The organism is Litoreibacter halocynthiae (assembly GCF_004365635.1).
Lineage (GTDB): Bacteria > Pseudomonadota > Alphaproteobacteria > Rhodobacterales > Rhodobacteraceae > Litoreibacter > Litoreibacter halocynthiae.
On record NZ_SOBH01000002.1, the window covers coordinates 785,231 to 841,947 of the forward strand.

58 protein-coding genes (1 of these 58 cut by a window edge) are annotated in these 56,717 nt (G+C 54.7%); 24 read left to right on the forward strand and 34 right to left on the reverse strand.

Going from position 1 to position 56,717, the window contains the following annotated elements:
- The first annotated feature begins 140 nt into the window (after positions 1-140).
- Positions 141-1,214, forward strand: coding sequence for a ribosome small subunit-dependent GTPase A (gene rsgA, locus BDE40_RS11245; protein WP_134014616.1), 1,074 nt, complete (start codon positions 141-143; stop codon positions 1,212-1,214).
- Positions 1,215-1,375: 161 nt separating this feature from the next.
- Here rsgA and ccoP read toward each other — a convergent pair whose 3' ends face one another.
- From ccoP to fnrL, 5 genes are all read right to left on the reverse strand, one after another.
- Positions 1,376-2,239 carry a cytochrome-c oxidase, cbb3-type subunit III gene (gene ccoP, locus BDE40_RS11250; protein ID WP_134014617.1) on the reverse strand — a complete coding sequence of 288 codons (864 nt, stop codon included), beginning with the start codon at positions 2,237-2,239 and terminating at the stop codon, positions 1,376-1,378.
- Complete coding sequence (locus BDE40_RS11255) at positions 2,232-2,444, reverse strand: cbb3-type cytochrome c oxidase subunit 3 (protein ID WP_425462396.1); 213 nt, start codon at positions 2,442-2,444, stop codon at positions 2,232-2,234. The genes ccoP and BDE40_RS11255 overlap by 8 nt, the downstream gene beginning before the upstream one ends.
- A 9-nt stretch (positions 2,445-2,453) precedes the next feature.
- Entirely contained in the window at positions 2,454-3,212 is a 759-nt protein-coding gene (gene ccoO, locus BDE40_RS11260) for a cytochrome-c oxidase, cbb3-type subunit II (protein WP_134014618.1), read from the reverse strand.
- A gap of 11 nt (positions 3,213-3,223) precedes the next feature.
- Positions 3,224-4,828 (reverse strand): cytochrome-c oxidase, cbb3-type subunit I, encoded by a 1,605-nt coding sequence (ccoN, locus tag BDE40_RS11265; protein ID WP_134014619.1) that lies wholly within the window; start codon positions 4,826-4,828, stop codon positions 3,224-3,226.
- Positions 4,829-5,038: 210 nt separating this feature from the next.
- Complete coding sequence (gene fnrL, locus BDE40_RS11270; protein ID WP_134014620.1) at positions 5,039-5,767, reverse strand: transcriptional regulator FnrL; 729 nt, start codon at positions 5,765-5,767, stop codon at positions 5,039-5,041.
- Positions 5,768-5,838: 71 nt separating this feature from the next.
- Here fnrL and hemN point away from each other — a divergent pair, with 71 nt between their 5' ends.
- On the forward strand, positions 5,839-7,188 hold the full coding sequence (hemN, locus tag BDE40_RS11275; protein WP_134014621.1) for an oxygen-independent coproporphyrinogen III oxidase: 1,350 nt from the start codon (positions 5,839-5,841) through the stop codon (positions 7,186-7,188).
- Here the strand turns inward: hemN and BDE40_RS11280 are convergent, their stop codons facing one another.
- On the reverse strand, positions 7,189-7,425 hold the full coding sequence (locus BDE40_RS11280) for an Lrp/AsnC ligand binding domain-containing protein (RefSeq protein WP_073141950.1): 237 nt from the start codon (positions 7,423-7,425) through the stop codon (positions 7,189-7,191).
- Positions 7,426-7,759: 334 nt separating this feature from the next.
- Here BDE40_RS11280 and gmd point away from each other — a divergent pair, with 334 nt between their 5' ends.
- From gmd to BDE40_RS11345, 13 genes are all read left to right on the forward strand, one after another.
- Positions 7,760-8,866 carry a GDP-mannose 4,6-dehydratase gene (gene gmd, locus BDE40_RS11285; RefSeq protein WP_134014622.1) on the forward strand — a complete coding sequence of 369 codons (1,107 nt, stop codon included), beginning with the start codon at positions 7,760-7,762 and terminating at the stop codon, positions 8,864-8,866.
- A complete protein-coding gene (locus tag BDE40_RS11290) occupies positions 8,866-9,801 on the forward strand; it encodes a GDP-L-fucose synthase family protein (RefSeq protein ID WP_134014623.1) in 936 nt (311 codons plus the stop codon). The genes gmd and BDE40_RS11290 overlap by 1 nt, the downstream gene beginning before the upstream one ends.
- Positions 9,798-10,970, forward strand: coding sequence for a DegT/DnrJ/EryC1/StrS family aminotransferase (locus tag BDE40_RS11295; RefSeq protein ID WP_134014745.1), 1,173 nt, complete (start codon positions 9,798-9,800; stop codon positions 10,968-10,970). The genes BDE40_RS11290 and BDE40_RS11295 overlap by 4 nt, the downstream gene beginning before the upstream one ends.
- Positions 10,970-12,418, forward strand: a complete 1,449-nt coding sequence (locus BDE40_RS11300; RefSeq protein WP_134014624.1) for a mannose-1-phosphate guanylyltransferase/mannose-6-phosphate isomerase — start codon at positions 10,970-10,972, stop codon at positions 12,416-12,418. The genes BDE40_RS11295 and BDE40_RS11300 overlap by 1 nt, the downstream gene beginning before the upstream one ends.
- Before the next feature lie 31 nt (positions 12,419-12,449).
- Positions 12,450-13,127: a Crp/Fnr family transcriptional regulator gene (locus BDE40_RS11305; protein WP_134014625.1), complete on the forward strand. Its 678-nt coding sequence runs from the start codon at positions 12,450-12,452 to the stop codon at positions 13,125-13,127.
- Positions 13,128-13,212: 85 nt separating this feature from the next.
- Positions 13,213-13,425 (forward strand): YgaP family membrane protein, encoded by a 213-nt coding sequence (locus BDE40_RS11310; protein WP_134014626.1) that lies wholly within the window; start codon positions 13,213-13,215, stop codon positions 13,423-13,425.
- A 2-nt stretch (positions 13,426-13,427) separates the two neighbouring features.
- On the forward strand, positions 13,428-13,859 hold the full coding sequence (locus tag BDE40_RS11315; protein ID WP_134014627.1) for a YeeE/YedE family protein: 432 nt from the start codon (positions 13,428-13,430) through the stop codon (positions 13,857-13,859).
- 3 nt (positions 13,860-13,862) lie between these two features.
- Positions 13,863-14,297 carry a DUF6691 family protein gene (locus BDE40_RS11320; protein ID WP_134014628.1) on the forward strand — a complete coding sequence of 145 codons (435 nt, stop codon included), beginning with the start codon at positions 13,863-13,865 and terminating at the stop codon, positions 14,295-14,297.
- A 23-nt stretch (positions 14,298-14,320) separates the two neighbouring features.
- Positions 14,321-15,202, forward strand: a complete 882-nt coding sequence (locus tag BDE40_RS11325) for an MBL fold metallo-hydrolase (RefSeq protein WP_134014629.1) — start codon at positions 14,321-14,323, stop codon at positions 15,200-15,202.
- A 27-nt stretch (positions 15,203-15,229) separates the two neighbouring features.
- A complete protein-coding gene (locus BDE40_RS11330) occupies positions 15,230-16,903 on the forward strand; it encodes a bifunctional protein tyrosine phosphatase family protein/NAD(P)/FAD-dependent oxidoreductase (protein WP_134014630.1) in 1,674 nt (557 codons plus the stop codon).
- 53 nt (positions 16,904-16,956) lie between these two features.
- Positions 16,957-18,693, forward strand: a complete 1,737-nt coding sequence (locus tag BDE40_RS11335) for a SulP family inorganic anion transporter (RefSeq protein ID WP_134014631.1) — start codon at positions 16,957-16,959, stop codon at positions 18,691-18,693.
- Positions 18,694-18,857: 164 nt separating this feature from the next.
- Positions 18,858-19,673: an MBL fold metallo-hydrolase gene (locus BDE40_RS11340; RefSeq protein WP_342775016.1), complete on the forward strand. Its 816-nt coding sequence runs from the start codon at positions 18,858-18,860 to the stop codon at positions 19,671-19,673.
- Positions 19,673-20,620 carry an MBL fold metallo-hydrolase gene (locus BDE40_RS11345; RefSeq protein ID WP_134014633.1) on the forward strand — a complete coding sequence of 316 codons (948 nt, stop codon included), beginning with the start codon at positions 19,673-19,675 and terminating at the stop codon, positions 20,618-20,620. The genes BDE40_RS11340 and BDE40_RS11345 overlap by 1 nt, the downstream gene beginning before the upstream one ends.
- 6 nt (positions 20,621-20,626) lie before the next feature.
- Here the strand turns inward: BDE40_RS11345 and BDE40_RS11350 are convergent, their stop codons facing one another.
- The 14 genes from BDE40_RS11350 to BDE40_RS11415 all read right to left on the reverse strand — a co-directional run bounded on the left by BDE40_RS11350 (position 20,627) and on the right by BDE40_RS11415 (position 33,214).
- A complete protein-coding gene (locus tag BDE40_RS11350; protein ID WP_134014634.1) occupies positions 20,627-21,694 on the reverse strand; it encodes a YeeE/YedE family protein in 1,068 nt (355 codons plus the stop codon).
- Between the two features lie 51 nt (positions 21,695-21,745).
- Complete coding sequence (gene hemA / locus BDE40_RS11355) at positions 21,746-22,969, reverse strand: 5-aminolevulinate synthase (protein WP_134014635.1); 1,224 nt, start codon at positions 22,967-22,969, stop codon at positions 21,746-21,748.
- A gap of 2 nt (positions 22,970-22,971) precedes the next feature.
- Positions 22,972-23,403: a DUF302 domain-containing protein gene (locus BDE40_RS11360; protein ID WP_134014636.1), complete on the reverse strand. Its 432-nt coding sequence runs from the start codon at positions 23,401-23,403 to the stop codon at positions 22,972-22,974.
- A gap of 82 nt (positions 23,404-23,485) precedes the next feature.
- Entirely contained in the window at positions 23,486-24,754 is a 1,269-nt protein-coding gene (locus BDE40_RS11365) for an NAD(P)/FAD-dependent oxidoreductase (RefSeq protein ID WP_134014637.1), read from the reverse strand.
- Positions 24,755-24,781: 27 nt separating this feature from the next.
- Positions 24,782-25,486 carry a c-type cytochrome gene (locus tag BDE40_RS11370; RefSeq protein WP_134014638.1) on the reverse strand — a complete coding sequence of 235 codons (705 nt, stop codon included), beginning with the start codon at positions 25,484-25,486 and terminating at the stop codon, positions 24,782-24,784.
- Positions 25,487-25,488: 2 nt separating this feature from the next.
- Complete coding sequence (locus tag BDE40_RS11375) at positions 25,489-26,538, reverse strand: c-type cytochrome (protein WP_134014639.1); 1,050 nt, start codon at positions 26,536-26,538, stop codon at positions 25,489-25,491.
- Complete coding sequence (gene soxC / locus BDE40_RS11380) at positions 26,522-27,784, reverse strand: sulfite dehydrogenase (protein ID WP_134014640.1); 1,263 nt, start codon at positions 27,782-27,784, stop codon at positions 26,522-26,524. The genes BDE40_RS11375 and soxC overlap by 17 nt, the downstream gene beginning before the upstream one ends.
- A 25-nt stretch (positions 27,785-27,809) precedes the next feature.
- A complete protein-coding gene (soxB, locus tag BDE40_RS11385) occupies positions 27,810-29,507 on the reverse strand; it encodes a thiosulfohydrolase SoxB (protein ID WP_134014641.1) in 1,698 nt (565 codons plus the stop codon).
- Positions 29,508-29,606: 99 nt separating this feature from the next.
- Positions 29,607-30,461, reverse strand: a complete 855-nt coding sequence (gene soxA / locus BDE40_RS11390) for a sulfur oxidation c-type cytochrome SoxA (protein WP_134014642.1) — start codon at positions 30,459-30,461, stop codon at positions 29,607-29,609.
- 27 nt (positions 30,462-30,488) lie between these two features.
- Positions 30,489-30,818, reverse strand: coding sequence for a thiosulfate oxidation carrier complex protein SoxZ (gene soxZ, locus BDE40_RS11395; RefSeq protein WP_073141900.1), 330 nt, complete (start codon positions 30,816-30,818; stop codon positions 30,489-30,491).
- A gap of 23 nt (positions 30,819-30,841) precedes the next feature.
- The gene (soxY, locus tag BDE40_RS11400) at positions 30,842-31,261 is read right to left on the reverse strand and encodes a thiosulfate oxidation carrier protein SoxY (protein ID WP_134014643.1); all 420 of its coding nucleotides are present in this window, start codon (positions 31,259-31,261) and stop codon (positions 30,842-30,844) included.
- 40 nt (positions 31,262-31,301) lie between these two features.
- Positions 31,302-31,775 (reverse strand): sulfur oxidation c-type cytochrome SoxX, encoded by a 474-nt coding sequence (gene soxX / locus BDE40_RS11405; protein ID WP_134014644.1) that lies wholly within the window; start codon positions 31,773-31,775, stop codon positions 31,302-31,304.
- A gap of 107 nt (positions 31,776-31,882) precedes the next feature.
- Positions 31,883-32,461, reverse strand: a complete 579-nt coding sequence (locus BDE40_RS11410) for a thioredoxin family protein (protein ID WP_134014645.1) — start codon at positions 32,459-32,461, stop codon at positions 31,883-31,885.
- Positions 32,462-32,476: 15 nt separating this feature from the next.
- On the reverse strand, positions 32,477-33,214 hold the full coding sequence (locus tag BDE40_RS11415; protein WP_073141891.1) for a cytochrome c biogenesis CcdA family protein: 738 nt from the start codon (positions 33,212-33,214) through the stop codon (positions 32,477-32,479).
- Between the two features lie 77 nt (positions 33,215-33,291).
- On the opposite strand from BDE40_RS11415, the gene BDE40_RS11420 reads away from it, so the two are divergent.
- The 4 genes from BDE40_RS11420 (at position 33,292) to BDE40_RS11435 (ending at position 36,552) form a co-directional block, all read left to right on the forward strand.
- Entirely contained in the window at positions 33,292-33,663 is a 372-nt protein-coding gene (locus BDE40_RS11420; protein WP_162848076.1) for a hypothetical protein, read from the forward strand.
- A gap of 139 nt (positions 33,664-33,802) precedes the next feature.
- Positions 33,803-34,111: an ArsR/SmtB family transcription factor gene (locus tag BDE40_RS11425; protein ID WP_134014747.1), complete on the forward strand. Its 309-nt coding sequence runs from the start codon at positions 33,803-33,805 to the stop codon at positions 34,109-34,111.
- A 44-nt stretch (positions 34,112-34,155) separates the two neighbouring features.
- Entirely contained in the window at positions 34,156-35,211 is a 1,056-nt protein-coding gene (locus BDE40_RS11430; RefSeq protein WP_246030425.1) for a YeeE/YedE family protein, read from the forward strand.
- 180 nt (positions 35,212-35,391) lie between these two features.
- The gene (locus tag BDE40_RS11435; protein WP_134014646.1) at positions 35,392-36,552 is read left to right on the forward strand and encodes a WD40/YVTN/BNR-like repeat-containing protein; all 1,161 of its coding nucleotides are present in this window, start codon (positions 35,392-35,394) and stop codon (positions 36,550-36,552) included.
- Between the two features lie 13 nt (positions 36,553-36,565).
- Here BDE40_RS11435 and BDE40_RS11440 read toward each other — a convergent pair whose 3' ends face one another.
- The 3 genes from BDE40_RS11440 to BDE40_RS11450 are packed head-to-tail and all read right to left on the reverse strand — an operon-like array spanning position 36,566 to position 41,890.
- Positions 36,566-39,919 (reverse strand): error-prone DNA polymerase, encoded by a 3,354-nt coding sequence (locus BDE40_RS11440; RefSeq protein WP_246030426.1) that lies wholly within the window; start codon positions 39,917-39,919, stop codon positions 36,566-36,568.
- Complete coding sequence (locus tag BDE40_RS11445) at positions 39,916-41,394, reverse strand: Y-family DNA polymerase (RefSeq protein WP_134014647.1); 1,479 nt, start codon at positions 41,392-41,394, stop codon at positions 39,916-39,918. Before BDE40_RS11445 ends, BDE40_RS11440 begins: the two co-directional genes overlap by 4 nt.
- Positions 41,336-41,890 carry an ImuA family protein gene (locus tag BDE40_RS11450; RefSeq protein WP_134014648.1) on the reverse strand — a complete coding sequence of 185 codons (555 nt, stop codon included), beginning with the start codon at positions 41,888-41,890 and terminating at the stop codon, positions 41,336-41,338. Before BDE40_RS11450 ends, BDE40_RS11445 begins: the two co-directional genes overlap by 59 nt.
- A gap of 444 nt (positions 41,891-42,334) precedes the next feature.
- Between BDE40_RS11450 and BDE40_RS11455 the strand changes: the two genes are divergently transcribed.
- From BDE40_RS11455 to BDE40_RS11470, 4 genes are all read left to right on the forward strand, one after another.
- Positions 42,335-42,523, forward strand: coding sequence for a hypothetical protein (locus tag BDE40_RS11455; protein WP_134014649.1), 189 nt, complete (start codon positions 42,335-42,337; stop codon positions 42,521-42,523).
- Positions 42,524-42,668: 145 nt separating this feature from the next.
- Entirely contained in the window at positions 42,669-43,412 is a 744-nt protein-coding gene (locus BDE40_RS11460) for an SDR family NAD(P)-dependent oxidoreductase (protein WP_134014650.1), read from the forward strand.
- A gap of 135 nt (positions 43,413-43,547) precedes the next feature.
- Complete coding sequence (locus tag BDE40_RS11465; RefSeq protein WP_134014651.1) at positions 43,548-43,859, forward strand: cupin domain-containing protein; 312 nt, start codon at positions 43,548-43,550, stop codon at positions 43,857-43,859.
- Positions 43,860-43,883: 24 nt separating this feature from the next.
- On the forward strand, positions 43,884-44,837 hold the full coding sequence (locus BDE40_RS11470) for a sugar kinase (protein WP_134014652.1): 954 nt from the start codon (positions 43,884-43,886) through the stop codon (positions 44,835-44,837).
- On the opposite strand, the gene BDE40_RS11475 is transcribed toward BDE40_RS11470, so the two are convergent.
- Genes BDE40_RS11475 through BDE40_RS11500 form a run of 6 tightly spaced genes read right to left on the reverse strand, consistent with a single transcriptional unit; the run spans position 44,834 to position 51,131 of the window.
- Positions 44,834-45,574: an ABC transporter ATP-binding protein gene (locus tag BDE40_RS11475; RefSeq protein WP_134014653.1), complete on the reverse strand. Its 741-nt coding sequence runs from the start codon at positions 45,572-45,574 to the stop codon at positions 44,834-44,836. The genes BDE40_RS11470 and BDE40_RS11475 overlap by 4 nt on opposite strands.
- Positions 45,571-46,428, reverse strand: a complete 858-nt coding sequence (locus BDE40_RS11480; RefSeq protein WP_134014750.1) for an ABC transporter ATP-binding protein — start codon at positions 46,426-46,428, stop codon at positions 45,571-45,573. The genes BDE40_RS11475 and BDE40_RS11480 overlap by 4 nt, the downstream gene beginning before the upstream one ends.
- Entirely contained in the window at positions 46,428-47,339 is a 912-nt protein-coding gene (locus BDE40_RS11485) for an ABC transporter permease (RefSeq protein ID WP_073141866.1), read from the reverse strand. Before BDE40_RS11485 ends, BDE40_RS11480 begins: the two co-directional genes overlap by 1 nt.
- A complete protein-coding gene (locus BDE40_RS11490) occupies positions 47,339-48,412 on the reverse strand; it encodes an ABC transporter permease (protein ID WP_121027272.1) in 1,074 nt (357 codons plus the stop codon). Before BDE40_RS11490 ends, BDE40_RS11485 begins: the two co-directional genes overlap by 1 nt.
- Positions 48,413-50,008, reverse strand: a complete 1,596-nt coding sequence (locus tag BDE40_RS11495) for an ABC transporter substrate-binding protein (protein ID WP_134014655.1) — start codon at positions 50,006-50,008, stop codon at positions 48,413-48,415.
- A 52-nt stretch (positions 50,009-50,060) separates the two neighbouring features.
- On the reverse strand, positions 50,061-51,131 hold the full coding sequence (locus BDE40_RS11500) for a dipeptidase (protein ID WP_134014656.1): 1,071 nt from the start codon (positions 51,129-51,131) through the stop codon (positions 50,061-50,063).
- Positions 51,132-51,233: 102 nt separating this feature from the next.
- On the opposite strand from BDE40_RS11500, the gene BDE40_RS11505 reads away from it, so the two are divergent.
- Positions 51,234-52,142 carry a LysR substrate-binding domain-containing protein gene (locus BDE40_RS11505; protein WP_134014657.1) on the forward strand — a complete coding sequence of 303 codons (909 nt, stop codon included), beginning with the start codon at positions 51,234-51,236 and terminating at the stop codon, positions 52,140-52,142.
- Positions 52,143-52,164: 22 nt separating this feature from the next.
- On the opposite strand, the gene BDE40_RS11510 is transcribed toward BDE40_RS11505, so the two are convergent.
- The 5 genes in view from BDE40_RS11510 to BDE40_RS11530 are tightly spaced (each overlapping or abutting the next) and all read right to left on the reverse strand, a layout consistent with a single transcriptional unit that may run on beyond the window.
- Positions 52,165-54,105, reverse strand: coding sequence for a beta-galactosidase (locus tag BDE40_RS11510; protein ID WP_134014658.1), 1,941 nt, complete (start codon positions 54,103-54,105; stop codon positions 52,165-52,167).
- The gene (locus tag BDE40_RS11515; protein ID WP_134014659.1) at positions 54,105-54,707 is read right to left on the reverse strand and encodes a 2-dehydro-3-deoxy-6-phosphogalactonate aldolase; all 603 of its coding nucleotides are present in this window, start codon (positions 54,705-54,707) and stop codon (positions 54,105-54,107) included. The genes BDE40_RS11510 and BDE40_RS11515 overlap by 1 nt, the downstream gene beginning before the upstream one ends.
- The gene (locus BDE40_RS11520; RefSeq protein ID WP_134014660.1) at positions 54,707-55,615 is read right to left on the reverse strand and encodes a 2-dehydro-3-deoxygalactonokinase; all 909 of its coding nucleotides are present in this window, start codon (positions 55,613-55,615) and stop codon (positions 54,707-54,709) included. Before BDE40_RS11520 ends, BDE40_RS11515 begins: the two co-directional genes overlap by 1 nt.
- Positions 55,615-56,385, reverse strand: coding sequence for an SDR family NAD(P)-dependent oxidoreductase (locus BDE40_RS11525; protein ID WP_134014661.1), 771 nt, complete (start codon positions 56,383-56,385; stop codon positions 55,615-55,617). The genes BDE40_RS11520 and BDE40_RS11525 overlap by 1 nt, the downstream gene beginning before the upstream one ends.
- A protein-coding gene (locus BDE40_RS11530; RefSeq protein WP_134014662.1) for an alpha-galactosidase crosses the window boundary here: on the reverse strand, positions 56,382-56,717 show its 3' end. The gene runs 1,749 nt beyond the window's last position; only the last 336 of its 2,085 coding nucleotides appear in the window; its start codon lies beyond the right edge, outside the window; it ends in the stop codon at positions 56,382-56,384. The genes BDE40_RS11525 and BDE40_RS11530 overlap by 4 nt, the downstream gene beginning before the upstream one ends.

Sequence of the window (56,717 nt, forward strand, 5' to 3'; positions counted from 1 at the left end):
ACCAAGTTCCCGATGTAAACCTAAGCCGACCCAGTGGCTTGTTGGAATTTGTCCAGCATCCAAAGGCTATGCGCATCATCCAAAGCACTATAACTCAAGGCTGGGCTTTGCCCGAAGCCGGAACATGAAAGTAGAACTCCATGACTCGGGACTATTCTCAATTTCTTCCCAACAACGACCCGGATCGCCGTGTCACTCGCCTTTCGCCTCTCGCTCAACTCGGATGGCAGCAGTTCTTTGCCCAGCAAATCAGCGTGGAGCAGATTGAGGAGACGCCACCGCTTCGCGTCACAGAGGTTCACCGCAACGGGCTTCAGGCGCGCGGAGACGGCATCGACATGCACATCCCGCATGGGCCCGATGCAACGGTCGGTGACTGGATTCTTCTCAATCGTGAACTGCCATCTGCCAGTGACGTGCTGGACCGAAAGAGCCTGATTAAGCGTAGAGCCCCGGGTAAAACTCTTGGTGTGCAGCTGATTGCTGCCAATCTGGATACCGCCTTCATCGTGTCCTCGTGCAACGACGACTTTAACGTGGCGCGTATTGAGAGGTTTATCGCACTTGCCTTCGAGGCCGACGTCACACCGGTGATCATTCTGACCAAGGTCGACAAATGCGACGCCCCAGAAGCCTATATTGCGCAGGCAGAGGCCATCTCGCCATTAGTGCCCGTCGTGGCTCTCAATGCCAAAAGCGCGGAACCGCAAACGAAACTCGCGGACTGGTGCAAACCTGGGCAGACCGTCGCGTTCCTCGGGTCGTCAGGCGTCGGCAAATCCACCCTTACCAACGCCTTGGCGGGTGACAACACAATCGCGACGCAAGAAGTCCGTGAAGACGACGCCCGTGGCCGCCACACCACGACGCGGCGGCAGTTATACTTTCTCGCCTCCGGCTGCGCCGTTCTGGACACGCCCGGAATGCGGGAGCTGCAACTCACAGACACGGCTTCCGGCTTGGCCGAAATGTTCTCGGATCTGGATGAGCTGGGTGCTCAATGCAAATTCAACGACTGCAAACATACAGTGGAGCCCGGTTGCGCGATACTGGCAGCAGTTGAACGCGGTGACGTTGACGCACCGCGACTGGCCCGATGGCAAAAACTTGTTGCAGAAGATTTGCACAACTCAGCGACGCTGGCTGAACGGCGATCGAAGGACAAGGCTTTTGGCAAGATGGTTCGCAATGCTCAAAAAAAGAAAAAGAACTAGCCCACCATAAAAGAAGACCCGCTAGACAATAGCCTAGCGGGTCTTCTTGTGGATTGCCCCCGCACCCCAAGCCCGATGCGCGAACAGGTGGCTTGAGGGCGGGGATCACATGCTAAGTCCGAGCTCCTCCCGAAGTAGCATATGAGCTTGCTAACAGCGCGTTACTCGCCGCCACCTTTTTGGTGCACGTAAGCCGCCACCGCGTTGACTTGCGCATCAGACAGCCTGGGAGACCAAGGCGGCATAACACCAAAGCGTGAGTTGGCTATGGTCTCCGTCAGAACCTCGTCAGAGCTTCCATAGAGCCACACGGAGTCGGTCAAGTTTGGCGCACCTTGGTCGCGGTCCCCCATCCCCTCGTCACCGTGGCAGGCTGTACAATTGTCTGCAAATAACTCGGCGCCTTGTTCGATCAGAGCAGTATCGTGATCCAGGCCCGACAGCGATTGAACATAAGCAACCAGCGCGGCGATTTCGTCTTTCTCCAGTTGCTCGCCAAAGGCAGGCATTTCGGAATAACGGGCATCCTCGTCTTGCTCGTTACGGATACCGTGACGAACAGTTAAGGCAATCGCTTCGATGTCACCGCCCCATAGCCAGTCATCATCCAACAGATTTGGGTAACCCACCGCCCCTGCGGCACCAGAACCGTGGCACTGCGAACAGTTGTTTGCAAAGACCGACGCACCCGCAGACACCGCGAATTGATGCAGTGTCTCGTTGTCTTTCAACGTAGTTAGTTCGATTGCCGCCAACTGGGTGTTAAGTTCCGAATTGGCCTCTTCTACACGGGCAATTTCTGCCGCCACTTCGGCGCGGGTCGAGTAGCCGAGGAACCCCGCAGTCGCTGTCGACACCAGTGGCCATGCTGGGTATGCGATTGAGTAAATCACCGCCCACACAATCGTCGCGTAAAGCGACCATAACCACCATCTAGGCAGTGGGGTGTTCAGTTCTTCGATACCGTCATAAGAGTGGCCGGTGGTGTAGGTTTTTGTAGCCTCGTCATATCTTGGCTCATCCATTGTCTTGGCCTTTCAGTAGAGCGGCATCCTTGTCGTCCGCTGCGGGACGGTCCTCGTTGCGAAAAGGTGCTTGGCTGATGTCGTCATGGGTCGAGCGTGACCCCGGGCGAAACGCCCAAAGGATCACTCCGAAAAAGAAAGCGAACATGGCAAGCAGCACCCAGCTGTCTGCCAATTGTCGTAGGAAGGAATAGGTATCCATCATTCCCTCCCCTTAACGAGACGCGTCGGGCGTGAAGGTAGAAAAATCTACCAACGTGCCAAGCATTTGCAGGTAGGATACCAAAGCGTCCATTTCAGACACGCCTGACGCGTTATCAAAGTTCCGCGTCTGCGCGCCTGGATAGCGTTCTAACAACCCATCCCAATCCGCATCCGGATCCGCTTGAGCCATGAAGTCCGCTTGTGCCGTTTCGATCATCTCATCCGTGTAAGGCACGCCGACAAAGCGGTGTGTCTTCAAAGTGGCTTGGATATATTTGCCATCGAGCATGACGTCCTTGAGGAACGCATATTTCGGCATAACAGATTCAGGAACTACTGATTGCGGGTCACTCAGGTGGTCCACATGCCATTCGTCTGAATAGCGACCACCGACACGGGCAACGTCAGGCCCGGTACGTTTCGAACCCCATTGGAACGGATGGTCATATTGCGACTCCGCTGCCAATGAATAGTGACCGTAGCGCTCCACTTCGTCTCGCATCGGACGGATCATCTGCGAGTGGCAAACGTAGCAGCCCTCCCGCACATAGATGTCACGTCCTGCAAGCTCCAGTGGGGAGTAAGGGCGCATGCCTTCAACATCCTCAATGGTGTTCTCGAGGTAGAACAAGGGTGCGATTTCAACGATGCCGCCGACACTCACCACAAGCAAGGATGCGACCAGAAGCAAAGTTCCGTTTCTTTCCAGCGCCCCGTGACGATCCAGAAAGGTGCGGCGTTTTTTCGGCTCTGTTTTTTCAGATGTCATTTGTCCGCTCCTTATTCCGCAGCCACGCCTACGGGGGCCTTCACAGAAGCGCCTCCGCGGATGGTCATCCACATGTTCCAAACCATGATCAGCCCGCCAGTGAGATACAAAACCCCACCCAGACCGCGCACAACGTTCATTGGGAATTTCGCTGTAACGGTGTCGGCGAAGCTGTTCACCAAGAAGCCCTGGCTGTCCACTTCACGCCACATCAGGCCTTCCATGATACCGCTGACCCACATCGACGACGCGTAGAGCACGATACCGATTGTTGCCAACCAGAAGTGTGTATTGATGGCCGAGATTGAATACATCTTCTCACGTCCCCAAAGTTTTGGTGTCAGGAAGTAGATCGCTGCAAATGTGATCATACCGTTCCAGCCAAGCGCACCGGAGTGGACGTGACCGATGGTCCAGTCGGTATAGTGCGACAGCGAGTTCACCGCACGGATCGACATCATCGGCCCCTCGAAAGTCGACATGCCGTAGAATGCCAGCGAGGCCACCATCAGACGGATAATCGGGTCCGTGCGAAGTTTGTCCCACGCGCCTTGCAGCGTCATCAGGCCGTTGATCATGCCACCCCAAGACGGCATCCACAGGACGATCGAGAACACCATACCCAACGTCGACGCCCAGTCAGGCAGCGCTGTGTAGTGCAGGTGGTGAGGGCCGGCCCAGATATAAAGGAAGATCAGCGCCCAGAAGTGGATGATCGACAGCTTGTAGGAATAAACCGGACGACCTGCCTGCTTCGGTACGAAGTAGTACATCATGCCGAGGAAGCCCGCAGTCAGGAAGAACCCAACGGCGTTGTGGCCGTACCACCACTGGGTCATCGCATCTTGCACACCCGAGAACACCTGAACCGACTTTGACCCCCAGATGGAAACTGGGATCGACAGGTTGTTGACCAAGTGCAGCATCGCGATTGTCACGATGAAAGACAGGAAGAACCAGTTGGCCACGTAGATGTGACGCTCTTTTCGGGTCAGGATCGTGCCGAGGAACACCGCCAGATAGGCGACCCACACGATGGTAAGCCAGATGTCTACATACCATTCAGGCTCAGCGTATTCTTTCGACTGTGTGGAACCCAGAAGGTAGCCCGTTGCCGCCAGTACAATGAACAGGTTGTAGCCCCAGAAGACGAACCAAGCGAGGTTACCGCCCCAGAGCCGCTGCGCCGACGTGCGCTGCACGATGTAAAACGAGGTCGCAATCAAGCCATTGCCACCAAACGCGAAGATTACCGCTGAGGTGTGCAAGGGACGAAGCCGTCCGAAGTTGGCATATGGCTGGGCCCAGTCAAAGTTCAGAACAGGAAATGCGAGCTGGAAAGCGATGAAAGTACCGACCAAGAACCCCGTAACACCCCAAAAGGCCGTTGCGACGATCCCGTAACGTACCGGGCCATCCATATAGCCCGCTGCCTCTCCGGCCGAGACTGCTACAGGCTCATCTGTATGCCGAAGCACCCAAATAAACATGACGATCCCAACCACAAGAATCAAAAGAGCGTGTACTTGGTAAGCCAAGTCATGCGCCCAGTTTGCTGCAAGAGCGGCAAACAATATGACGCCTCCTAGCAGTATTAGCTTGATATAATTAAGCATTTTTCACCCGTTCCGTTCATTCCTGACCGCTCGCAAAGAGAATCCCCCTACCTCGGCATGGCAGGAAATGCCGAATTATAGGAAGTTGAACCTTGATATATGTCAAAGGCTTCATAATGCGGTCCAACTGCTGCATGTTTATGCCAGCGATGCGGGCCTACGCCACCGCGCATCCGCTATTAAACAAAAATTTACGAAGAAATCCACTGCTCAGGAAAGAGTAGCGCCGTCGCTGTCATCGCCGGCTTCATCAAGCAGGCGGCTAAAGTCAGGAATTGTCACTTTACGCGTGCCCTCTAGGAGCAACACCCCGTCGCGCTTCAGCGCTGCCATTTGACGGCTCACCGTTTCAATAGTCAGACCTAGATAGTCCGACATGGCGTCTCGGGTCAGTGGAAGTTCCAGATGGAGACTCTCGCCCTCTTTACGACCCAGTCTACGCGCACAAATGAGCAAGAAGCTTGCGATCTTCTCGCGCGCGGTTTTGCGCCCAAGAAGCAACATCCATTCACGCGCAGCGTCCAGTTCATCCAACGCAATTTCGACCAGGCGTTCCTGAACATGTGGAGTCGCGTGCGTTACTTTTTCGAACGGTTTCTTATGGAAATGGCAAAGCGTAAGCTCAGACACGGCAGTTACGTCATAAGAAGCCTTGTCGCGGCCCGGGCGACCGATGAAGTCCGACGGGAGCAAAAGCCCTACCATCTGCATCCGCCCGTCAATCATTGAACGCGACAGGGTCGCCACTCCCGACACCACCGACGCAACAAAGGTCATAGGGTCACCCATCAACACAACCGAAGCCCCGGCTGGGTAAGTTTTATAGTATTTGATTTTATCCAGTTCCAGCAGTTCGTCAGCCGTACAACGAGAGCAGATTGCTCTCGGCCGGATAGGACAGTTGGCGCAGGTCTTGGGGCTCAGGTCGATTTGGGTCATGCCGTCTTACATGATTGAGAACTTGATCAGGATCAAGGTTTGCTGACCATTATCAGATCATCTAGGTCAGTATGACACAGCACGAAACTCTTCGCCGCTACGGCTTATTCACATCCCGCGCGCCGCGATATGCCAGTTATCCAACTGCGCAGCATTTCAATACCGATGTCGGTCCCGCCAAGATGGCAAGTTGGCTCGAACAAGTGCCCGATGGCGCAAAAGTCTCGCTATACGTACATATTCCATTCTGCCGCAGTTTGTGCTGGTTCTGCGCCTATCGAACACAAGGCACCAAGACGGATGCTCCTTTGCGTGGCTACTTGGACCTGCTCAAATCCGAACTTGCGATGATTGCCAACAGCCTGCCCGCTGGTGTTCGTTTAAGTAAGATTCATTGGGGTGGTGGAACGCCTACGATCCTACCGGCTGCAATGATTCGTGAGTTGGCAGATGAAATAGACAAATACTTTTCCCTTTCAGATGGCCCAGAATTTTCGGTCGAAGTCGATCCAAACCTGCTCGATGCCGAGAAGATTGCAGCATTAGGCGCGGCTGGCCTGACACGCGCCAGCATGGGAATTCAGGATTTTGATCCGCACGTTCAATCCGCGATTGGCCGCGCTCAGAGCTTTGAGGACACCAAATGGGTGGCCGGGTCGTTGAGAGAGGTCGGAGTGAAGCACCTTGATCTAGACATACTTTATGGGCTGCCATTCCAAACCGCTGACAGCTTGACCGACACGGTTGCCAAGGCGTTGGATTTATCACCGAACAGGCTCGCATTATATGGGTATGCGCATGTGCCTTGGGCCGCGAAACGTCAGGTCCTTATTCCCGAGGATCATTTGCCCGATGGACCAACCCGCTACGCGCTGTTCCACATGGCATCCCAACTCATCGGGGCTGCCGGTTATGACGCTGTAGGAATTGACCATTTTGCCCGCCCCGGTGACGGCCTGCTAAATGCGTCTCTGAATGGAACGCTACGTCGTAACTTTCAAGGATACACCGATGATCAGGCCGAAGTGACCATAGGCATTGGCGCCTCCTCAATCTCGAGTTTTCCTGCTGGCTATACACAAAACGCCTCGGCCACGAGTGACTACGCCACAGCGATAACCTCAGGACGTTTAGCCACCACCAGCGGGCACGTTATGACACCCGATGACAAATTGCGGTCTCAGTTGATCGAAGATCTCATGTGTCGCTTTGCTATCGATTTCTCTTCAGCCTCGCAGCGCGCCGGAGTGAAGCAATCCAAGGTGGAGAGCATGGCTGCAGAGCTGCACAGAAATTATGCAGATGTATGCACACTTAGCCCTGACGCCCTAATTCTGTCAGAACCCGCGCTATCGCGATTGATGGCCAAGGATCTTGATACCTATCAGACTCCGTCTAACAGGCATTCTTTGACGATTTGACTAGAACGCTTTGAAGGTCAATGTGGTCAACGTTCGCTCTATCCCAGCGATACTTAGCAGATTGTCGTTGATGAACTGGCCAACATCATCACCTTCCGGCACGTATATCTTGAGCAACAGGTCAAATGCGCCTGACGTCGAATACAGCTCGGAATGGAACTCCCGAAGAACGATCTCTTCTGCAACTTTATAGCCCTGCCCCGGCTTGCATCTAATCTGGACGAATACGCAATTCATCTTGGTCCCCTTGACTGCATTTGCATCACCCTGCCACGCCCTAGCACCAGAGGAAAGTGTCACAACGATGTGTGGGTACCATTCTCAATTTATCGGCGAAACATGTTGGCCGGGCAGCGCTGCTCGGAGAAATGTCAAACTGCGTGCTTTCGCTCTGCTGTTCGTCACATGAAGATAAACCTTCAATCATGAAGCCGGTTCCTGCGGTTAGCCCTGAATGCTCAACTGAGCCATTCAGGGCCTTTGCATTGCGGCAGAAATGAACCGACATCGCTGGATTTCACCGCGCCACTATGGCAAGACCTAACCTGCAACAGGCATTGGGAATAGCATCGTGAAAAAAGCCCTCATTACCGGCGTCACCGGACAGGACGGATCCTATTTAGCGGAGTTTTTGCTCGAAAAAGGATATGAGGTTCACGGCATCAAGCGACGCGCCTCGTCGTTCAATACTCAACGTGTCGACCACATCTACCAAGACCCGCATATCGATAATGCCAAGTTTATTTTGCACTACGGCGACCTGACAGACAGCTCAAACCTGACACGCATCATATCGGAGGTTAGACCTGACGAGGTGTATAATCTCGGGGCTCAATCCCACGTCGCAGTCAGTTTTGAGGCACCTGAATACACAGCAGATGTGGATGCTATGGGCGCGCTTCGCCTGCTGGAAGCAATTCGGTTTTTAGGCTTGGAAAAGAAGACCAAATTCTATCAAGCGTCGACCTCGGAGCTATACGGGCTGGTCCAGGAAACCCCGCAAACCGAAACGACACCTTTCCATCCTCGCAGCCCTTACGCAGTGGCAAAGATGTATGCGTACTGGATCACGGTGAATTATCGTGAAGCCTACGGAATGTACGCTTGTAACGGCATCTTGTTTAACCACGAAAGCCCGCGACGCGGCGAAACATTCGTGACGCGTAAGATCACCCGCGGATTAGCGAATATCGCCCAAGGATTGGAAGACTGCCTCTACATGGGCAATATCGATGCTTTGCGCGATTGGGGGCACGCGAAAGACTATGTTCGCATGCAATGGATGATGTTGCAGCAGGACAAGCCGGACGACTTTGTAATCGCGACAGGCAAGCAGTACTCGGTTCGCCAATTCATTGTCTGGTCGGCCGAGCATCTGGGACTAACGCTTCGCTTTGAAGGTGAAGGCATTGATGAAACAGCGTCTATTGCCGCAATTCAGGGTAACAACGCGCCGGGCCTCGAGGTGGGGGATGTCGTCCTGCGAATTGATCCGCGTTACTTCCGCCCTGCAGAGGTTGAAACACTTCTTGGTGACCCTGCCAAAGCTAAGCGCGAACTAGGATGGACGCCTGAAATTTCGGCACAAGAAATGTGTGCCGAGATGGTGGAAGAAGATCTAAAAGAAGCACGACGAGCAGTTGTCATAAAGGCCCATGAGGCCGGGCAGAAAGCTTAATGGCTCCTCTCCATGAGAAACGCATCCTGCTTACAGGTGGCGGCGGAATGGTCGGTCGCAACCTGCTCGAAGCAGCGGGTGATTTGCGGATTGATCATCCGACAAGCCAACAACTGGATTTAACTAACGCCGACGTTGTACGAGCCTACATTCGGGACACCAAACCGGATTTGATTATCCACGCGGCAGGCAAGGTCGGGGGCATTCAAGCCAATATGGCCGACCCGGTTGGGTTTCTGGATAAAAACCTCGCCATTGGCCGAAACCTGATCATGGGTGCCTATGAGGCCAATGTTCCCGAGCTATTAAACCTTGCCTCAACCTGCATTTACCCGCGAGCGGCCGAAAATCCACTGCGCGAAGATATGGTGCTAACGGGTGAGTTGGAGCCCACCAACGAGGGCTACGCGATTGCCAAAATTGCTGCACTGCGCCTGTGTGAGTACATTCGCAAGCAAAGGCCCGAGCTCCAGTATAAAACACTGATCCCGTGCAATCTCTACGGGCCTTATGACAACTTCCACCCCGAAAAATCACACCTGCTTCCCGCGATCATTCGTAAAGTGCATGACGCCAAGAAGAGTAGCGCCAATGAGGTGGAAATCTGGGGAGATGGGACCGCGCGGAGAGAGTTCATGTATGCGGGTGATCTTGCTCAAGCCATCCTGAAGGCCTCGGAAGAAATGGAAACGCTCCCGGACTTGATGAATACAGGATTGGGATATGACCACTCAATAAACGAATATTACCAAACAGTCGCAGATGTTCTCGATTGGGGCGGTGCATTTACCCATGATCTGTCCAAACCAGTTGGGATGAAACAAAAACTCTGCTCAACTGAACGTGCTGATAGTTGGGGCTGGCGTGCATCTACATCGCTTGCCGATGGCATTGCCAAAACCTACACCTTTTTCCTGGAGAACCACACCTCATGAGTTTCAAATATCCTTTGGCAACCTCCTCGTGGGATCAAGATGAGCAGGACGCTCTGCAACGTGTCATAGCATCAGACCGCTTTTCGATGGGTGACGAAGTTGCGGCTTTTGAAAAGCAATTTGCAAAGCACTTTGGAGCTGAATACGCGGTAATGGTCAACTCTGGCTCATCGGCAAACCTGCTGATGGTTGCAGCATTATTCTTTAGCCAGAACTCTGAACTGAAGCTTAACGCTGGCGACGAAATAATCGTACCGGCAGTGTCGTGGAGCACCACCTATTTCCCGCTTCAACAATACGGATTGAAACTAAAATTCGTCGATATTGATGCCGAGACCTTAAACTACGACCTTGATGCACTCGCGGATGCCGTCACCGATAGGACCCGCGCCCTTATGGTCGTAAATTTGTTAGGGAACCCCAATGACTTCGATCGCCTTGATGAGATCACCGCTGGGCGTAGTATCTTGATGATCGAGGACAATTGCGAGTCCATGGGGGCGACTCTGGGAGGCAAGCAAGCCGGAACCTTCGGGGTGATGGGCAGCTATTCGTCCTTCTTTTCCCACCATATATCGACCATGGAGGGCGGGTTGGTGGTCACTGACGACGAGGCCTTATATCACATCATGCTGTCCTTGCGCGCCCATGGCTGGACACGCAATCTTCCCAAAGAGAACACCCTAACCGGTACCAAAAGCGATGACCCGTTTGAGGAATCGTTCAAGTTTGTTTTACCGGGTTACAACCTCCGCCCCTTGGAAATGTCTGGGGCCTTGGGGCAAGCCCAGCTTCGGAAGCTTCCTGACCTGATCGCAGGTCGCCGTGACAATGCAGCTCTCTTTCAAGACAAAATGCGCGACCATCCTGTTTTCTCTATCCAAAAAGAAATCGGAGAAAGCAGCTGGTTCGGCTTTAGCTTGATGGTAAGAGAGAGCGCAAATATCACGCGCAAGCAGGCCATTGCTTCCCTCACAAGTGCGGGTTTCGAATGTCGACCAATTGTGACAGGCAATTTTGCCAAGAACGAAGTTCTGAAATACTTTAACTACGAGGTGCATGGCGACTTGAAAAACGCTAATTACCTCGACCAGAACGGGCTGTTTATTGGAAATCACCATTTCCCAATTCGCGACGCAGTCGAAGCCCTTGCAGAGGTGACTATCTAATGGCTCAAGTTGTTCACCCGCTTCTTCTTTGTGGAGGATCTGGCACTCGGCTTTGGCCACTGTCCCGCAAAAGCTATCCCAAACAATTTGCTCAGTTGACCGGGGCACAAAGTCTCTTTCAATCTTCGGCAATACGCTTGGCTGGCGACGCGTTTGCAGCGCCAATGGTTGTGACCGGCACCGATTTCCGATTCATCGTCAAAGAACAGCTTGCAGATGTAGGTCATTCCCCGCAGGCCATTATTATTGAACCGGAGGGGCGAAATACTGCACCTGCGATCCTTGCAGGTGCACTGATGCTGGATGCCATAACACCGGGTGCGCTAATGCTTGTTGCGCCCTCGGATCACGTCATTCCAGATGCCAAGAGATTCAGCGACGTTGTGCAAGCTGCCGTTCCCGCCGCGATTGACGGGCAACTGGTGACGTTTGGAATTCGGCCCGACCGTCCAGAAACCGGGTATGGGTGGTTGGAGTTGACCTCCACACCATCTGGCGACTTTGATCCCATTACTCAGCCACTCAAAGCTTTCGTCGAGAAGCCAGACTTAGCCACGGCGGAAGCGATGTTGCACGACGGTCAGCATCTCTGGAATGCTGGAATTTTCTTGTTTTCAACCACCTCGTTAATTGCGGCCTTCGAAGCATATGCACCGAAAATGCTCGCTGGAGTTCGCTCGGCTGTCTCCAATGCACAAAGTGACATTGGCTTCACTCGGCTTGCTGAGGAGCCTTGGGAAAAACTGGACAACGAATCTATCGACTATGCTGTAATGGAGAAAGCCGACAACCTTAGTGTGATGCCTTATGGTGGCGCCTGGTCTGACCTGGGAGGATGGGACGCCGTTTGGCGCGAAACAGGACCGGATGAGCAAGGTGTTGTTACCAACGGCCCTGCAATTGCGATTGAGTGTCAAAACTCGTTGCTACGCGCAGAGGACAGCAAACAGGTTCTGGTCGGAATTGGACTGGATGATATTATTGCTGTTGCGATGCCGGATGCTGTTCTGATTGCCCACAAAGATCGCGCTCAGGACGTCAAAAATGCTGTCGCAGCGCTTAAAGCGGAAGATGCTCCACAGGCGGAAACCTTACCTCGTGACTACCGTCCATGGGGATGGTTCGAAAGCCTTGGAACTGGCAGTCGTTTTCAAGTTAAACGTATCGTCGTAAAGCCCGGCGCAGTGCTATCCTTACAAAGTCACAAGCACCGCGCTGAGCATTGGATCGTGGTTGAGGGTATTGCCAAAGTGACCATCGACGAACAGGTTCAACTCGTTGAGGAAAACCAATCCGTATACATTCCGCTAGGTGCTATTCATCGGATGGAAAACCCGGGCGACGTACCCATGGTCTTGATCGAAGTTCAAACAGGTAGCTATCTGGGCGAAGATGATATCATCCGCTATGAAGATATATATGCCCGTGGCCAAGGCGCGAAGGGCTGAGTATCACACTGAAAAATAATGAGGAAATGCGATGAACCCGGAGGAGATTGATACTGAATGGGTCGAGCGCTTCCCGGGTCTTTCAAGGCTTGAACCAGCGACCAAGAAGCTGCTTCTGCAACGTAGCACCGTCGTCAGCATGCCTGAATCGACCGTGATTTTCGGCCCCGGGAAATCCCCCGAAAACATGCTATTCTTGCTGAGTGGCACAGTAAGAGTGCAGCAGGTATCCGAGACCGGTCACGAAATCGTCCTTTACCGCATTAATGCAGGTGAAAGCTGCGTTTTAACGACGGCATGTTTGCTCGCATATGACGACTATTCGGCGGAAGGCATCGCGGAGTCTGCGGTCAAGGCAGCCGCTGTTCCGCGTCAGGTTTTTGATGATCTGGTTGCTCAATCACCATCATTTCGCAACTTCGTCTTTGCAGCCTTTTCCAAACGCATAACCGACCTGTTCTTGATGATTGATGAAGTCGCGTTTCAACGCATGGACGTCCGGCTCGCTCACAAACTGATTGAGCTGTCGAAAGGTGGAGATCAAATATCGACAACGCACCAAAAGCTATCGGTTGAACTGGGTACTGCGCGCGAGGTCATCTCGCGACAGTTGCAAGAGTTCCAGCGTCGAGCATGGGTAGAACAATCTCGCGGGACGGTAAGAATTCTGGACCGGGCGCAACTTGAAAAACTTGCAGCAAGAGACTGAACTATTCGCGGCTATGTGACATTGTCACTGTTCGCACGGTCACAAGCCGTTAACACGTTCATAGATAAAAACAGGAGTCTGACCAATGACTACAAATGTTGGCAACATTGATCGCGTGTTTCGCTTCGTTTTGGGCGTTGTGTTACTGGCAGCACCATTCGTCAGCGGCATGGCCCTCTTCAATTCCACAATCGTCACCACCATCGCAGTGATTGCTGGTGTCGTAATGCTAGTCACGTCGTTAGCCCGCACGTGCCCGCTCTATTCGATTTTCGGCATCAAGACCTGCAAGGCCTAACTGTGGATACAGTATTTACCCCTTGGCAATCCCTTGGCGGCGGCATCTTAATTGGTGCCGCTTCCATTTTTCTCATGGCCACTCTCGGCCGCATCATGGGAGCCACTGGAATTCTGGCTGGTTTGCTCTCACCTTCAAGCAGCGCCGACTTCGGTTGGCGGGCCGCGATACTCCTCGGAATGGTTTCCGGACCCGTCGTGGTTATGCTGACATCGGGACAAATGCCGGAGATTCAGGTTCCCGTTTCAACTACCATGTTGGCAATCGGAGGCTTCATCGTCGGCATCGGAGTGACCTTTGGATCCGGATGTACATCCGGCCATGGAGTCTGCGGAATGGCACGACTGTCGCCTCGCTCTATTGCAGCTACCGTCACATTCATGGTGATGACCGGTATCACTGTTTACATTGTACGCCATGTGTTGGGAGCCTGAGAAATGCGCCTGATTGCAAGTTACATCAGCGGTCTGATCTTCGGTATCGGCATCTCGATATCCGGCATGGCAAACCCTGCCAAAGTCCTCAATTTTTTCGACATCGCGGGCACTTGGGACCCTAGCCTGATATTTGTGATGGGTGGAGCGTTGATCGTCACCTTCATCGGATATCGGTTTGTCCTACGCCGTCCGGCTCCGACATTTGAGGCTTCTTTCAAGCTCCCTACAAGAAGTGATCTTGATCTACCGCTAATCGGTGGCTCGGCGCTGTTCGGGATTGGCTGGGGGATCGCTGGTTTCTGCCCGGGCGGCGCGCTGCCTGCACTTGGGACAGGTCGCTCAGAAGTTATCATTTTCACCGTAGCGCTACTCGCTGGCATCTTCGCCGCGAAGGCCTTGCAGCGGCTTTCTGCTTCGCGTGCAAAAGCAGCTTAAGCGCTAAATTAAGGAGATACCTCATGACTTATCCTGTGAATATGAGCGTCACGCCGGTCGTGTCGGCTCATTTCGACGAGGCCACGAACACCATCAGCTATATCGTTCGGGATCCTTCCAGCACACATTGTGCGATTATCGACAGCGTGATGGATATCGACTACGCCGCCGGTCGAATTACATATGACCATGCCGATAAGCTGATTGAAGAAATCACTTCGCAAGGTCTTACCTTGGACTGGATCATCGAGACTCATGTCCATGCAGACCACCTGAGTGCCGCGCCCTACATTCAAAGCAAACTTGGCGGCAAGATTGGTGTCGGCGAAAAGATCATGATTGTACAGGAAACCTTCGGGAAGGTTTTCAACGAAGGCACTGAATTCCAACGCGACGGTTCTCAATTCGATGCGCTGTTCAAAGATGGTGACACCTACATGGTGGGCAACATGCAAGGCTTTGCAATGTTCACCCCCGGCCATACGCCAGCTTGTATGGTGCATGTGATGGGGGATGCTGCTTTCGCAGGTGACACGTTGTTCATGCCTGACGGTGGCTCTGCACGTGCGGATTTCCCCGGCGGTGATGCTGGCGAGCTTTATGACAGCATCCAGAAGGTCCTGTCTTTGCCCGATGAAATGCGCCTGTTCATGTGTCACGACTATGGGCCGAATGGTCGTGCCATCGAATGGGAAACCACGGTGGCTGAGCAAAAAGCCGACAATATCCATGTTGGGGGCGGCAAATCGCGAGAAGAGTTCATCAAGTTCCGTACAGAACGCGATGCGCAGCTCGACATGCCAAAGCTGATAATCCCCTCCCTGCAGGTGAATATGCGCGCCGGTGAAGTGCCAACCGACAAGGACGGCAATCCAATGCTTAAAGTCCCTGTAAACAAGCTTTGAGCAACAACAAATAGAACGGGCTTCCCTATGGATATCAAGGCACTGACGGCAGGCGTATCGGTCAGCCCGCAAATCACACCAGAAGAGATTCAATCGATAAAGGACTACGGGTTCCGCTCGATCATCTGCAATCGTCCCGATGGTGAGGGATCTGACCAACCCTCCTTTGAAGAAGTTTCCGCAGCGGCTGGCAAGTTGGGCTTGGAAGCCCGCTATATCCCAATCATATCCGGCAAAGTCAGCGATGACGATGCGCAGGCATTCGACAAGGCTCTAAGTGAACTGCCCGGACCAACGCTCGCGTATTGCCGCTCCGGTACACGCTCGACCACATTGTGGTCATTGGCCAAAGCGGATGCGCTTAGCGTTGCCGATATTCTGGCGGCAACAAAATCTGCAGGTTACGATATGGGCGGAGTTGTGCGCCGCATCGTCAATGGCGGGAAAACCCCGACTGACCGCGCAGACGCCACCTATGATGTTGTGATCATAGGTGCTGGTGCCGCGGGTATCGCCGCCGCTTCCAGCCTTCGGTCTCGCAAGCCGGACCTGAACATCGCAATCATCGACCCTGCCGACATCCACTATTACCAACCGGGCTGGACTATGGTTGGCGGCGGCATTTTTGATGCGCCGGACACTGCGAAAACAATGGGATCCTTGATCCCACGTGGCGTTCATTGGATCAAAGCCGCCGTGGCCGCGTTTGAGCCGCAAGATAACGCCGTCATTCTAGATGGTTGTCGTGTGGTGAAATACGAACGCCTGATCGTTTGCCCCGGGCTCAAACTTGATTGGAATCGTGTCGAAGGTCTGGTCGAGACTTTGGGGAAAAACGGCGTCACGTCCAACTACCGCTATGACCTCGCCCCTTATACTTGGGAACTTGTTCAGCAAATGAACGAAGGCCGCGCGATCTTTACGCAGCCCCCGATGCCGATCAAATGTGCAGGCGCACCGCAGAAGGCAATGTACCTGTCCGGCGACGCTTGGTTTCGCCGTGGTGTGCTGAAAGACCTCGACATCCAGTTCAACAATGCCGGTGGCGTGCTGTTCGGGGTAAAAGACTATGTTCCGGCGTTGGAAAAATACGTGGAGAAGTACGACGCATCGCTCAACTTCTTCCACAATCTTGTAGCCGTAGATGGCGCGGCAAAAAAAGCGTGGTTCGATGTGTCAAAACCGGACACTCCTGTCGAGCGTATCGAAATGGAATTCGATATGATGCATGTATGCCCGCCTCAAGTTGCTCCTGACTTCATCCGCGTCTCCCCACTTGCTGATGACGCCGGTTGGGTCGACGTGGATCAGGCCACATTACGGCACAAAACATATGACAATGTCTGGTCGCTGGGCGACGTGATGAACGCTCCGAATGCAAAAACCGCCGCTGCAGCGCGCATCCAAGCTCCAATCGTAGCTGAGAACCTTATTGCCGACATCGAAGGGCGAGCACCGGTCGCGCAATACAACGGCTATGGTTCCTGCCCGCTGACTGTGGAGCGCGGCAAGATCGTTCTAGCAGAATTCGGGTATGGCGGCACTATACTACCGAGTTTCCCGAAGGTTTTTATTGATGGCACCAAACCGTCGCGAGCTGCATGGTTCCTAAAGGAGAAGATGCTTCCTCCGATCTACTGGAAAGCTATGCTGCGTGGTCGGGAATGGATGGCCAAGCCTGAAAAAGTCACTGCAAACTAGACAAGACGCCCCCACCACGCGACCGGTGGCGGCAATTACCCGACTGGCAGCCAATGCAAAATCGATTTAGCAAATACATTCCCGCTTTAACTTGGGCGCGCGAATACGACCGCACGATCCTTTCAAACGATCTGCTTGCGGCGTTGATCGTCACCATAATGCTGATCCCTCAGTCCTTGGCCTATGCCTTGCTAGCAGGGTTACCACCCGAAGCAGGGCTCTACGCCTCCATCGCGCCGATCATTCTTTACGCGATCTTTGGGACTAGCCGCGCCTTGGCGGTGGGACCGGTGGCCGTTGTTTCACTCATGACCGCAGCCGCGCTCGGGAATATCGTTGAGCAGGGAACGGCGGGCTACGCCGCTGCCGCTCTGTTACTTGCGGGCCTGTCAGGGCTTATCTTGCTTGGCATGGGGCTGTTCCGCCTTGGGTTCATCGCGAACTTCCTGTCACATCCGGTCATCGCCGGATTCATCACCGCATCCGGCATCATTATCGCCGCCAGCCAGCTGAAACACATTCTTGGTATTAACGCCGAAGGTCACAACCTGCTTGATTTGGTTATGTCCTTGATCAAGCATCTGCCGGAAACAAACTGGGTCACATTACTCATCGGTGCATTGGCGACAGGTTTCTTGTTTTGGGTTCGAAAAGGTCTCAAGCCGACGCTAAGACGCGCCGGGGTAAGCCTGGCCCTCGCTGATGCCGCAACCAAGGCTGGCCCAGTGCTTGTCGTGGTGTTAACGACATTAGCAGTTTGGGTCTTCGGTCTTGATAACCAGGGCGTAAAAATAGTGGGAGAGGTTCCTCAAAGCCTTCCTCCACTTACCCTTCCTTCCTTCTCACCAGAGCTTTTCCGGCAATTGTTGTTGCCAGCATTTCTGATCTCCATCATCGGATTTGTTGAATCCATTTCTGTTGCCCAGACGCTTGCCGCGAAAAAGCGTCAACGCATCGATCCCGATCAGGAATTGATCGGTCTTGGTGCCGCGAACGTGGCCGCATCACTAACTGGCGGCTTTCCAGTAACCGGTGGCTTTTCACGATCCGTCGTGAACTTCGACGCAGGTGCGGAAACCCCTGCGGCCGGAGCCTTCACGGCTGTCGGTCTAGCGATTGCCGCAGTTGCACTGACTCCGCTGATTTTCTTCCTTCCCAAAGCAACGCTCGCTGCAACGATCATCGTAGCGGTGTTGAGTTTGGTTGACTTCAGCATCCTCAAGAGAAGTTGGGCCTATTCAAAGGCTGATTTCGCCGCAGTGTTTATCACTATCTTGCTCACTTTAACGCTTGGTGTTGAAGCTGGCGTATCTGCAGGCGTCGGCCTGTCTATACTGCTTCATCTTTACAAGTCTTCGCGCCCCCATATTGCCGAGGTCGGCCTTGTTCGCGGGACCGAGCATTTCCGCAATGTGTTAAGGCACAGTGTCAAAACCCATCCCAATGTGGTTACGTTACGCGTTGACGAAAGCCTGTATTTCGCAAACGCGCGCTTTCTGGAAGACAGTATTCAAAACCGGGTCGCGGGTGATCCGGACATTCGGCATGTGATCCTGCAATGCTCGGCGATCAATGAAATCGACTTCAGCGCGCTGGAGTCCTTGGAGGCGATCAACAAGCGTCTCGATGAAATGGACGTAAAGCTGCACCTCTCCGAAGTGAAGGGTCCTGTTATGGACCGGCTTGAGAAATCCCACTTCCTCGACGAATTGACTGGGCAAGTTTTCCTCACCCAATACGAAGCTGCACGCGTAGCTGAAGAAGGCTGTGGAACCGCTCGCAGCGGTTAAGCCTTGCAATACCCCCTCGAGCGCGCTCATATTCAGTAAACGGAATGGATGTGGAGCGCCCGATGGATATTAACCGCAGACTGCTTATTGCCGGACTCGGAGGAGTTGTCGCGTGCGGACTTCCTCGCACTTCTCTGGCTGCTACGTCAGCCAAAATCGGAGACATGGAAATTCTAAGCGTTAGTGATGGCAATCTGGTTTTGCCCGGCGCAATGTTCTTTGACGGGCTTCCACAGAAGGAAGTCGATAGCATTATCACCCCCCTGAACATTTCAAAGAACCAAGTTGAGCCACCTTGCAACGTCACACTCCTGCGCTACGACGACCGTGTGGTTTTATTCGACGCAGGCTCTGGTGACGGCTTCATGCCATCTGCGGGCGCTTTGATTGATAGTCTCGACGCGATCGGCGTAGCTCCGGATGATGTAACGCATCTGGTATTCACACATGGCCACCCCGACCATCTTTGGGGCGTCCTTGACGATTTTGATGATCCGGTGTTCACCGAAGCCGAACACATGATGGGGCAAACTGAATGGGACTACTGGACCGACCCCGAGACCGTTAACTCCATCGGAGAGGCCCGCGCGTCCTTCGCGGTGGGAGCGGCGCGCAGGCTCGAAGCGATCGAAGATCGTATGACGTTTTTCGGCGACGGCGAAGAAATCTTACCCGGCATCATGACGCATGCCAGCTTTGGCCACACACCCGGTCACATGTCGTTCGAAGTCCGCTCGGGGAGCGAAGCGCTTCTCATCGGCGGGGACGCTATTGGCAATCATCACATTGCGTTCGCCCGGCCAGATTGGCCAAGCGGATCCGATCAGGATCCGGGCTTAGGCGCTGTGACCCGAGCGCGCCTGCTCGACAAACTATCTCATGACAAGATCACCCTACTGGGCTTCCATCTTCCGAATGGTGGTATCGGGCAGGTCGAACGTCAGGACACCGGATATCGTTTCATAACCGAGGACATGTAATGAGGAATGCACTTTTACTGGCCGTTTTTGCGTGCGCAGGTGCGGCGCATGCAAGCGAAGACATCGCGGATAAATACCCAAACTCCCTACTTTACAATAAGCCCGTCGAGGTGATCCCCGGCGTTTTTTCTGCCATCGGAGCCACCGCTCCGCCGACCTACGAAAACTCCGGCCATAACAACAACCTGAGCTTTATCATCACGGGCGATGGCGTGGTCGTCGTGAACGGTGGGGCTGCTTATTCCCTAGCCAAGGCGCTCCATGACGAAATCCGCGCGATAACCGACCAACCCGTCAAATTGGTGTTCAACGAAAACGGACAGGGACATGCCGTACTCGGTAACAATTACTGGACTGAGCAAGGTATTCCCGTGGTTGCCCACCAAGAAGCTGCGGACGTGGTCGAGGAATATGGCGGATCCATTCTTGAGGGAATGAAACGGTATAATCGCGACAAAGCCGAGGGCACCAAAGTGCAAGGCCCAACAGTGACCTTTGAAGACGAGTATATTGTCGACATGGGCGATTTCCACATCGAAGCCCGTTATCTTGGCCCAGCGCACAGTCCGGGCGATATCGTGATTTGGCTGCCAGAGCAAAGCTTGGTCATCGCCGGTGACATGGCCTTCCACGAGCGGATGCTGCCCATTTTCGAGGACACATATACCGCTGACTGGTTGGAAACTTGGGACACCGAATTCGAGGCCCTTGGCGCGACCTATGTCATACCGGGTCATGGACACCCCACCAACATGGATCAGGTGCGCCGCTACACCAAAGGCTATCTGGAATATCTGCGTGGTGAGGTCGGCGAATTGATCGAGAACGGCGGTGGCCTTGCGGAAGCGTATTATGTCGACCAGTCACCCTATGCCAATCTCGATACGTTCGAAGAGCTTGCGACCAAGAATGCCGGTCGCGTTTTCGAGCAAATGGAGTTCGAATAAACAGCCTTAGGCTGCAACAGCAGCACGGCGCGATATGCGGCCCATCACAAGGTGGGTCGCCATTGCGCCGACCCACATGAAGAACACAGCTACCCACGCGGTAATCGCGAAGACTGCGCCTCCCGACATACCAGCACCAACGGCGCAGCCACCTGCGAGCATGCTTCCGAACCCCATCAAGGTCGCTCCAGCCAGATAACGCTCCATCGGCGTGTCCGGCCCGAACCGTTCAATGTGCGCCTCGCGGGTTAAAATGGCCATGGTCATCGACCCGACGAAAACACCCGGCACCAAGCCTACTCCAAAACCAAGCGGCAGTTCCGTGCTATTGACCAATCCCATCAGTGTATCCGTCGACGGGCCCGTGAAAGTGACAGAGGAAATGGTGACAACTTCGAAAGACGCTTGAGATATCGCGTAAGTGAACAACCACCCCAAACCGACAGCGCTACCAACGATTGCAGCCGCAATGGCATGGCTGGTCTGCACGTGAGAGCGCCGGGCCAACCAGAGTGCGAACGCTAAGGCAACCGCGGCAATGATCGCGGCGATAATCGACGACAGGCCCAGTTGACTCAGTAGATTTCGCGCTTCGCCTCCGGGCACAAGCCATAGCGCCGCAAGAGCCTCTCGTGCGGGTGAGAGGGCACCTCTCAACGACGCCTGCGCGACAAGAGTTAGGACAAGCCCCGTGATAATTGCGCGCAGGTTCCCCGTCGCGGACAGGACCAGCAACCGGCTTGCACACCCGCGCGCAAGGATCATTCCACAACCGAACATCAGACCACCAATAATCGCGCCAGACATGCTGCCGGTCGCCGCAAGCTGTCGCGATTCAGACACGTCGAGAATACCCGCAGCGATGCTCAGCTGCACAAACAAAACCCCCGCACTGAACGCGATAAGCCAGATCGAAATGCGGGGCCCGAGACCGCCCTCTGACAACTCAACACTGGCAGCCCTGAGACAAAATCGGGAATGCTGCGCGGATGCCCCGAAGATGATACCAACCAATGCTCCGGCCAGCATCAAAACGCCTCCGTCACCAAATTGGTCGATCAAACTTTCAAGCATTCGTCTTACCTTTGCTTTCGCAGGCTAGAAAGACTGGACGAGCGATTTCAGTTACTGCGCTGCCAAAGGCATGCGGGCAAGCTCACACTGAGACCACAGGGATCCCAAAGCACCGATCAAGCGATCTACATCCCCTTGGCTATGCACTGGTGAGGGTGTGATCCGTAGCCGCTCGGTTCCTTTCGGAACAGTGGGGTAGTTAATCGGCTGAATGTAAATTCCATGATCCTGAAGCAGCAAATCAGAGATGTATTTGCACTTCACCGGGTCACCAACCATCACTGGAATGATATGGCTCGGGTTTTCTGTATGCGGAATCCCAAGCGAATCCAGACGTGCTCGGACCTCGGAAACACGGCTTTGGTGCTGTTCTCGTTCTGCGGTGGACGACTTCAGGTGGCGGATCGAGACCGCCGCGCCCGCTGCAACTGCAGGAGGGAGCGCGGTCGTGAAAATAAAGCCACTAGCAAAGCTGCGAACGAAATCGCACAGATCCGCAGACGCCGCGATGTAACCACCAACAACGCCGAATGCTTTCCCAAGTGTACCCTCAATGACAGTGATCCGCTCCATGAGGCCTTCACGCTCAGCAATCCCGCCGCCGCGCGGACCATAAAGGCCAACTGCGTGAACTTCGTCGAGATAGGTCATAGCGTTGTATTTGTCCGCGAGGTCGCAAATCTCTTTGATCGGTGCAATGTCTCCATCCATCGAGTAGACGCTTTCGAACGCAATCATCTTGGGCTGGTTCAACGGAAGAGACGCCAATTTGGCCTCCAGATCGTTCAAGTCATTATGCTTCCAGATCATCCGCTCTGCCTGCGAGTGGCGAATGCCTTCGATCATTGAGGCGTGGTTCAACGCATCCGACAGAACAACACAGCCCGGAATCTTGCCCGCAAGCGTGCCAAGCGCGGCCCAGTTGGACACATAACCGGATGTAAACAATAGCGCATCTTCTTTGCCGTGAAGATCGGCCAGTTCCGCCTCCAGCTGGACGTGATCATGGGTTGTTCCGGATATGTTACGCGTCCCGCCCGCGCCTGCGCCGCAACGGTCCAAGGCATCATGCATCGCCTCAAGAACAGCCGGATGCTGCCCCATGCCAAGATAATCATTCGAACACCAGATCGTCACAGGTGTGGTATCGCCACCGTCATGCGCTTGGGCATGGGGGAAGTCGCCGCATTGGCGTTCCAGTTCGGCAAACACACGGTAGTTTCCGTCGTCGCGCAATTGATCCAGGCTGGCGGCAAAGAAGTCTTGATAGTTCATTGTTACTGCAAAGCCTCTTTAACGATTTCATCCAAAAGCGCCTGCACTTCCTGCATCGGTCCTTCTGGGAACGTCTTGTAGCCAATCATGACCTCGCCTTGTTGATCTGCAACAAAGATACCGTACGGGCAGAAGGCAATATTCATCGGATCAGCTTCCATTACCTTGCGCGACAATTGAGCAGAGCAGAACTGGAAGATGTCAGCGCCATCAAAGAGCTTCACGTCACTGCCGACATCTTCTGCCGTACGGTTGAGCATGTCACCAGTGTGGCTCACCCAATCTATAACCAACCCACGCCCGACGATTGCGCTTTCGACAGCGAATGTCGCATCCCCGAAGTCACCCTCGAACGGATAGGTTACGGCGTGGCCATCAGCCAATGCTGGTGCCGAGAAAAGGGCAAATGCCCCAGCTATCACTAATTTCTTCATGAGAGTTCCTCCTGTCGCGTGGTTCATCGAACCACAAACTTGCGGCGCGGGCCTTGACCTAGATCATGCCCACGCCCTTGATTTAGCCGAACATGTCGGCGGTGATACCTGCGTACCACCCTTCAGATTCTTCGTATGTCGCTTTGCGGGTCGCGCTATCTTCACCCGTAGCGGAAATGAAGCCATCCACCTTGGCGATTTTCTCGTCGGTCGCCTCGTAGGTAGCGCCAACTTTCACGCCATCATCAGTGTCGATCAAGGACCAGCAGGTGTTGGAGAATTTGGCTGGAAATACCTTCGAGCCAGTAAGTGCTCCACGTACCGCATTTGCGCAGACCTTAGCTTGGGAATTCGCTGAGAAGCCGGATTTTGGCATGTCGCCCTGCTGGCTTGAATCCCCAAGGACATAGACATCAGCATCCGCTTTTGTGCTCATATCCGCTGCGTTTACTGGGGCCCAGTTGCCATCGGTGACACCTGCAAGCTCCGCAATGCGGCCGGCCTTCATCGCCGGAATTACATTGCAAGCGTCTACTTTGGTTTCTTCTCCATCAATGGTGATCGTCATCGCATTTGGATCAACGGAAACATTTCCGCCCCCGAAATCAGAGCCGATCCAATCAACCATTCCTGCGTAGTGGTTTGCCCATCCTTCTTGGAACAAGGCTTGTTTAGAAAACTTGTCTTTTGGATCAGCCACTATGATTTTCGCAGTTGGATTGTTGGCCTTCAACACATGCGCGACCATCGAAATTCGCTCGTAGGGTCCAGGAGGGCATCGATAAGGATTCGGAGGGGCCACCATCGCAAATGTGCCACCCTCGGGCATCGCCATGACTTGGGCTTTGAGAAGTTCTGTTTGGGAGCCGCCTTTATATGCATGCGGCATCGCGTTTTGCGCGGCAATGCTCCAGCCTTCAACGGCACCTTCGACAAAGTCGATCCCGGGACTCAAGACCAGTTTGTCGTAAGGTAGTTTTGAACCACCTGCGAGAGTGACCGTTTTGCTGTCCCGATCTACGTTAACAGCCCAATCGTGCACGACGTTAATGCCATATTTGGCGGCCAGCGTTCCGTAAGTGTGACCCAAGTCATCAATGTCCTTGAAGCCACCTAGATACAGGTTTGAAAAGAAGCATGTGAAGTAGGTGCGCGTGGGTTCAACCAAGGTCACATCGATCTCGCCTTTGCTATCTTTGGCAAGATATTTGGCTACGGTCGCGCCGCCCGCGCCACCGCCGATTACAACCACGCGAGGCTTGCCGTGACCATCAGCAAGAACCGCCGGTGAGCTCAGTGATGCCATCGCAGCAGCACTGCTTCCCATAAAAATGCGTCTGTTAAGTTTCATGTTTTTTCCTCCCAGAAAATGGCCTCTTTAATCGAGGTCCTTAAAATACGCAGCAAGCGCGGCGATTTCGTCATTGTTCAAACGGCCTGCCATCATTTGCATCACTGGATGCGGGCGAAGCTTGCGCTTGTAAGCGTGCATTGCGACCACAAAATCCTCTTCAGGCCATTGAGTGATCGACGGAATGCCCTCCGCACTTCCATCGGCCTGATGGCATGTCAAACACTCGTTGGACAGATACTCACCATATTCAGGGTCGCCCTGAAGCGCTAGAATTTCAGGGTCCAAATCGTGATCTGTTGCGCGCGCTGTCGGCTCAGCTTCAGGCAGGTTTGACGGGTTGTCAGAGAAGTCCCGGAGGTAGGCCATCAAATTTGCTCGGTCGTCCGGGTTCTTTATCCCGCGAAAGCTCATCCGTGTTTTGGACACAAGCGCGCGGGGATTTTCGATATAGGCGTCTAGCGTCTCTGCGGTCCAAGTAAGGCCGTCCACACCTGCACGCTGCATAGACTTCGAATACGCAAACCCCTCATGGGCACCTGCGCGGCGACCGAAGATGCCATTGAGATGTGGTCCAATGCGATCCTCGGCACTGGCGCCAATCTGGTGACATCCCTTGCATTTGGAGAAAAGCGTTTCACCCGCATCAGCGTCACCGATTTCTTCCGCCAAACTTGCCCCAGCAACGAAGCTGGCTGCAAGGGCTGACTTCAAGAACGGCGTGCTGCGCATAGTCAGTTACCTATACTGGTCAAATACGCAGTAATCGCCACTAGGTCTTTTTCTTTTCTAAGCCCCGCAAAGCTCATCTTCGTACCCTTGATGTAAGACTTTGGTTTCGCAAGAAATTCCGCCAGCGCCTCGTCGGTCCAGACAAGCCCCTCATCAGCCTTGGCAATCAATGCTTTGGAATACTTGAACCCCTCCACAGAACCCGCGGCTTTACCAACGATCCCGTTCAAAATCGGGCCTGTTTTATTCTTTGCACCTTCCCCCACCTGATGACAGGCTTTGCACTTTTTGAAGACCTTTTCACCGGCAGCTACCAATTCAGGATCAAGCGCTGCCACTTCTTCCGCTGCCACTTCTTCAACCTTGGCTTCTTCTACCACCTCGGTTTCTTTGACGGCTTCCGGCTCAGCACTGGTTATGTCATCACCACCTTCATCGGGCGTGACGTCCAGAACCATGGCGCGCATGGTTACTTTCACGTCTTCTTTGCAATTCTCCATGCAAGGCTCGCCAACCCACTTGGAATGCTCCGTTTCAATACGGTCATCCACAATGAACCCGTCATGGTTTGGCAAGACGACATCTTCGAATGTCTCATTTGACAGAACAAATTCATCATCAACCAGATCGTTGGAGTACAAAATGTAAGCCACGATTGCGTAAACCTCATCCGGCTCAAGCGTTTGCGCATTCCCAAAAGGCATGGAGCGGTTTACATAGTCCCACGTGGTGGACAGGTATGGCCAATAGCTACCGACAGTTTTCAATGGATCATCGTCAGCCAGTGTGCCCGCACCACCTGCGAGCTTGGGCCAGTTTCCAACACCTTCGGCGAAGTCCCCGTGACACACAGCACATTGCTCCGCGAACACCTCTTCACCGGTGAGCACATCGCCGGAACCAACAGGCAAGCCGGTACCGTCAGGACTAACATCCTTGTCCCATGCTGCAATTTCTTCCGGCAGGGCGGCGCGTCCTAGACCAAAAGTCTCCGCTGCAACCGGGCTTGAGATGAGCGCAAGCGCCGTTGCTACCTTAAGAAACTTCGACATTTTCCGCCTCCCCGCTGGAGCGCACCAACCAAGTCTGGATGCAATTGTTGTGATAGATCGAGTTCAAGCCACGCACTTCACGCAACTGGCTCTTAGTTGGTTGAACATAGCCCGTATCATCCATCGCGCGCGACTGGAGCATCATCTCCTCGCCGTCCCAATCCGTGTCGAGATAGAAGCGCGTCAACGCCATTTTCTCTCCGGGTTTTGCGAGGCGGGCCGTTTCCCACGTTTTGCCGCCATCTTTCGACACGTCTACGCGGGTGATTGCACCCCGGCCCGACCAAGCCAGACCCGTGATCACAAGAGGGCCCTTGCCATGCGTAATGGGCGACTGTGGGCTGGGCGAGGTTACAACGGACTTCGCATCCATTTCCCATGTCCACTTACGTGACGTGCCATCTTCCAGCGTATCCGTATATTTCGATGTCTCCTCACGGCTTTCAACCGGCGCGTCAGTAACTTCGATACGGCGGATCCATTTGACCCACATGTTACCTTCCCAACCAGGGACGACCAACCGAACCGGATAACCGTGTTCTTTGCGCAGCGCCTCGCCGTTAGCTTTGAACGCAACCAGCACGTCATCCAGCGCCTTTTCCATTGGAATAGAGCGCCCGTTCGACGACGCATCCGCGCCCTCGACGTAAACCCATTTGCCTGCCGTGTCGTACCCGGCCTCTTCCAACAACGTGCGCAGCGGCACGCCAGTGTATTCCATGTTGTGGATCATACCGTGGGTGAACTGTGCACCGTTCAACTGCGCCCCTGCCCATTCCATGCCCGTATTCGCAGCACATTCGCAGAAATAGACGTGGTTCTCGCGTGGGAACCTTTCCAAATCGGCATAGGTAAAGACCAAAGGACGGTCCACCAAACCGTTGATCATCAGGCGGTAGTCTTCCTTCTTGAGTTCGATCGCCCCCGAATGGTGACGCTCGAACGCGCAACCTTGCGGTGTAATCGTGCCATCCAGAGCGTGGATCGGCGTGAAGTTGATGGAGCTGATCGTGTCAGCGGTAAGCCATTCGACATTCCGGCGGACCACGTCGCTCTCATATTGGATCGGCAACCCATATGGCGTTTCATCAACCCCGTCACCAAGACCGGAAGCCCATGGCTGAACCTCGGTGATTAACGGGTCGGGTGTTGCAGCACTTGCTTTTCCAGCCGCGAGGCTGACCCCGGACAGGGCCGCTCCCTTAAGGAAGGCGCGGCGGGAATTACCGGTCGTTTTTTGTGTCATCTCTTTGCCTTTCTAGTTGGGTCGCTTACGCACCAACCACCTGAACGCTGTTGTTCGGATCAACTGTAACTGTGCCTTGTTGGCGAATGTGGTTTTCCACGACGTCCCAAATCTGAGGACCCTCGGTGCCCTCATTCACAGAAGCCCAGCCGGCAACCTGATAGGTCTTTGCCGGGTCAATCATTTCGCCGGTCTTCAGCAACGTCATTTCCGTAATGCGTTCGCCTTGCGGCTTTGTCACATCAATGCGGTAACCAAGCCCGCCAGTGCGGACCATATCGCCGCCCTGCTGATAATATGGATCGGGGTTAAAGAGGTTGTCGGCCACATCTTCCATGATCACATGCAAGAACTCACCCGTCATTTCAGAACGGTAAGCCGCGCCATAGGTCATCGACGTGACGTTCCAGATGTCCTCACGTGTGATGTCTTGACCAGGCAGAAGCGACGGCCCCCAACGCACACCCGGGCTCAGGGCGATGTCGGCTTCGCGCTCCGAGATCAAAGCATCGCAGATAACATCATCCCACGTTCCGTTGAAATTACCGCGACGATATAACAGCGACGCAGTTTGTCCGATCACTTCGGAAAGCTCTTCCTCGTATGGCGCACGTTGCTCGTCGATAACTGCCGCAACATCAGCATCCGGCGTGATAACATCCGAGAAGATCGGGATAAGCTTGTGACGGAAGCCCATCATGCGACCATCACGAACGTCCAGATCGACGCGAGACACGAATTTTCCGTTTGATCCCGATGCTACAATGATTGTCTCACCAACCAACACAGGCTCAGGTAGGGCGTCATGCGTGTGGCCTGACAGGATCACGTCGATGCCAGTCACAATTCCGGCCATCTTCTTGTCTACATCAAAACCGTTATGGCTTAGGCAGACGACCAACTCGGCACCCGCCGCGCGTACTTCGTCGACCATAGATTGCATGTTCTCATCACGGATACCGAAGGCATATTCGGGGAACATCCAACCGGGGTTCGCGATCGGCATGTAAGGGAAGGCTTGCCCGATGACCGCGATTTTCACGCCGCCACGCTCGAAGAATTTATAAGGCGGGAACAGTTCTGCAGGTTCGTCCCACTCCGCGTCAAAGATGTTTTGCCCTAGGGCCGCAAAAGGCAAACCTTCGACGATTTCGTTTACGCGGTCGGAGCCAAGTGTGAACTCCCAGTGGAAAGTCATCGCGTCAGGCTTCAGCGCGTTCATCACATTGACCATATCTTGGCCTTCGGTGTGATAGCAGGTGTAGGAGCCGTGCCACGTGTCGCCACCGTCCAATAACAGAGCATCAGGGCGATCAGATCGGATTTGATTGATTACCGTTGCGACACGGTCCAAGCCACCGACGCGGCCATACCCTGCGGCTAAAGCCGAGAAATCACCCGAACTCAGCGCATAATGCGACGGGCTGCCATCTTCGACCTCATACAGTTTCCGGAAATCGGCACCCGTGACATGTGGAACCTTTCCGCGATTGTCACCCACGCCAATGTTAATGGAAGGCTCGCGGAAATAGAGCGGCTTCAGCTGCGCGTGAATGTCTGTCACGTGGATCAACGATACGTTTCCAAACGTATCGAACTGCAAGAGCTGGTCTTGTGTCAGCGATTGCTGCGCTGCCAAGCGCCCCCAATTACCATAGCTGGATGCTCCGAGAATGGCACTTGCTGCCATGCTTGTTTGAAGAAAATCACGCCGTGAAATCATTTGGGGCTGTCCCTATGCCTAGCATACATGCTGATTTTTGAATGTTTTGACGAGAAGAATGCCCCGTACCGATCATTCAGTACGGGGCAGACTTGTTAGTTAGTTGCGAACGGACGGCCCTTCGACCGACAAGCCGTTCCCACGCGAAGCAACATACAACTCGAGTGCCACAAACTCTGGGCTTCCGGGGCTGTAGGTTTCAGCACGCGTATCGCGGATACAACCTTTGAACCGATCATGGATCGAGTTCAGCTTGGTGTTCTTCAAACGGTAAGTTGGGAAACCGTTGATTTGGCCTTGGCTAAGGTGATCCGCACGGATCATCAGACCATAGCTATCTTCGTGACAATTCGCACACGACAACTCAAGTTGCCCTGTACGTGTGTAGTACAACTCTTTGCCCTGTTCCCAAGTCGCTTGGGCTGGACCGTCGATTGCCACGTTTACAGTGTTCCCGCGCGAAACTGAGGCAAGCAATGCGGTCATGTTGACCATCTCGCCGCCGTTGTACTTCCACTTCTCGGCACCCATGCGGTTTTCACGGCAATCGTTGACTTGCATCTCAAGCGTGAAGACCTCTTCCGCCGCATCGTTCCACTTGGGGAATGTTGGGCGGACCTCGGACATGTCCGAAGATGCACCATGACAGTCAGCGCAGGATTTACCCTCGGAGCCGTCCGCTGTGTTCCAGACGTCCTCAGCTTGTTCGACAAAGATCATGCCCGGGTTATCGAAGTCATCGGCCTGCATGGCTCGCGTTTCAGTACCGCGAAACAGCCAGCCCGACATCACTTCGTCAAGCGCATCCGACACATGTGCCGGAGCTTTTGTGCGTGTGACGAGTGTGGTTTCGCCATTGATGATCAAAGAGTCATCCACAGGATCTGCCACAGCAACAGACGCCATAGTTCCTGCTATTATTAGGGCGCTCAGCGCACCTCTTAGATTGGTCATATTCATCCCTCCCTGATGTTGCGACGCTCAGCCAATGGCAATTTTCTTGCTCTCTTCATAGACAGAGCCGTCGTCGTCATACCAAGTAAATTTGAACTCGCCAGCTTCCGGCACGGTTGCCGCGAATTCCAGATATGGGTTGGTAGAAATCGCCGGCTCAAGCGTCACGTCGATGACGTTCTCGCCGTTAAAATCACATGTGAAGCGATTGATGATCGACCGTGGGATCAGATTGCCATCGTCATCTTTGCGTTGACCAGACTCCATCTTGTGGCTGATCAGGGTCTTGATTGTGATAGCTTCGCCAGCAGCTGCCTTCTTAGGCACCTTGACGCGGGGTTTTACACCTTTTGCCATTTTAGAGTTCTCCTTGAGATACCTTAGCCGCCGCAGCCGCCGATTGTGACTTTGACCGTGCTAGACGCTTTCGCAAACGTACCGTCGGGCATTTTAGCGATAGCAACGACGTCCTGAGTACCCGCGAGCCGGATGCGGGTAGACGCGGTTTGCGATGCAGCCAGCGCACCAAATTTAAAGGTCGCGACCGCTGGGGTTGGATTGCCGGTGGCTAGAACCAAAATCTCGGCAGCGCCCGGAGCGGACACCTCGACCGGAACAGTATTCCCGTTCTCAGCGATTTCCGGTGCGGTCAGGGTGATCCCTGAATCTGCCATTTCAGCACCGCCTGTGAAGGTGGCGATAGCATCATCCGCCAAAGAAGCGGATGCGCGTAGCGGCAGGCCCAGTGCCACGAAGGCTCCTGCGCCCATGACCATGGCGTTTCGTCTTGTCAGTTTCATTGATTAAGCTCCTGAGCTTGATCCTTTTGAAAAGGATTGATCATTCTTTGAGAGTGGAAAGGTAGGCCACCACGTCTTCGATTTGCTGAGCAGAAAGAAGCGGGCCGAATGTGTCGTCGGCCGCCTTACCTGTGTAGGCGTTACCCGGGCGGATGAAGCCCTCGGTCTTGTAGAACGAAGGCATCATCGAGTCTTCGAACATGATTTTTGCGTTCGCGACAATGCCGCGAAGCTCAGCCTCGGACCAACGATCGCCAGCACCATCAAGCGCAGGGCCGATTTCACCTTGGAAAGGTACGTCCGCAAGATCTGAAACCTGATGACAGGCCACGCAGTTACCTTGCTTTTTATCGCCGACAATCTCGCTGCCGTTTGCCGGATCACCAGCAACGCCTGTCAGCGATTGCGAGACCGCGCCGTCTTCGAAGCTAACAGCAGTTGGTGCAATTTCAGCCGCGCCCAAAGCGGTGGCTGAGACAGCGGCTGCTATCGTTGTAAGTATGGAAATTCTCATGCGTCCTCCCGTAACACATTCAATTTTTTATATACCATAGGACACGCCTTCGTGAACGAGCAAGGGTAAATTCGAATTTGCGAATACAACTCTTGCCAAAGGGTGCCTTAGTCCGTCGTTCCGTCTTGCCGTTCTTGAATTCGGCGCGCGTGATAACGCTGGAAATCTTCATCGGAATCAAGCTCGTAGCGCTTTTCATTGACCCATGTGAACATATCCAGCGTCGTACCGACACCGAACGCACCCGGCATCACCGCCACCGCCGCAGCTTGGGCCGATTGGCCGTCGTCGACCTCCTCGGGCATGAACAGAATCGATGGGGTGAACAGAAGCCCCCATTTTCGGGCCGCCGCTTTTTCCGTGAGGACCTCACCATCAAAATCCGTAACTTCCGTGTCACCATGCAAGTTCAGTTGAACAACGAAGAAGTTGTCACGAATGTAGCTGGAAACCACTTCACGCGGATAAACTTCCTTGTGCATCTTGGTGCAATAGATGCAGCCCCTTTGCTCCATAAACAATGCCAACCGCTTTCCTTCGGCATTGGCCTCGCCAAGGTCTTCGCGCAAGTCTTTGAACGTGTCGCGCATCCAATCGGCTTTATGCAGACCATCGTCGCCAAGCTCTGCTGCGGTTGACGGTAGTGCGAAAAAGACCGCCGTCACGGCCATCCAAATACATCTCATCTGCTTGTCTCCTCCTTATATGCCCTGAAACACAGGGAAGGTATTTAACATCCATTCTGCGATACGGTTAACACTGTCAGTAGCAATAAGCGCTGCAAACAGGATCATGAGTAACCCCATTGCCTTTTCCACCTTCGGCAGGTGTTTGCGGAAGCGTGACGCGAACCGCAAGAATGGCCCGATAAAGAGAGAGGCGACCATAAATGGTGCCGTCATCGCAAAGCCGAACACCAGCAACAGTAGCAACCCCTCAAAGGCAGTCGACTCTGTGCTTGCGGTGAACACGACGGCTGTCAAAACACCACCTACGCACGGGGTCCAGCCAGCTGCGAATGCAAATCCGACGACATAGGCACCAAGAACCGACATATTTTTCGTGTCGCCCGCATCCATCTGAAAAACGCGGTTCAAAAAGCCAATCCGCAACACCCCGAGAAAATGCAGCCCCATGATTAGCACGACGGTAGCAGCAAACAGGCGAAACTCCGTCTGCATTCCTCGGAAGGTTTGACTCAACCCATATGCGGCTGCGCCCAACAGGACAAACACAGTGATGATCCCCAAAGAAAACATCACCGATGCTAGGAACGCGCGTCGCCGGACACCCGGGGCCATTTCACCCTCGGCGCTAATTTCCGACATCGACGCACCCGCCATATAGCTCAGGTAGAAAGGTACGATCGGCAAAACGCAGGGCGAGAAAAAGACAATCAGCCCCCCCGCCAAAGCTCCAAGAATAGTGACGTCAAACATAGTGGGAGCCCCAATGGTTGCATGTCTTACATATTCAAGTTATTGTATGTTTTAGCAATTGGTCAACTGGAACCGCCATGACCGCTGTTCGTTTCTACTTTCTCAGCGCTTTGCTCTCCGGAGTATTCGCAATCTCCGCACACGCCGCTCAACTCGTGATGGTCGAGCAAGACGGATGTCATTGGTGCGCCCAGTGGAACAATGAGATTGCTCCAGCTTACCCAAATACAACTGAAGGTCAGCGCGCTCCGTTAAGACGTGTCGATCTCCGTGATCTTCCAGATGATATCGTATTCACCTCGAAACCCGTTTTCACCCCAACCTTTGTGCTGGTCGAAGATGGCAAGGAGCTGGCGCGGCTAGAGGGCTATGCTGGCGATCAATTTTTCTGGTTTCTACTCGGCAAAATGCTTGATGCACATCCAGATGCAACACAGGCAAATCAGTGACCCGTCTAGGTGACCGATATAGCGCAGCGCCCGACTTCTTGGGGCCAGTGGATTGCCACATGCAGCTTTCAGCATGTAAAGGAATCCCAAAATGCTGAATAGCGATAGTTCCATGAGCCTGCCTGTCATCACCAAGAATATGTCCGACGAAGACATTGAGAGAATGATGGATAGCGCCTGCACAGCCTCTAATTTCCTCAAAGCGATTAGTCACGAAGGTCGGCTGATGATTTTGTGTCATCTCGCCACTGGTGAAAAATCGGTGACCGAGCTGGAAGAACTACTATCCGCCCGTCAAGCAGCTGTATCTCAGCAGCTCTCGCGTCTGCGCAGCGAAGGCTTGGTATCCCCGCGGCGCGATGGCAAGGCGATCTATTACAGTTTGACAGATCGCCGCGCCGTTCAGATACTCGACGTGGTCTACGACCTTTTCTGTCAGAATAAGTAAGACCCGTGTTCGAGGCTCTTAGGTGAGAGCATTGGGGAGGACGATTGCTAGACAATATTTCAGATGCTTGGCTGCTAACCTTTTTTGGGTTCGCTGGAGGCATGGTGTTGGGCCTTGCTGCTCGACTAGGCCGCTTCTGCACACTGGGCGCAATTGAAGACTTTCTCTACCAGGACAGCTCGATCAGACTTCGCATGTGGGTGCTCGCCATTGCAGTAGCAGGCTTGGGGAGCTTTACTTTGGTGGCATTGGGACATCTAGACCTTGCCCAGACAGTCTATCAAATTTCGCCCTGGTCTCCTGCGGCCAGCGTTGTCGGTGGGCTTCTCTTTGGTTACGGAATGTCGCTTGCCGGCAACTGCGGCTTTGGCGCGCTCGCTCGGTTCGGTGGTGGCGACTTGCGATCCTTCGTGATTGTTCTGGTGATGGGCATTTCTGCTTACGCGATGCTGTCAGGTCCATTTGCAACAGCCCGTGTTGCGTTCATTGACAGCACAACGATACCGGTCGAAAGCCATGGATACGCTGGGCTGATATCGTCTTTAAGCGGCCTGTCCACGGCGTTTATTGGCCTAATGCTGACTTCGGGAATTGGACTATTGGCACTGAGTTCTCGCAGTTTCCTTAAAGATACAAAATCCATTGCTTGGGCGTGTCTTGCCGGACTCGCCATCGCAAGCGGCTGGGCTGGGACACAATGGGTCGCCTCAACAGGTTTCAGCACAGCACCCGTAATTAGCCATACCTTCACCGCACCGCTCGGCGAAACTCTGATCTTCTTGATGACGTCAAGCGGGGGTGGTCTCTCTTTTTCCGTCGGATCGGTCTTTGGTGTTTTGACAGGGGCATTCTGTGGAAGCCTGATTAAGGGGCATTTCAGGTGGGAAGCCTGCGATGATCCGCGCGAACTCAAGCGTCAGTTTCTCGGAGCAATGTGCATGGGGTTCGGCGCTGTCTTGGCAGTTGGGTGTACCATCGGTCAGGGAATCTCGGCGTTTTCGGTTTTGGCCTTTAGCGCACCGATCACATTTACCGCAATATTCGCTGGGGCAGCCCTTGGGTTGCGACAACTCATTACCGGTTTCGCTTGGTCTTCCTAGCCTACCCTGGTCATTGTCATGCACCGCGCCGATACGTTTTAGGAATGTGCAAAACATCGTCGATTGAAACGATGTCTTTCGGACCAAACCACCGCCAAGTTCGTTTCATCGAATTTCCAGACTGCTATCTACAACTCCAAGTTTATGGTATTTAGAATGACGCAAGAGGGGACAGAAACCATGAAACTTGATGGCGTTACCATCCTTATCGGCACGACAAAGGGGGCCTTCCTGGCGTTAGGTGGCGCTGATAGATCTGGCTGGACGGTCAAAGGACCCTTTTGCGATGGTTGGCCGATTAACCACCTAGCCGGCGACTCCGAACGTGGGGTTCTCTGGGCGGGTGGCGGCGGTGAGTGGTCGGGCGCGGGCGTCTGGTGCTCCACCGACGAAGGCGAAAGCTGGAACGTCACAAGGTTAACCAAAGGCACGATGGACGATTGGGCTGCAAACGACCCCGAGTTCGCGAAAATGATCGGCTGGACGGACACGCCGCTGCCCTTCGCTGAACAGTTCTCTCAGATTTGGTCTTTGGGCTATGCACATGGCAAACTGTATGCGGGTACGAAACCTGCCAACCTTCTCGTGAGCAACGACGATGGAAAAACATGGGCTGCAATGCAGGAGCTCACAAATCACGAGTCCGCGGAAAGTTGGAATCCCGGTGCCGCAGGGCTGGTTCTCCATACGATCGTGTCTGACCCGCAAAACCCGCAGAAGCTTTGGGTCGGAATTTCAGCCGCTGGCGTATTCGCCACCGAAGACGGCGGCAAGACTTGGGAACGGCGCAACCGCCTGTCCAATGTGGAAGCGTGTGTTCATGTTGATCACCCTGCTGCGCCGCGTGATGGCGAAACAGGCCACTGCGTTCACAATATGATGCGAGCACCGGGGAAAGATGATCTGCTGTATCAGCAAAATCACCATGGCGTTTGGCGGTCTGGTGACGGTGGGCGCAGCTGGGATGATATCACCACAGGGCTACCCTCGACCTTCGGGTTTCCAATCCGCATCCACCCTCGCGATCCGAACATGATTTGGACCCTACCTCTCAACGGCGACAGTGCGGGGCGCTTCCCGCCGGATGCTGCGGCTGCCGTTTGGCGGTCAAAAGACGGTGGGGACAGCTGGCAAGCCATGCGAAACGGGCTTCCTCAAGAAAGCTGCTTTTTCACAGTTCTGCGTCAAGCCATGGCAGGCGATACACAAGACCCTGCAGGTCTTTATTTCGGCACGAATAGCGGGTCCGTATTTGCCAGCCTCGATGAAGGTGAAAATTGGCAGGAGGTCGTGCGGCACTTGCCGACAATTTTGGCTGTTGAAGTTTTCGAGAACACTTAGTGTCTCAATCCAGTCAATGAAAATCTCTGCTTGGGAACAGTCTTTTGGCCTGATCACGAGGATGCATTGCGCGAGGTTGTTGCGTTGGGCGACGTGGGGCATCGTCAGCCTGCGGTTGCGTGACGCCAACAGCGGCCTCCAACGGATGCCCCAGATCGGTAAGACGGTAAGACATGTCTTCAATCTCTTGTGCAATCAAGTGAACGACAATGCCTTCGCGCTGCAAATATCCTGTCACACGCAAAAGCCGTCCCCCCATAACAATGCGCCGAAACCGTTCGTAAACTTTACGCCAGACAACAACATTGGAAACACCGCTTTCATCTTCCAACGTCAGGAAGATTACACCCGAAGCGGTGCCGGGGCGTTGGCGTGTAATGACAAGACCGCAAACACTGATGCGCTGTAGCGGTGCCGTGATCAACTGATCATGCGGCGTCAAACCGGGCATCGAAGGGCGCAAAAGCTCCATCGGATGGGCCTTCAAGGTCAGGCGCATGGAGACGTAATCCTCCACCACCTCTTCGCCCAGATGCATCGCCGGAAGCTCCACCATCGGCTCGTTGATACTCTCTCCGTCAATCGGATCGTTGAACAACGGCAGCGAATTCTGACTGCGGATCGCCTTCACCAGCCAAAGCGCATCGCGGCGAGTCAGCCCCATGTCAGAGAACGCATCCGCCTCGGCCAACCGCTCCAGCACCGAAGGTGCCACACCGGCACGCAGCCAAACAGCCTCAGGATCGCGATAGCCGTTACCCCGCGCGGACACGATCCAGCCCGCGTCTTCTTCCTTGAAACCTTTGATCTGTCGAAACCCAAGTCGCAACGTCAGCGTCCCGTCTGCCCTGCGTTCCAGACTGTTGTCCCAACCGCTGGAATTCACACAAATCGGACGCACTTCTACCTGATGCTCCCGAACATCCCGCACAATCTGCGCAGGGGCATAAAACCCCATAGGTTGCGAATTGAGCAAGGCGCAGGCAAAAACCGCCGGATGGTGGCATTTGAGCCAAGCCGACACATAGGCCAGCATGGCGAAGGCGGCGGCATGGCTTTCGGGGAAGCCATAATCCGCAAAACCCTCGACTTGACTGAAACACCGCTCGGCCACCTCGGGGCTATAGCCGTTCTTCAGCATTCCGTTGATAAACTTTTCCTTAAACTTGCTGATTGTCCCCATACGCCGGAACGATGCGATAGAACGGCGCAACTGGTCAGCCTCCTCCGCTGTGAACCCAGCACCGACCACTGCGATCTGCATCGCTTGTTCTTGAAACAACGGTACGCCGAGCGTGCGCTTCGTCACCTCCTCCAAGGCTGGCCCAAACGGCTCCGCTTTCTCAAGACCTTGTCGCCGCCGAATATAAGGTTGCACCATGCCCCCCTGAATTGGGCCGGGACGGACGATGGCGACCTCAATCACCAAATCATAGAAAGTTTTCGGCTTCATTCGCGGCAGGAAATTCATCTGCGCGCGGCTCTCCACCTGAAACACACCTATAGCATCGGCATTTTGCAGCATCTGGTAAGTTGATGTGTCTTCTTGTGGCACCGTGGCTATATCAAGCCTCTGGTGTTCATGCTCATCCATCAACTCGAAGGCTTTGCGGATACAGCTGAGCATCCCCAGCCCCAATATATCAACCTTGAGAATACCCAGTGTGTCGATGTCGTCCTTGTCCCACTCGATCACCGTGCGGTCTTCCATGGCCGCGTTCTCGATAGGACACAGTTCGTCCAGCCGTCCCTTTGTGATAACGAAGCCGCCCACATGCTGGGACAAGTGGCGGGGAAAGCCGATAATCTCCCCGATCAGCCGGATGGTTTGCGCAAGACGACGATCGGTAGGATCAAGGCCAAGTTCTTTGATCCGTTCTGGGTCCGCCCCGCCGTTTGACATGCCCCAAATCTGACTTGAAAGGCTCGCAGTCACATCTTGAGACAGCCCCATGACTTTTCCCACCTCTCGGATAGCTGCGCGAGACCGGAAATGAATCACCGTAGCGCATAGCCCCGCGCGGTGGCGGCCGTATTTTTCATAAATCCACTGGATCACTTCTTCGCGCCGCTCATGTTCGAAATCCACGTCGATATCCGGTGGCTCGCCGCGGTATTTCGACACAAAGCGCTCAAACACCATAGCGATTTGATCAGGTGAAACGTCTGTGATGCCCAGCAGATAACACAGGATAGAATTAGCTGCTGAGCCACGACCCTGACAGAGGATGCCAACAGAACGTGCGTATTGAACAATGTCGTAGACCGTCAGGAAATACGCGGCAAAGCCAAGCTCCGCCACCAGCTTCAACTCCTTCTCCATCAGCTTGTGGACCCGTTCCGATGGCTGGCTACGGTATCGACGTCTCAAGCCCTCATGCGCCAAACGCTTCAACCGTTCCAACGGCGTTTCCGTTTCGGATATCTCGTCTGGGTACTCGTAGCTTAACTCGCTCAGGCAGAAGCTGCATCGCGCGGTGATCTCCAGAGTTCGGCGTAAAACGGCAGGATGATTGCAGAACAACCGCGCCATATCTGCGTAGCCTTTCAGGCGGCGCTCAGAATTAGGCAAGGCACGCGTACCGATCTGGTCGATAGTGATGTGCTCTCGCATACAAGTTAGCACATCGGCCAGCTGCTTGCGGCTGCCATGGTGCATCAAGACATCCCCCACCGCCACCATTGGGGCAGAAGTCCTCAGCGCTAGCCCTGCACACGCATTAAAATAGGTCTGATCCGATCCATCATAACGTGGAACTGCACCGAGAAAGACGTGACCAGGAAATTGTCTCTGAACCCGCTGGATATGCACGGTCGCTATTCTCAATGCCCTTTGCGGCAAGGCGATCAGCGTCATACCGCTGCAAGCCTTTAGCACATCAGCAAGGTCGAGATGGCACTCTCCCTTCTCAGCGCGCTGCTTGCCGAGAGTTAGCAATCGGGTCAGGCGTTGATAGGCCGCCTTGTCACGAGGCAACGCCACCCACTCCACGGAACTGTCACGAAGCACAAGGCGACACCCGATGATCAATTTGGGCAGATGAGGAACATTAGGTCGCGGAATATCGTCCGGGTGCCCGACTTGCTGTCGCGAGGAGGAATCTATCCGATGTTGAGACCGAATTTTGACGACCTCACCCGCCTCCCGCTTCAACTGCTTTAGCGCCGAATAAGCCCGCACCACCCCTGCCAGTGAATTCCGGTCTGTTATGGCAACAGCCGCAAGACCAAGCTCCGCGGCGCGGGTCATGATCTCCTCAGGGTGCGAGGCTCCTGTGAGGAACGTGAAGTTGGTGGTGACGCACAACTCGGCATAGCTGCTTTGCACAGCGCTTGGTTGACGTGTTTCGCGAACAGGATCAGTCACACAAATTCCCCTTGCGCAAACCAGCCGGGATTTTGCGGTGTATAATAAAGCCAGAGCCGCCGCCCCTGCCGTGTTTCGACATGCCAATAATCACGCACGCCTGAGCGCCAGTTATCATCCTCCAACCACCACTCAGGCGTGATCCGCTCCGGTCCTGTTGCCCGTGCTGTGGACAATGACATCCTGCGCCATCGAAACTGCTTTGGCGGCTGAGCCCCTACGCCCGCAATGGGTTCCGGCGGGAAAAGGCTTAACGGGCGTGGGCGCAACGCGACCCATGGACCTTCGGGTTCAGAATAGGCCGCCGGAGCAACCAGAAAGCTCCGTTCGGGGATATGGCTGTCAGCGGGCAGAACGCGTTGGATATTTTCCAACCCGATCCGCGTCCCGAGACGGGAAATCAGGTCTTCCAACTGATCCTTCCGAGAGGAGGTGACCGAACTGATCTGTTGCGCTGGCAAGGGTAGAACTTGCGTCGCTTCCAACCGCATCTGGTCTATGCCAAAGCCCGCATCCACATCCGCGACACCCCGCTCGAAAAGTGGCAAGATACGCTGCGGGTCGCGCAAAGGGCGGGCAAGGCGCAGTTCCACGACCTGCGCTTCCTGATCGACCCGTCGCAAAGTCAGACACAAAATTCGAGCGCCCGCTTCACGCGTCTTGAGCTTGGCGCATAGGCTATCCAGCAGACGAGACGTACCAGCCATCACGTCATCATGCAGCCCGATAGGATCAGGCAACGTAATTCGCACGCCATAATGGGGAGGGTCCGCCAGCGGGGTAATCTGCTCGGGTTGGCGACCAAGGGCTTGGTCCAGCCGCATCATCAACCCCGGCCCGAACCGCCGCGTCAACGGCGCCCGAGGTGACCCGGCCAGATCGGAAATTGTGCGCAAACCCAAACGCTGCAAAGCGGTTACGGTTTTGTCTTCCAGCCGCAGCGCCATTACAGGCAACGGCCCCAATGCGTCCAAGGTGCGACCTGTTTCAGCCAGCCCTTCGCCGTAATGCGCCAGCCCCCACGCCGCCCCGCGTGTATCCGCAAATCCGATCTGCACCGAGAACCCAGCTTTGCTTAGTCGCTGGCGCATATCGGTCACCATCATCGCCTCGCCACCAAAAAGATGCGCAGCACCGGTAATATCAAGCACCAGACCGTCCGCACCTTCCAGCCCGACCCACGGGCAATAGCGGGTCGCCCATCGGCGTAGCACATTTAAAAATCGCTCATCTCCGATTGGATCTGCCGGGCGACTTTGCAGATCGGGGCAAAAAGCCCGCGCATCGGAATAGGCCATCCCGCGATGTAAGCCCTGTCGCTCGGCCTCTGCGTTTAAGCAATAAATGCGGTTGGCGTTGCTTTGTTTGAACGTGAGGACAAACGGCCCGTCAATCGGACGCATCCGGAGATCCCGGTCACTTGAGAGCCGGGGAAACCACATTGAGACGACGCGACGTTGTATTCCATCGAACATGCCAGACACCTAATGTTCCTGATTTGTTCTTTGTAATTTCCCAACGTTGTAGAGTCGAGTCGTCCCGATCGAAAACTGGCGTGCAATGCCAACGCGTCTCAGCGGCATTACTCCCCATCCCTTCCGGGATACGACAAAGTCCGATAGTTTTCCCCGCCTTCGCCGCAAGCTGCAATCGCCGCCCTTCGGTTAAGCCCAAAGGCTCTCCCAGTTCCATGACGACGAGTGACAAGTGTCCATCCCGCAAAGCATCTTCCATCACGGCCAGCCCTTCAGCCTGATCTTTGACCTGTGCAATCAAAAACTTCGAAGGATCAACATACGCACTTAATCCTATCGGGTTTAAAATCTCCGGTCGCCACCTCTCGCGAATCCAGAAAACATCGCCTCCCGCTTGAGCTGCAGCAACAGCGGCAAAGCTCAGCGAACCAGGTCCATAAACCTCATGAACGCGCGCCTTTCGCAACGGAAAATATGTGACCAAATCAGATGTCATTCCAACAAAACTATACCGAACCTATCGTGTTTCAAAGGGTACTCGGTCAGGTCACTGATCTCCATCTAAGCCCGCGATTCCCCTCTCTCTTAAACAAACGCAAATGGAAGGCAGGCAGTTTGAGCCGTTGGGAAAGGGCAAAAGCAACAGGATCGGAAGAAAGCTTGGTAAGGCCGAAGAGTGCAGCCCTTTGCGTTCGCAAACGGTGCATCTGGAACGGCGATAGAAGTCACAATTCCCTCTTTGATTTTTATTTAAAACTCTTCTGAATCGAGAACCGACCCTTCCCTTGATCGCCGGATTCACAATTTTAATGCTAGCACATCAATAAGGTTACTAGTATGCTAGATCGAGAATTCAGGATGCGTTCAAGAATCGAATTTAAGCCAAAGCTCAGAAATAGGTCAGCACTTTTCGAAACGCTGCGCATCGCAGGGAGGGATAATGTCAGGGGTTCAACTTAACGAAAATGTTAAGGCGTATGGTGCCGTTAAGATCGTTCATAGGGCCGATCTTGCAGTGGATGAAGAAGAATTCGTCGTTCTTGAAGGTCCGCTGAAATATGGAAAATCGACCACGCTGCGCACAATCGCTGGTTTCGAAAAAGCTCACACGGAACCCCTCCGAGATTGAGCGCCTACAGGTAAGAACACGGTTCAAGGCGAACTTTTCCAAAGCCATCCGACACCTGATCGCGCCGCAGCTTCAAGGTTGTCGAGCCACAGAATTTCAATAGCGGCAAACAGCCGACCAAGTAACACCACGGAAAGGATTCCATATGAAACTCGCAGGCAAAACGGCTATCATCACGGGTGGCGGGCGCGATATAGGGCGGGCTTGTGCCATCCGACTGGCAGAAGAAGGTGCCAACGTCGCCATCAACTACTTCTCGAGCAGTGAAGGTGCGGATAATGCCGTCGCTGAAATCTCGGCGGCTGGTGGCAGGGCCTTTGCGCTTCAAGGCGATCTGAACACACAAGAAGGGGTAGATACGCTCGTCGAAAAAGTCGTGGCAGATTTCGGTGGTGTCGACGTTCTGGTCAACAACACCGGTGGCCTGATTGCTCGTAAGACGATTGCCGAAATGTCGCTGGAACACTGGAACAAAGTCTTGGACCTGAACCTGACCAGCACGTTCTTGATGATAAAGGCGTGCTTGCCGCATCTGAAGTCCGGCGCGATCGTGAACCTCGCAAGTCAGGCCGGCCGCGACGGGGGAGGCCCCGGATCGGTGGCGTATGCTGCGTCCAAGGGGGCGGTGATGACAATGACCCGCGGTTTGGCCAAAGAGCTGGGCCCCGATATCCGCGTCAACGCGATTTGCCCCGGCATGATCGACACGGACTTCCACAACATCTTCACCAAACCAGAAGTGCGCAAAATCGTAGAAAACGCAGCACCGATGAAGCGCCAAGGCCTGCCCGTAGATATTGCCAACCTCGTGTTGTTCCTCGCCTGCGAAGATAGCGCGTTCATCACTGGGGCGAATGTCGACATCAATGGCGGCATGTTGTTCAGCTAACTTTGACAGCCTAGAGTGAACCAAACGCTATCCGGCCCATTGCCAAGACAAGGCAGTGGGCCATCCAGGTTTAGTGAGAAAGATGATCTTACCTTTGCCGAGTGCGAGGTGTTGAAAGTGAGGAGCATTGCCGAGATGAGTGCATTTCCAATCGTCGAAACCGAAGCAAACGTCACGCGGCAAGTCATGGCGGACCATCCTGATCTGATGGTGGTCACTTTCGCCTTCGGCAAAGAGGGAGCGGCAGCATCGCTGCACAACCACCCGCATGTGCAATCCACCTATGTTGCTGAGGGCCGGTTTCGCTTCGCCATCGACGACGAAACCTTTGAAGTCGGGCCCGGGGATAGTTTTGTCATTCCATCCGGCGCTGTACACGGATGTGTTTGCCTAGAGCCTGGAACGCTTGTGGACTGCTTCACGCCTCGCCGAGACGACTTTTTGTAACCTCACGAGACAAGGTCATATCTAATGACGACACCTAGACCAACGCACCAAATCCTCAAAAAATTCGACAGGTTTCTGTCGATTGGAGAGTGCATGGTCGAAATGGCTCCCGCCGAACTGGCAGGCGACTTTCACATGGGCTTTGCTGGGGACACCTTCAACACGGCGTGGTATTTGCGCACCCTTCGCCCCGACATCGCGACCCGCTATTTCAGTCGTGTCGGGGCCGATGCGGTGTCGCAGTCCATGTTGGACATGATGTCCAGTGCTGGTGTCGACACGACATTTATCAAGCAAGACCCGAAGCGATCCGTCGGGCTATACCTCATCTCGCTCAAAAACGGAGAACGGAGTTTTTCCTACTGGCGCGACCAGTCGGCAGCCCGGACGCTCGCGGACGATACGGCACTGCTGGCCAATGCAATGCAGGAGGCCAATCTGATTTACTTCTCCGGCATCACTCTCGCGATCCTCGATGCTCAGGGTCGCAAAACCTTGTTGAACGCATTGGAAACCGCCCACGCCAATGGAAAGACCATCGCGTTCGATTCGAACCTGCGTCCCCGTCTTTGGAATAGCATCAGTGAGATGACGGCAACCGTCATGCAAGCCGCAGCGGTAAGCGATATCATCCTGCCATCCTACGACGACGAGGCCGATTTTTTCGGAGACGCGAACATCGACGCGACTGGCACCCGCTATTTGAACGCAGGTGCGAAAACGATCGTGATCAAGAACGGTGCAGGTGCGATCCATTATATCCACGACGGCATCAGCCACCATATTGAGCCGCCATCGATCAGTAATATCATTGATACGACTTCAGCAGGCGACAGCTTCAATGCAGGGTTCTTTGCTGCGTTGGATCATGCCACGTCCATAGAAGACAAAATTCTATTTGCGTCTAAAATTGCCGGTCAGGTCATCGGCCGCAGGGGTGCTTTGGTTCCTATCGATCCCAAACAGATCGCAAGCTAAAGGGACGCCTCTAGGAGCTGTCTCGAATATGCGTGCGTTGCATCCATTGCCCGCAGCGCGACGACGTCCAGAATTTCTACGATTTCGCCATCTTTCATGACCGCCAGACGATCGCACATATGTCCAACCACGGACAGATCATGAGACACCATCAAGTAGGTCAGCCCACGATCGTTCCGAAGGTCGGCAAGCAAGTTTAATATCTCTGCCTGAACAGACACGTCCAACGCTGACGTCGGTTCATCCAACAAAAGCAGTTCCGGCTCAGGTGCCAATGCACGGGCAATCGCCACTCGCTGACGCTGGCCACCAGACAATTGGTGGGGATACCGGAACCGGAATTTTTGCCCCAACCCTACATCGTCCAGCAACTTCACGACTCGCGCATCAATGTCTTTGAACCCATGAAGATGCAGTGTTTCACCGAGCACCTGATCGACAGAGTGGCGCGGATGGAGTGATGCATAGGGGTCTTGGAACACCATTTGCACGGTTTTGAAAAACTCCTTGGGCCGCTTCTTCCCGATTGGCTTTCCGCCGAGCGTCATGGTCCCGGACCAGTTTGGGGCCAAGCCCGTTATCGCACGCAGAATAGTCGACTTCCCCGAACCGCTTTCACCCACCAATCCAAAGCTTTCGCCCTGACCCACATCGAACGTAGCACCTTTCACAGCATCCACGCGGTCCCGGTTTTTGCCAAACCATACGTTCAGCCCAGCCACTTCAAGCATATTCATTCGCTGCCACTCACACTTGGTGCCTCCGACCATTGCGGGTCGCGTTCTAGCACTTCGAGCCTTTCGCGCGGCGCGTCCAGTCGTGGAAGTGAATTCAACAGACCGCGGGTATAGGGGTGCTTGGCTTCGTGCAGCTTGTCGGCATCACACACCTCCACGATCCGCCCAGAATACATGATCAAAACCCTGTCGCAGAAATCGGCAACCAAGTTCAGGTCATGGCTGATAAAAATCAGCCCCATGCCCCGTTCTTTGACCAGCTTATCCATAATATCGAGCACCTGCCGCTGCACCGATACGTCGAGTGCCGAAGTCGGCTCATCCGCGATAAGGATCTCGGGGTTCGGGATCAGCATCATCGCAATCATGATGCGTTGTCCCATGCCACCTGACATTTCGTGCGGATAGGCACGCATCACGCGCTCGGCGTCACGGATCGACACTGCTTCAAGCATTTCAAGCGACTTGTTGTAAGCGTCGGCCTTCGACGCCGAGTTATGAAGCCGATACGCCTCGATAATCTGGTCCCCGATGGTCATCACCGGATTGAGCGAAAATTTGGGGTCCTGCATCACCATGCTGATGCGTTGTCCGCGCACCGCACGCATGTCCTTTTCGGACAGCTTCATCAGGTCCTGCCCCTCAAGGCTGATCTGATCCGCTTCCACAATTCCCGGCGACCGGATCAGCCTAAGGATCGCGCGGCCCGTCATCGACTTGCCTGAGCCGCTTTCGCCGACGATCCCCAGTCGCTCTCGACCAAGGGTGAAAGACACACCACGGACAGCATCGAACACACCATTTCGGGTCGGAAACCGCACCCAAAGGTTTTGGACATCCAGTAGAGTGCTCATCATTCACCTGCCTTTGGATCAAGGACATCGCGCAAACCGTCACCCAACAGATTGAAAGCCAGCGACACTGTGAAGATCGCGAGGCCGGGCATGGTTGCGACCCACCAGTAATCCAAGATGAACCGCCGTCCTTCGGAAATCATAGCGCCCCATTCCGGGCTAGGCGGTTGCGCACCTAGACCAAGGAAGCCAAGACCCGCCGCAGCAAGGATGATCCCCGCCATGTCGAGCGTCACCCGAACAATGAGTGACGAGATACAGAGCGGCCAGATATGTTTGGTGATGATCCTGAGCGGTCCTGCACCTTGTAACTTGATGGCGCTGATGAAGTCGGAGGAACGGATCGTCAGTGTTTCTGCCCGTGCAATGCGAGCGTAAGGGGGCCATGCGGTCAGCGAAATCGCCAACACAGCGTTCTCGATCCCTGCACCAAGGGCCGCGACGAAAGCCAACGCAAGAACCAGCCGTGGGAATGCCAGAAAGATGTCGGTGATGCGCATCAGAACCGTGTCGGTCCAACCGCCGACATAGCCCGACACTGTCCCCACAAGAAGACCCGCAATAGGTGCGATCAATGCAACCAGTGCAACGATATAAAGCGTGATACGCGCGCCGTAGATAAGCCTCGACAGGATATCGCGTCCAAGGCTGTCAGTGCCAAATATATGGCCATCTGTGCCCAGTGGAGCGAGCCTGTTACCGAGATCCTGCACAAAGGGATCATGCGGGGAAAGCAATGGTGCCGCGGCTGCAATGAAAACAAGCAACACCAGAATGCCCAACCCGATCATCGCCATGGTGTTGGACCGGAAGGACAACCACCCCTGATACAGGGCAGATATCTTTGCGTGGCGACGCGAGGTCGGTGTCTCGGCTAAAAGCCATTCGCGCATTGTTTGTGTCTCGGCCATTATTTAGCCCTCGGATCAAAGACCTTATAGAGCAGGTCCGACAGAATATTGAGCAGGATAAAAATCAGACCCACGACCACAGTTCCGCCCAAGACGGCATTCATGTCAGCACTGAGCAGCGCCGTTGTGATGTAGCTACCGATGCCTGGCCAACTGAAGATGATCTCGGTCAACACCGACCCTTCAAGCAGGTTGGCGTAACTGAGTGCGATCACAGTAATCAGCTGCACGCGGATATTCTTGAACGCATGCTTCCACACCACATCCCATTCCGACATGCCTTTGACGCGGGCCGTCGTGATGTATTCGGCGCTCAGCTGCTCCAGCATGAACGACCGTGTCATCCGGCTCACATAAGCAAGCGAGTAGTAGCCCAGCAACGACGCAGGCAGGATGATGTGACTGAAGGCATCCTTGAACACATCCCAATTGCCGTCCAGTAAACTGTCCACCAAAATCAGGCCAGTTACACTTGGCACCACATCGACATAGAAGATACCCACACGGCCCGGCCCACCGACCCAGCCGAGGATGCCGTAAAACACAAGCAAGCCCATCAGACCCAGCCAGAAAATTGGCATGGAATACCCGACCAGCGCCACGACACGCGCGATCTGATCGATCCATGATCCTTTGCGCACGGCGGCCAGAACACCCAGCGGCACGCCCAATACGACGCCAAAAATGATGCCGATCGTGGCCAGTTCAAGCGTGGCGGGAAAGACGCGCGCAATGTCCTCGGACACAGGCCGCGCGTTCAAGAGGGAGGTGCCAAAATCCAGGTGCAGCACGTCCCAAAGATAATAGAAAAATTGAACCATCAGCGGTTTGTCGAGCCCCAGCTGAAGGTAAACGGTGTCATATGTTTCCTGTGAAGCGCGTTCCCCAACTATGGCAAGCACAGGATCAATCGGCATAACGCGGCCGATAACGAAAGTGATGAACAGCAAGCCCAAGAGCGTGACCGCAATTGATCCGAGCGTCAGCATCGTTGTCCGAAGAAACGGCCAAACCTGATCTGTCAGAGGCGCCCGTGTGGGGCGCCTCTGGTTGTTGTCCTCAGTGAGGGCCATTTACTTCGTGACCTGCCAGTAAGCTGCAGATGTCACAGCCTGACCTGTGGACCAGTTCATGACGTTGTCACGCAGAGCAGATTGCTCGATTTGCTGGAACATCATCACGAAGGGCGAGATCTCGCGGAACTCTTTTTGGATATCCAGATACATCTGAACCCGCTTCTCACGGTCACCTTCGGTTACTGCGGCATCAACCTTTTCGGTCAGACCACCAGCATCCCAACCCGTGCGCCAAGCCAACAAGCCAGTCGCATTGGCTGCGTCAGAGTTGTCTGGGTTATAGGCAAACGTACCTGCGTTGGTCTGTGGGTCAGGATAGTCTGGCCCCCAAGCGCCCAGATAAACGTCCAGCTCGCGGGCACGGTAGCGAGCAAGGATTTGCTTCGCAGTACCCACGGTGATGTTCACCTTAATGCCAGCTTGTGCAGCCGCGTTCTGGAAGGATTGACCGATCTCGATACGCTCTTGCGCCTCGCGAACGCCAATCTCGACCTCTAGGTTTTCAACACCGGCAGCAGCCAAAAGCTCTTTTGCCTTTTCAATATTGTAGGAGAACGGGTTTTCTTCCGAAGCACCAAGGTAGGTCGCAGGCAGGAAGTTCTGGTGGATCGTATATTGCCCCTTCAGGAAGCTGTCGCGCATGCCCTCATAGTCGATCAGATATTTGAAAGCCTGACGGACCTCTGGCTTGGACAGCACAGGATGCTTCTGGTTCAGAGCTAAGTACATCAAACGGCCTTTCAGCTCGTCCTCGATCTTGACGCCGTCCGTGCTGGAAGCGCCTGCAACGTCTTCCGGATTCAGGTTGCGGGCAATGTCGATATCGCCGCGCTCCAACAGGAGACGCTGCGAGGCGCTTTCCGTCACGTGACGAACGATAACGCGCTCCATGGTCGGCGCGCCGCCATAGTAGTCTGGGTTAGAAGACAACGTAACGCTTTCGTTTGGCTTCCATCCGTCCAGTTTGTAAGGGCCGGAGCCTGCGGAGTTGGTTTTGAGCCACGTGTTGCCCATATCGCCATCGACCTCATTGGCCATGACAACTTCTTTGTCCACGATCCCGCCGATGGTAGCGGTCAAGCAGTTCAGCACGAAGGACGTGGCGTATTTCTTATCTGTCGTGATCATCAGCTTGTTGCCGTCGGCTTTGATGGTCTCGGCGGCGTTTTCAGGCGTAAAGCCGAACTGCGTCAGGATAAATGCAGGCGTTTTATTCAAGATCACCGCGCGTTGCAGCGAGAATGCCGCGTCTTCGGCGCGTACAGGGTTGCCCGAATGAAACTTCACACCTTCACGCATGGTGAATGTGATTGTCTTGCCATCTTCCGAGACTTCCCAGCTTTCTGCGAGGTCAGGCTGGTAGCCCGCGGCCAGATCCATCGGGTCAAGATTGACCAGACGGTTGTAAACATTGCGGCTGATGTCAGATCCGGCAAATTCAAAGCTTTCTGCCGGGTCTACCGTGGTCACGTCGTCAATCCGGTTGGCGATAACCAACATGTTCGCTGGCGTTTCGGCAATTGCCGAGAACGATGTCACACCTACGGCTAGGCCGATTGCGGCGCTCGTCAGTAGTTTGTTTAAAGCATTCATTTCTAGAACCTCTCCTGTTCCGTTTCACTGAAATCTTTCTGGCCGTAAGGGGTTATGCCCCCCATGTTTTTTCCAGCACGCGCAACCAGTTTTCGTGGCAAAGTTTGGCTATCAACGTTTCGTCATAGCCGTGTTTCGCCATCGCGTGCCGTAGTTTTGGCAATCCTGCACAAGAAGTGAGCTCTTCTGGCACAACCGCCCCATCGTAGTCCGAGCCGAGTCCGACACGGTCTTCGCCCAGATGCTCGATCAAATGATCAAGATGTCTAAGCATTTGCTCCAGTGGCACATCCGCCAGCATGCGTCCGTCATCCCGCAGGAAGGCCACCGCAAAATTCAGCCCCACCATGCCATCGCTTTCACGGATCGCCGCCAGCTGCTTGTCAGTCAAATTACGACTATGCGGGCAGATCGCGTGGGCGTTGGAGTGGGTTGCGACAAGCGGTTTCGACGAATGCCGCGCCACGTCCCAGAAGCCTGCTTCATTAAGGTGTGACAAGTCTACCATTATTCCTAACTCGTCACAGCGCTTCACCAACCGCAAACCGTGATCGGTTAAGCCCGAACCAATATCGGGTGTACTAGGATAGCGGAAGGGAACGCCGTGACCAAAGATCGTGGAACGACTCCAAACCGGCCCCAGCGAGCGCAACCCGGCTTGGTACAATACTTCGAGCGTGTTCAACTCAGCGTCGATGGCTTCCGCACCTTCGATGTGAAAAATCGCTGCTAACTTGCCGCTGCCCAGCGTAGCCCGGAGATCGGCGGCAGATTTGCAAACCTTTAACGCCCCGCGCTTTTCCAGATCAAAGAGAATGGCAGCCTGAGACATCACAACGGGAAACGCGTCTTCCCAATCAATCGGATCCGGAAGCGGAAGGTCGTAGGCAGGCTTCGCCATTTCCTCGAACTTAAACTCAAGATCGACCGGGGACGGAACATAGACTGCGAAAAAGCCGCCGCCAAATCCACCTATCTTGGCGGATGGCATGTCGATAGCACCTTCCCGTCCAGTCGCGAAGCTATCGGAAGCAGATACCCCACCCGCACGATAAAGCTTCAGAAGAACATCGTTGTGGCCATCAAAGACCAACGGCGAAGTTTCTTTGCTCACAATTCCCATCCCCCCAAGAATACACTTCATCTTATGCCAGCAATTCTCATGGACCACATCTAATGACATGATATTAATTCATAGCTCAATGAGGCTTTCGCAGAGGACAAAATGGCGACAAAGACTTGGCATAGCCTGCCAGAGTATCAGGCATTGCGCGCATTAATGGAGAGCGGCACGACGTCTAAGGCCGCTATTCGACTGGGCTTGTCGCAGTCTGCGATCAGCCGCTCGATTGCCAGTTTAGAGGCGCGCACAGGGCGGATGTTGTTCGAGCGCGAGGGCGGCCGGTTACGCCCGACAGACGAAGCCACGCGATTGAACCGTCGGCTCGATCAGCTGTTTCTAGCACTGGATCGAATTGACGGCCCTCCCGATGCAACTCCGGAAACTCTGCGGATAGTCGCTCCCCCGACCTACGCACATCGGTTTCTGGTCCATCAAGTGGCAACTTTTCTTAAAACAAATCCTCAGTTTTTTATCAGCCTCGAGGTGGCTTCCTCGGAAGATGTCATTCGCGGCATCCTTGACGAAAGGTTCGACCTTGGCTTCACGGGTGTTGAACTGTCGCGTGATGGCGTGAAACTTTCGCTGTTCCGAACGTCCAGCGCCGTTTGCGTCATGGCCAGCGATCATCCACTTTCCGAGCATAGCACAATTCGTCCAGAGGACTTAGACGGCCAGCCGCTCATCGCATTGACCCACCGCCATGCTCGAAGGGCCCAGTTGGACAAAGTGCTGCATAGCGCACGAAGCACCCCTCGCTTGGTCGCGGAAGTGTCGACGTCAATCGCAGCTGTCGACCTCGCAAAAGAAGGTCTTGGCCTCACCATCGTCAACCCGTTCCCTATTGTTCAGTACCGCTCGGACGATGTGGTATTCAGGCCATTTGCCTCCCAGATTGCGTATCGCAGCTATTTTGTCACGCCGGATCACAGGCCAATGTCACGCGTCGCCCGCGCTTTTATCCGTCACCTGAGATTGCACACGCCAAAGGATGTGTTTTCCGAGAAAGCCTGAACCCGAATATGTAGCGTTTCGGTCAATCGCTCGACGATGGTGCGCTTATTGTCTGGCGACATACACCCGCTGCATCAAGCGTCAGCCCGTCAACGCTCACCGCTTCAGAATTATAGTTGAACCAAAATCTTTCCGTGCCGCAGTCGCGGACACGGACGCCGTCCGGCAAGTCCAACGTCGCAATCTTTGCAATCTCGCATTCTTGTCCAATGATCCGGCGCAACGCATCCTGATCCGGCCAAGCGCCGATATAGCACAAGCGTCCGGTACCCATAACAACGGCCAACCCGTCAACCGATCGCTCTAGCACCTCCGCCGAGCCTTCCAGTACTTCGCGATAAAGATGCAGGTTGCCACCGCTTTCCAAGGCCACGGGCATGTCCGGGCGCAAACTTTCAACTCTTGAAACAATCACATCCAATCCGGCTATATCCGGTGGCAAAGGTACTGGTATCGACATGTCTTCATCTCTCGCGGCACTTCGTGGCCCCAAGAGAACTTGCGCCTCGGTCGCGGCCAATGCAGCTTTCAGACCGTCGGACATATGCATCAATCCGGGGGCCGCGATCAAATCATACCCCGAAAAGTCCCGGTTGCTCGCGGGTAGAATATCAAGCGACAGTCCAAGACCGCGCATCGCTTTATACCAGTCGAAAACCAAGCCGAAATAGCTCAACCCCTGACCGTGCGGCTGAACCTGCCACGCAGCATCCGCGTCATAGTCAAAGATCATCGCAACTCTTGCGCGGCCTTGTTCAACTTCAGGCGCATCTGCGATTTCGGTCGCCACCCTTCGGGCTTCTTCAAAACCCGGCGCTTCCACACTGTCAGGGCGCAAAAGGCCAGCGTGCATCTGCTCTTGCGCAAATGGTGCCTGTCTCCAGCGGAAATAGCAGACCGCCTCGGCTCCGTGGGCGAAGGCTTCCCAGCTCCATAAACGCACCGTCCCTAACAATGGCGCGGGGTTGTAAGGTGCCCAATTTACCGGCCCCGGTTGCTGTTCCATCACCCACCAGCGCCCTCGTCCCACTGCGCGATACAGGTCATGGTGGAAAGCCTGAAAGTCGGGATCACCCTGACGGGAAAAGCGGCGCTGCCATGCGTCATCCGCGCCGACACGGTCCTCAAGAAAGCCCAGCGGGTAGCTATCCCAAGACGCGATATCCAAATCCGACCCGACGGCAAAGTGGTCGAAATCGGTAATACGTCCCATGTAATTATGGGCAATCGGCGCATCCGTATGAGCGCGCAAAATGTCGACCTGCAATCGGTTGAACGCCACAACTTGGTCCGAGCTGAACCGTCGAAATGCGAGGCTATGCGCAGGGTTCGGCTCAGTGACGGTCAGGTTCGGCAAATCAATCTGATCGAAATCGTCATAGTCCATCGACCAGAAGATGTTTCCCCACGCCTTGTTCAGCGCGCTGATATCGCCGTCATTCCCATCCCCACGGTAGCGCGCACGCAGCCAGTCCTGGAACGCGTGTCGCGCAGCATTGCTGTATGAAATCGTCGTGTCGTGGCAGCCATACTCATTGTCCGTTTGCCATGCCGCAACATGAGGATTGGCACCATATCTTTCGGCCATCGCCGTAACGATACGCGCACACTCAGTTTTATAACCTTCGTGACTGAAGCAATAATGCCTTCGTGATCCGAATTTGCGCGGACGCCCCTCGACGTCACCGGCCAGCATATCGGGGTGGCGATCAATCAGCCAACGCGGCGGGGTCGCGGTAGGCGTTCCCAAGACCACCCTTAAACCTGCGTCACCCAACACTTCGATTGCATCGTCGAGCCAGTCAAACTGGTACTCTCCCGGTGCAGGCTCCAGCTGTCCCCACGAGAACTCGCCGATACGCACCCAAGTCAACCCGAGTTCAACCATCCGCCGCGCGTCGTCTTTCCAGATTTCGCGTGGCCAATGTTCAGGGTAATAGCATGTTCCCAGAGTACGCTTCATCAGCTCACATCATCATAGGCAGCGACAATATCGGCAGCCCGTTTTGCAACATCCGCCACCGAGAAACTCGGTTTGTAGAGTCCGCTGCCGATGCCGAACCCGACGGCTCCTGCAGAAATCCATTCGGCGAAATTATCCGGCCCCACTCCGCCTACCGCGTAGGTTTCCGTTTCAGGTGGCAAAACAGCAGATATCGCTTTTAGGCCTTCAGAGCCCATAAGAAACGACGGGAATATTTTCAAACCATCCGCGCCCGCACGAAGTGCCGCAAAGCAATCCGTCGGGGTCAAAACACCCGGATAGGACGCCAATCCAGCGGCTTTCGAGGTTACAATCACTTCGGCGTTGGTATCGGGTGAAACAATCATCTTCCCGCCCGCGCCCACGACGTTCACCACATCTGCGGGGCTAAGAACGGTCCCTGCCCCGATCAGCGCATCTTGCCCGAAAGCGTCTGCCATCCGTTTGATGCTATCCAATGGCTCGGGTGAATTTAGCGGCACCTCTATTCTGTCGATGCCAGCTTCAATCAGCGCGGCACAAATCCCTTCCGCTTCGTCTGGTTGGATGCCACGCAATATCGCGATAATTTTCCGGCTCATTAGACTTTTTCCTTCAACGATTCATACGCGGCTTTAAGGCCTCTCAAGGTTGTGTCCGACACATTCACCGCTGTCGCGTCGACACCCTGAGCCGCGAGAGCAGTTCTGTACAATTTCGAAAGCCCCCCGCCCCCTATGATTGCCACATTCTGACCCAACCAATATGGACGCGCGCCGGAAAGCTCTGCTCCGATTAGCAAACCCGATAGTCGCGCACGCGCCTCTGCTGGCTGCAAATCAGCAACCAAGGCGCCGGCACGAACGCCAAAAAGCTGCGCGGCTAGGGATTGCGGGCGCGCCAACGCATCTGAAATGCCGTCGTCAAAACATGACAGATCAAACTCTCCGACAGATATGCAGTGACGCAACACCGATTGCTTGGAAAGTAGCGCGAACATCTCGCCCGTCATAAAGGTTTGAAAGCTGATGACCTCTCCCAGACTGATATGCACCCATTTGGTATGGGTTCCGGGCAGGCAGAGCACACCGTCAAAGTCAGGAGTGGCGGCTAGATATCCAGCGATTTGTGTCTCTTCGCCTCGCATCACATCAGGAGGCGATATCTGCTTGATCCCAGGCAAAATAAACACCGAAATATGCGGGTCTTTTGCAGGGACACGGGTGGCTGTCTGCCCGTCCGGCGGCGTGCAAGGCGTGTTGAGATACGCAGCCTCTGCCCAGCCTTGCCGTGATCCCACCATGCCACAACACAAAACCGGCAACGTACGTTCAACAGTCAGATATGGAGCAATGAGCGCCAAGAGCGTCGCTTCGAACCCGTCACGATCGAGCACACCCATGCCTTGATCGGATTCATATGCCGCGAAGGCTTGACCATCCGCATCCATCGCCCAAACGCGTAGGTTTGAAGTACCCCAGTCAACAGCGATCCACGCGGCGTCCGCCATCAGCCCGTCACCACGACGCCGCCATCGACGACCAGAGCCTGCCCCGTCATCATGCGGCTGGTGTTTGATGCGAGAAACAGCACCGCGTCAACCATGTCTTGCGGCGCGAGCGTGTCCTTGAGGCATTGGCGGGCGACATGGGCCTCCAGCGCCTCGGGGGTTACCCACAGCTCCTTTTGCTTATCGGTCAGCACCCAACCGGGGGCGAGCGCGTTGACCCTTATTTTGTCAGGGCCAAACTCACGGGCCAAGCTGCGGGTCATGCCGTTGATGCCGGAATTCGCGGTGGTGTAGGCCGGATAGCCCGCATTGCCCATCATGTAGCTGATAGACGAGAAGTTGATGATTGAGCCGCCGCCCGCTTTGCGCATTCCCTCGACCACAGCCTGACACGCGAAAAAATACGCCTTCAGGTTGATTGCCATCGACCAGTCCCAGAACGCCTCGTCCACCTCCTCAGTGCTGTGGCGCTTGTCGTTTGCGGCGTTGTTGACCAGCACCGTTACGGGGCCATGGGCATCACTCGCCTCTTTGATACAGCTTTGCAGGCGCGGGATGTCGGTGATGTCGCATTGCAAAAACAGCGGGCGGGAGCCGTGCTTCTGCTCCATCTCATCGGCAAAATCCTTGGCGTCGGAGCGTTGCACAAACGCGACCTTCGCACCCTGCGCCATCAGGCCGTCGGTCAAGGACGCGCCGATGCCGGAGCCGCCGCCTGTGACAAACACAGACGCTCCGTCGAGATCGTGGAAAGTAGCGGTCTTTGTCATAGGAGCGTTCCTTCGATGACCCACATCGTTTCAGGGAAGGACCATGGCAGGGTCAGGCCATGGCTCATCAGATAAGAGCCACTTAGCACGAGCGGCCCGGATTTGAGCGCGGGATCACCGCGTGACAGACCGATCGCATCGGCTCGGTTGATAAGCTCCACGCGATACTTGGCGTCCGGTGTCAGCCGCGTCAGCCGCAGCGGGCGGGGTGCGATTTGAGTGCTCGTGTCGGCCTTGCCAGCGAAGACTACAAACCTGTCACCGCCTTCAGCCAGTTGCTGCTCGGCGATGACCGCAGGATCGGCGCTATCGAGCCGCAGGATATCAGCGCG

Excerpts from the sequence above, each read along its gene's own strand:
- BDE40_RS11470 (WP_134014652.1), top strand. The coding sequence starts at position 43,884 with ATGACGACACCTAGACCAACGCACCAAATCCTCAAAAAATTCGACAGG.
- BDE40_RS11375 (WP_134014639.1), bottom strand. The coding sequence starts at position 26,538 with ATGTCGAAGTTTCTTAAGGTAGCAACGGCGCTTGCGCTCATCTCAAGC.
- BDE40_RS11500 (WP_134014656.1), bottom strand. The coding sequence starts at position 51,131 with ATGGGAATTGTGAGCAAAGAAACTTCGCCGTTGGTCTTTGATGGCCAC.
- BDE40_RS11410 (WP_134014645.1), bottom strand. The coding sequence starts at position 32,461 with ATGAGATGTATTTGGATGGCCGTGACGGCGGTCTTTTTCGCACTACCG.
- BDE40_RS11435 (WP_134014646.1), top strand. The coding sequence starts at position 35,392 with ATGAAACTTGATGGCGTTACCATCCTTATCGGCACGACAAAGGGGGCC.
- BDE40_RS11445 (WP_134014647.1), bottom strand. The coding sequence starts at position 41,394 with ATGTTCGATGGAATACAACGTCGCGTCGTCTCAATGTGGTTTCCCCGG.
- BDE40_RS11460 (WP_134014650.1), top strand. The coding sequence starts at position 42,669 with ATGAAACTCGCAGGCAAAACGGCTATCATCACGGGTGGCGGGCGCGAT.
- BDE40_RS11340 (WP_342775016.1), top strand. The coding sequence starts at position 18,858 with ATGGAAATTCTAAGCGTTAGTGATGGCAATCTGGTTTTGCCCGGCGCA.
- BDE40_RS11505 (WP_134014657.1), top strand. The coding sequence starts at position 51,234 with ATGGCGACAAAGACTTGGCATAGCCTGCCAGAGTATCAGGCATTGCGC.
- BDE40_RS11305 (WP_134014625.1), top strand. The coding sequence starts at position 12,450 with ATGAACCCGGAGGAGATTGATACTGAATGGGTCGAGCGCTTCCCGGGT.
- BDE40_RS11335 (WP_134014631.1), top strand. The coding sequence starts at position 16,957 with ATGCAAAATCGATTTAGCAAATACATTCCCGCTTTAACTTGGGCGCGC.
- BDE40_RS11365 (WP_134014637.1), bottom strand. The coding sequence starts at position 24,754 with ATGAAACTTAACAGACGCATTTTTATGGGAAGCAGTGCTGCTGCGATG.
- rsgA (WP_134014616.1), top strand. The coding sequence starts at position 141 with ATGACTCGGGACTATTCTCAATTTCTTCCCAACAACGACCCGGATCGC.
- BDE40_RS11325 (WP_134014629.1), top strand. The coding sequence starts at position 14,321 with ATGACTTATCCTGTGAATATGAGCGTCACGCCGGTCGTGTCGGCTCAT.
- BDE40_RS11300 (WP_134014624.1), top strand. The coding sequence starts at position 10,970 with ATGGCTCAAGTTGTTCACCCGCTTCTTCTTTGTGGAGGATCTGGCACT.
- BDE40_RS11330 (WP_134014630.1), top strand. The coding sequence starts at position 15,230 with ATGGATATCAAGGCACTGACGGCAGGCGTATCGGTCAGCCCGCAAATC.
- soxZ (WP_073141900.1), bottom strand. The coding sequence starts at position 30,818 with ATGGCAAAAGGTGTAAAACCCCGCGTCAAGGTGCCTAAGAAGGCAGCT.
- BDE40_RS11515 (WP_134014659.1), bottom strand. The coding sequence starts at position 54,707 with ATGAGCCGGAAAATTATCGCGATATTGCGTGGCATCCAACCAGACGAA.
- soxC (WP_134014640.1), bottom strand. The coding sequence starts at position 27,784 with ATGACACAAAAAACGACCGGTAATTCCCGCCGCGCCTTCCTTAAGGGA.
- BDE40_RS11255 (WP_425462396.1), bottom strand. The coding sequence starts at position 2,444 with ATGATGGATACCTATTCCTTCCTACGACAATTGGCAGACAGCTGGGTG.
- ccoO (WP_134014618.1), bottom strand. The coding sequence starts at position 3,212 with ATGACATCTGAAAAAACAGAGCCGAAAAAACGCCGCACCTTTCTGGAT.
- BDE40_RS11455 (WP_134014649.1), top strand. The coding sequence starts at position 42,335 with ATGTCAGGGGTTCAACTTAACGAAAATGTTAAGGCGTATGGTGCCGTT.
- hemA (WP_134014635.1), bottom strand. The coding sequence starts at position 22,969 with ATGAACTATCAAGACTTCTTTGCCGCCAGCCTGGATCAATTGCGCGAC.
- ccoP (WP_134014617.1), bottom strand. The coding sequence starts at position 2,239 with ATGGATGAGCCAAGATATGACGAGGCTACAAAAACCTACACCACCGGC.
- BDE40_RS11480 (WP_134014750.1), bottom strand. The coding sequence starts at position 46,428 with ATGAGCACTCTACTGGATGTCCAAAACCTTTGGGTGCGGTTTCCGACC.
- BDE40_RS11290 (WP_134014623.1), top strand. The coding sequence starts at position 8,866 with ATGGCTCCTCTCCATGAGAAACGCATCCTGCTTACAGGTGGCGGCGGA.
- BDE40_RS11280 (WP_073141950.1), bottom strand. The coding sequence starts at position 7,425 with ATGAATTGCGTATTCGTCCAGATTAGATGCAAGCCGGGGCAGGGCTAT.
- BDE40_RS11495 (WP_134014655.1), bottom strand. The coding sequence starts at position 50,008 with ATGAATGCTTTAAACAAACTACTGACGAGCGCCGCAATCGGCCTAGCC.
- soxA (WP_134014642.1), bottom strand. The coding sequence starts at position 30,461 with ATGACCAATCTAAGAGGTGCGCTGAGCGCCCTAATAATAGCAGGAACT.
- BDE40_RS11360 (WP_134014636.1), bottom strand. The coding sequence starts at position 23,403 with ATGAAGAAATTAGTGATAGCTGGGGCATTTGCCCTTTTCTCGGCACCA.
- fnrL (WP_134014620.1), bottom strand. The coding sequence starts at position 5,767 with ATGACCCAAATCGACCTGAGCCCCAAGACCTGCGCCAACTGTCCTATC.
- soxX (WP_134014644.1), bottom strand. The coding sequence starts at position 31,775 with ATGAGAATTTCCATACTTACAACGATAGCAGCCGCTGTCTCAGCCACC.
- BDE40_RS11485 (WP_073141866.1), bottom strand. The coding sequence starts at position 47,339 with ATGGCCGAGACACAAACAATGCGCGAATGGCTTTTAGCCGAGACACCG.
- BDE40_RS11525 (WP_134014661.1), bottom strand. The coding sequence starts at position 56,385 with ATGACAAAGACCGCTACTTTCCACGATCTCGACGGAGCGTCTGTGTTT.
- soxB (WP_134014641.1), bottom strand. The coding sequence starts at position 29,507 with ATGATTTCACGGCGTGATTTTCTTCAAACAAGCATGGCAGCAAGTGCC.
- soxY (WP_134014643.1), bottom strand. The coding sequence starts at position 31,261 with ATGAAACTGACAAGACGAAACGCCATGGTCATGGGCGCAGGAGCCTTC.
- BDE40_RS11465 (WP_134014651.1), top strand. The coding sequence starts at position 43,548 with ATGAGTGCATTTCCAATCGTCGAAACCGAAGCAAACGTCACGCGGCAA.
- BDE40_RS11345 (WP_134014633.1), top strand. The coding sequence starts at position 19,673 with ATGAGGAATGCACTTTTACTGGCCGTTTTTGCGTGCGCAGGTGCGGCG.
- hemN (WP_134014621.1), top strand. The coding sequence starts at position 5,839 with ATGACACAGCACGAAACTCTTCGCCGCTACGGCTTATTCACATCCCGC.
- BDE40_RS11295 (WP_134014745.1), top strand. The coding sequence starts at position 9,798 with ATGAGTTTCAAATATCCTTTGGCAACCTCCTCGTGGGATCAAGATGAG.
- BDE40_RS11425 (WP_134014747.1), top strand. The coding sequence starts at position 33,803 with ATGTCCGACGAAGACATTGAGAGAATGATGGATAGCGCCTGCACAGCC.
- BDE40_RS11415 (WP_073141891.1), bottom strand. The coding sequence starts at position 33,214 with ATGTTTGACGTCACTATTCTTGGAGCTTTGGCGGGGGGGCTGATTGTC.
- BDE40_RS11350 (WP_134014634.1), bottom strand. The coding sequence starts at position 21,694 with ATGCTTGAAAGTTTGATCGACCAATTTGGTGACGGAGGCGTTTTGATG.
- BDE40_RS11310 (WP_134014626.1), top strand. The coding sequence starts at position 13,213 with ATGACTACAAATGTTGGCAACATTGATCGCGTGTTTCGCTTCGTTTTG.
- BDE40_RS11520 (WP_134014660.1), bottom strand. The coding sequence starts at position 55,615 with ATGGCGGACGCCGCGTGGATCGCTGTTGACTGGGGTACTTCAAACCTA.
- BDE40_RS11370 (WP_134014638.1), bottom strand. The coding sequence starts at position 25,486 with ATGCGCAGCACGCCGTTCTTGAAGTCAGCCCTTGCAGCCAGCTTCGTT.
- BDE40_RS11475 (WP_134014653.1), bottom strand. The coding sequence starts at position 45,574 with ATGAATATGCTTGAAGTGGCTGGGCTGAACGTATGGTTTGGCAAAAAC.
- BDE40_RS11320 (WP_134014628.1), top strand. The coding sequence starts at position 13,863 with ATGCGCCTGATTGCAAGTTACATCAGCGGTCTGATCTTCGGTATCGGC.
- BDE40_RS11450 (WP_134014648.1), bottom strand. The coding sequence starts at position 41,890 with ATGACATCTGATTTGGTCACATATTTTCCGTTGCGAAAGGCGCGCGTT.
- BDE40_RS11490 (WP_121027272.1), bottom strand. The coding sequence starts at position 48,412 with ATGGCCCTCACTGAGGACAACAACCAGAGGCGCCCCACACGGGCGCCT.
- BDE40_RS11510 (WP_134014658.1), bottom strand. The coding sequence starts at position 54,105 with ATGAAGCGTACTCTGGGAACATGCTATTACCCTGAACATTGGCCACGC.
- BDE40_RS11420 (WP_162848076.1), top strand. The coding sequence starts at position 33,292 with ATGACCGCTGTTCGTTTCTACTTTCTCAGCGCTTTGCTCTCCGGAGTA.
- ccoN (WP_134014619.1), bottom strand. The coding sequence starts at position 4,828 with ATGCTTAATTATATCAAGCTAATACTGCTAGGAGGCGTCATATTGTTT.